This is a genomic window from Lelliottia nimipressuralis (assembly GCF_041464075.1).
GTDB classification, from domain to species: Bacteria; Pseudomonadota; Gammaproteobacteria; order Enterobacterales; family Enterobacteriaceae; genus Enterobacter; species Enterobacter nimipressuralis.
The window spans coordinates 2,009,483-2,065,052 of record NZ_CP167172.1; the positions used below are offsets into that span (position 1 = coordinate 2,009,483).

General features: G+C 55.2%; 57 protein-coding genes (2 of these 57 cut by a window edge). 33 read left to right on the forward strand and 24 right to left on the reverse strand.

What is annotated here, in order from left to right; translation table 11 throughout:
• Together fumA and fumC are read left to right on the forward strand one after the other, a co-directional pair.
• A protein-coding gene (gene fumA, locus ACB496_RS09440; protein WP_100780369.1) for a class I fumarate hydratase FumA crosses the window boundary here: on the forward strand, positions 1 to 126 show its 3' portion. It extends 1,521 nt beyond the left edge of the window; the window shows 126 of its 1,647 coding nt (coding positions 1,522–1,647); its start codon lies beyond the left edge, outside the window; it ends in the stop codon at positions 124 to 126.
• A gap of 146 nt (positions 127 to 272) precedes the next feature.
• Positions 273 to 1,667, forward strand: a complete 1,395-nt coding sequence (fumC, locus tag ACB496_RS09445; protein ID WP_371975032.1) for a class II fumarate hydratase — start codon at positions 273 to 275, stop codon at positions 1,665 to 1,667.
• Here fumC and tus read toward each other — a convergent pair whose 3' ends face one another.
• The gene (gene tus, locus ACB496_RS09450; protein ID WP_371975033.1) at positions 1,668 to 2,597 is read right to left on the reverse strand and encodes a DNA replication terminus site-binding protein; all 930 of its coding nucleotides are present in this window, start codon (positions 2,595 to 2,597) and stop codon (positions 1,668 to 1,670) included.
• Between the two features lie 239 nt (positions 2,598 to 2,836).
• Here tus and nikA point away from each other — a divergent pair, with 239 nt between their 5' ends.
• From nikA to nikR, 6 genes are read left to right on the forward strand one after another with little or no spacing between them, the layout of a single operon-like run.
• Positions 2,837 to 4,408, forward strand: a complete 1,572-nt coding sequence (gene nikA / locus ACB496_RS09455) for a nickel ABC transporter substrate-binding protein (protein WP_371975034.1) — start codon at positions 2,837 to 2,839, stop codon at positions 4,406 to 4,408.
• Positions 4,408 to 5,352: a nickel ABC transporter permease subunit NikB gene (gene nikB / locus ACB496_RS09460; RefSeq protein ID WP_123428917.1), complete on the forward strand. Its 945-nt coding sequence runs from the start codon at positions 4,408 to 4,410 to the stop codon at positions 5,350 to 5,352. The genes nikA and nikB overlap by 1 nt, the downstream gene beginning before the upstream one ends.
• On the forward strand, positions 5,349 to 6,182 hold the full coding sequence (gene nikC, locus ACB496_RS09465; RefSeq protein ID WP_371975035.1) for a nickel ABC transporter permease subunit NikC: 834 nt from the start codon (positions 5,349 to 5,351) through the stop codon (positions 6,180 to 6,182). Before nikB ends, nikC begins: the two co-directional genes overlap by 4 nt.
• On the forward strand, positions 6,182 to 6,946 hold the full coding sequence (gene nikD / locus ACB496_RS09470; protein ID WP_371975036.1) for a nickel import ATP-binding protein NikD: 765 nt from the start codon (positions 6,182 to 6,184) through the stop codon (positions 6,944 to 6,946). Before nikC ends, nikD begins: the two co-directional genes overlap by 1 nt.
• On the forward strand, positions 6,943 to 7,719 hold the full coding sequence (gene nikE, locus ACB496_RS09475; RefSeq protein ID WP_371975037.1) for a nickel import ATP-binding protein NikE: 777 nt from the start codon (positions 6,943 to 6,945) through the stop codon (positions 7,717 to 7,719). Before nikD ends, nikE begins: the two co-directional genes overlap by 4 nt.
• 11 nt (positions 7,720 to 7,730) lie before the next feature.
• A complete protein-coding gene (nikR, locus tag ACB496_RS09480) occupies positions 7,731 to 8,132 on the forward strand; it encodes a nickel-responsive transcriptional regulator NikR (RefSeq protein ID WP_371975038.1) in 402 nt (133 codons plus the stop codon).
• 5 nt (positions 8,133 to 8,137) lie between these two features.
• Here nikR and rstB read toward each other — a convergent pair whose 3' ends face one another.
• Positions 8,138 to 9,436 (reverse strand): two-component system sensor histidine kinase RstB, encoded by a 1,299-nt coding sequence (rstB, locus tag ACB496_RS09485; protein ID WP_371975039.1) that lies wholly within the window; start codon positions 9,434 to 9,436, stop codon positions 8,138 to 8,140.
• A gap of 274 nt (positions 9,437 to 9,710) precedes the next feature.
• Here rstB and ACB496_RS09490 point away from each other — a divergent pair, with 274 nt between their 5' ends.
• A complete protein-coding gene (locus tag ACB496_RS09490) occupies positions 9,711 to 9,884 on the forward strand; it encodes a GnsA/GnsB family addiction module toxin (protein ID WP_100780891.1) in 174 nt (57 codons plus the stop codon).
• 606 nt (positions 9,885 to 10,490) lie between these two features.
• The gene (locus ACB496_RS09495; RefSeq protein WP_371975040.1) at positions 10,491 to 11,144 is read left to right on the forward strand and encodes a CatB-related O-acetyltransferase; all 654 of its coding nucleotides are present in this window, start codon (positions 10,491 to 10,493) and stop codon (positions 11,142 to 11,144) included.
• Here ACB496_RS09495 and rstA read toward each other — a convergent pair.
• On the reverse strand, positions 11,111 to 11,827 hold the full coding sequence (rstA, locus tag ACB496_RS09500) for a two-component system response regulator RstA (RefSeq protein ID WP_100780354.1): 717 nt from the start codon (positions 11,825 to 11,827) through the stop codon (positions 11,111 to 11,113). The two genes, ACB496_RS09495 and rstA, sit on opposite strands and share 34 nt — an antisense overlap.
• Before the next feature lie 127 nt (positions 11,828 to 11,954).
• Here rstA and ACB496_RS09505 point away from each other — a divergent pair, with 127 nt between their 5' ends.
• Positions 11,955 to 12,290: a GlpM family protein gene (locus tag ACB496_RS09505; protein ID WP_102103591.1), complete on the forward strand. Its 336-nt coding sequence runs from the start codon at positions 11,955 to 11,957 to the stop codon at positions 12,288 to 12,290.
• On the opposite strand, the gene folM is transcribed toward ACB496_RS09505, so the two are convergent.
• From folM to ydgH, 3 genes are all read right to left on the reverse strand, one after another.
• Positions 12,287 to 13,009, reverse strand: a complete 723-nt coding sequence (gene folM / locus ACB496_RS09510) for a dihydromonapterin reductase (protein WP_371975041.1) — start codon at positions 13,007 to 13,009, stop codon at positions 12,287 to 12,289. The two genes, ACB496_RS09505 and folM, sit on opposite strands and share 4 nt — an antisense overlap.
• 40 nt (positions 13,010 to 13,049) lie before the next feature.
• Entirely contained in the window at positions 13,050 to 14,432 is a 1,383-nt protein-coding gene (locus tag ACB496_RS09515; RefSeq protein ID WP_100780351.1) for an amino acid permease, read from the reverse strand.
• A 184-nt stretch (positions 14,433 to 14,616) separates the two neighbouring features.
• A complete protein-coding gene (gene ydgH, locus ACB496_RS09520; RefSeq protein WP_100780349.1) occupies positions 14,617 to 15,561 on the reverse strand; it encodes a DUF1471 family protein YdgH in 945 nt (314 codons plus the stop codon).
• A 532-nt stretch (positions 15,562 to 16,093) separates the two neighbouring features.
• Between ydgH and pntA the strand changes: the two genes are divergently transcribed.
• Together pntA and pntB are read left to right on the forward strand one after the other, a co-directional pair.
• Complete coding sequence (pntA, locus tag ACB496_RS09525; protein WP_107703673.1) at positions 16,094 to 17,623, forward strand: Re/Si-specific NAD(P)(+) transhydrogenase subunit alpha; 1,530 nt, start codon at positions 16,094 to 16,096, stop codon at positions 17,621 to 17,623.
• Between the two features lie 10 nt (positions 17,624 to 17,633).
• Positions 17,634 to 19,022, forward strand: coding sequence for a Re/Si-specific NAD(P)(+) transhydrogenase subunit beta (gene pntB / locus ACB496_RS09530; RefSeq protein WP_100780347.1), 1,389 nt, complete (start codon positions 17,634 to 17,636; stop codon positions 19,020 to 19,022).
• Positions 19,023 to 19,133: 111 nt separating this feature from the next.
• On the opposite strand, the gene uspE is transcribed toward pntB, so the two are convergent.
• The 6 genes from uspE to ACB496_RS09560 all read right to left on the reverse strand — a co-directional run bounded on the left by uspE (position 19,134) and on the right by ACB496_RS09560 (position 26,005).
• Positions 19,134 to 20,084 carry a universal stress protein UspE gene (gene uspE / locus ACB496_RS09535; protein ID WP_100780346.1) on the reverse strand — a complete coding sequence of 317 codons (951 nt, stop codon included), beginning with the start codon at positions 20,082 to 20,084 and terminating at the stop codon, positions 19,134 to 19,136.
• Between the two features lie 136 nt (positions 20,085 to 20,220).
• Positions 20,221 to 20,973, reverse strand: a complete 753-nt coding sequence (gene fnr, locus ACB496_RS09540) for a fumarate/nitrate reduction transcriptional regulator Fnr (protein ID WP_014070017.1) — start codon at positions 20,971 to 20,973, stop codon at positions 20,221 to 20,223.
• 184 nt (positions 20,974 to 21,157) lie between these two features.
• A complete protein-coding gene (ogt, locus tag ACB496_RS09545) occupies positions 21,158 to 21,670 on the reverse strand; it encodes a methylated-DNA--[protein]-cysteine S-methyltransferase (RefSeq protein WP_371975042.1) in 513 nt (170 codons plus the stop codon).
• 10 nt (positions 21,671 to 21,680) lie between these two features.
• Positions 21,681 to 23,207: a p-aminobenzoyl-glutamate transporter gene (gene abgT, locus ACB496_RS09550; RefSeq protein WP_248860129.1), complete on the reverse strand. Its 1,527-nt coding sequence runs from the start codon at positions 23,205 to 23,207 to the stop codon at positions 21,681 to 21,683.
• Between the two features lie 42 nt (positions 23,208 to 23,249).
• Complete coding sequence (locus ACB496_RS09555; RefSeq protein WP_371975043.1) at positions 23,250 to 24,695, reverse strand: M20 family metallopeptidase; 1,446 nt, start codon at positions 24,693 to 24,695, stop codon at positions 23,250 to 23,252.
• Positions 24,695 to 26,005 (reverse strand): M20 family metallo-hydrolase, encoded by a 1,311-nt coding sequence (locus ACB496_RS09560; protein WP_371975044.1) that lies wholly within the window; start codon positions 26,003 to 26,005, stop codon positions 24,695 to 24,697. Before ACB496_RS09560 ends, ACB496_RS09555 begins: the two co-directional genes overlap by 1 nt.
• Before the next feature lie 175 nt (positions 26,006 to 26,180).
• Here ACB496_RS09560 and ACB496_RS09565 point away from each other — a divergent pair, with 175 nt between their 5' ends.
• Complete coding sequence (locus ACB496_RS09565) at positions 26,181 to 27,101, forward strand: LysR family transcriptional regulator (protein WP_107703668.1); 921 nt, start codon at positions 26,181 to 26,183, stop codon at positions 27,099 to 27,101.
• Positions 27,102 to 27,435: 334 nt separating this feature from the next.
• A complete protein-coding gene (gene smrA, locus ACB496_RS09570; RefSeq protein WP_248860133.1) occupies positions 27,436 to 27,999 on the forward strand; it encodes a DNA endonuclease SmrA in 564 nt (187 codons plus the stop codon).
• Positions 28,000 to 28,004: 5 nt separating this feature from the next.
• Here the strand turns inward: smrA and tcp are convergent, their stop codons facing one another.
• Positions 28,005 to 29,663, reverse strand: coding sequence for a methyl-accepting chemotaxis citrate transducer (tcp, locus tag ACB496_RS09575; protein ID WP_100780339.1), 1,659 nt, complete (start codon positions 29,661 to 29,663; stop codon positions 28,005 to 28,007).
• 107 nt (positions 29,664 to 29,770) lie between these two features.
• Between tcp and ACB496_RS09580 the strand changes: the two genes are divergently transcribed.
• Positions 29,771 to 30,637: an aldo/keto reductase family oxidoreductase gene (locus ACB496_RS09580; RefSeq protein ID WP_371975045.1), complete on the forward strand. Its 867-nt coding sequence runs from the start codon at positions 29,771 to 29,773 to the stop codon at positions 30,635 to 30,637.
• Between the two features lie 33 nt (positions 30,638 to 30,670).
• Here ACB496_RS09580 and ACB496_RS09585 read toward each other — a convergent pair whose 3' ends face one another.
• The gene (locus tag ACB496_RS09585) at positions 30,671 to 30,814 is read right to left on the reverse strand and encodes a hypothetical protein (RefSeq protein WP_228483593.1); all 144 of its coding nucleotides are present in this window, start codon (positions 30,812 to 30,814) and stop codon (positions 30,671 to 30,673) included.
• 747 nt (positions 30,815 to 31,561) lie between these two features.
• Between ACB496_RS09585 and ACB496_RS09590 the strand changes: the two genes are divergently transcribed.
• Positions 31,562 to 32,404: a hypothetical protein gene (locus ACB496_RS09590; protein ID WP_371975046.1), complete on the forward strand. Its 843-nt coding sequence runs from the start codon at positions 31,562 to 31,564 to the stop codon at positions 32,402 to 32,404.
• Here the strand turns inward: ACB496_RS09590 and ACB496_RS09595 are convergent.
• On the reverse strand, positions 32,394 to 32,690 hold the full coding sequence (locus ACB496_RS09595; RefSeq protein ID WP_102103601.1) for a putative quinol monooxygenase: 297 nt from the start codon (positions 32,688 to 32,690) through the stop codon (positions 32,394 to 32,396). The two genes, ACB496_RS09590 and ACB496_RS09595, sit on opposite strands and share 11 nt — an antisense overlap.
• 124 nt (positions 32,691 to 32,814) lie before the next feature.
• Between ACB496_RS09595 and umuD the strand changes: the two genes are divergently transcribed.
• The 3 genes from umuD to ACB496_RS09610 all read left to right on the forward strand — a co-directional run bounded on the left by umuD (position 32,815) and on the right by ACB496_RS09610 (position 35,489).
• Positions 32,815 to 33,249: a translesion error-prone DNA polymerase V autoproteolytic subunit gene (umuD, locus tag ACB496_RS09600; protein ID WP_100780333.1), complete on the forward strand. Its 435-nt coding sequence runs from the start codon at positions 32,815 to 32,817 to the stop codon at positions 33,247 to 33,249.
• Entirely contained in the window at positions 33,233 to 34,495 is a 1,263-nt protein-coding gene (gene umuC / locus ACB496_RS09605) for a translesion error-prone DNA polymerase V subunit UmuC (RefSeq protein ID WP_100780332.1), read from the forward strand. Before umuD ends, umuC begins: the two co-directional genes overlap by 17 nt.
• A 61-nt stretch (positions 34,496 to 34,556) precedes the next feature.
• On the forward strand, positions 34,557 to 35,489 hold the full coding sequence (locus ACB496_RS09610) for a zinc-dependent alcohol dehydrogenase family protein (protein ID WP_371975047.1): 933 nt from the start codon (positions 34,557 to 34,559) through the stop codon (positions 35,487 to 35,489).
• On the opposite strand, the gene ACB496_RS09615 is transcribed toward ACB496_RS09610, so the two are convergent.
• Positions 35,476 to 36,510: an AI-2E family transporter gene (locus tag ACB496_RS09615; RefSeq protein WP_100780330.1), complete on the reverse strand. Its 1,035-nt coding sequence runs from the start codon at positions 36,508 to 36,510 to the stop codon at positions 35,476 to 35,478. The genes ACB496_RS09610 and ACB496_RS09615 overlap by 14 nt on opposite strands.
• 430 nt (positions 36,511 to 36,940) lie before the next feature.
• Between ACB496_RS09615 and mdtJ the strand changes: the two genes are divergently transcribed.
• The 3 genes from mdtJ (at position 36,941) to ACB496_RS09630 (ending at position 39,865) form a co-directional block, all read left to right on the forward strand.
• On the forward strand, positions 36,941 to 37,303 hold the full coding sequence (gene mdtJ, locus ACB496_RS09620) for a multidrug/spermidine efflux SMR transporter subunit MdtJ (RefSeq protein WP_100780329.1): 363 nt from the start codon (positions 36,941 to 36,943) through the stop codon (positions 37,301 to 37,303).
• On the forward strand, positions 37,290 to 37,619 hold the full coding sequence (mdtI, locus tag ACB496_RS09625) for a multidrug/spermidine efflux SMR transporter subunit MdtI (RefSeq protein ID WP_100780328.1): 330 nt from the start codon (positions 37,290 to 37,292) through the stop codon (positions 37,617 to 37,619). Before mdtJ ends, mdtI begins: the two co-directional genes overlap by 14 nt.
• A gap of 83 nt (positions 37,620 to 37,702) precedes the next feature.
• On the forward strand, positions 37,703 to 39,865 hold the full coding sequence (locus ACB496_RS09630; protein ID WP_371975048.1) for an EAL domain-containing protein: 2,163 nt from the start codon (positions 37,703 to 37,705) through the stop codon (positions 39,863 to 39,865).
• Position 39,866: 1 nt separating this feature from the next.
• Here ACB496_RS09630 and ACB496_RS09635 read toward each other — a convergent pair whose 3' ends face one another.
• From ACB496_RS09635 to ACB496_RS09655, 5 genes are all read right to left on the reverse strand, one after another.
• Positions 39,867 to 40,688: a trypsin-like serine peptidase gene (locus ACB496_RS09635; protein ID WP_100780326.1), complete on the reverse strand. Its 822-nt coding sequence runs from the start codon at positions 40,686 to 40,688 to the stop codon at positions 39,867 to 39,869.
• A gap of 277 nt (positions 40,689 to 40,965) precedes the next feature.
• Positions 40,966 to 41,364, reverse strand: coding sequence for an acid resistance repetitive basic protein Asr (gene asr, locus ACB496_RS09640; RefSeq protein WP_095281884.1), 399 nt, complete (start codon positions 41,362 to 41,364; stop codon positions 40,966 to 40,968).
• Positions 41,365 to 41,513: 149 nt separating this feature from the next.
• Entirely contained in the window at positions 41,514 to 42,998 is a 1,485-nt protein-coding gene (locus ACB496_RS09645; RefSeq protein WP_371975049.1) for a carboxypeptidase M32, read from the reverse strand.
• Positions 42,999 to 43,267: 269 nt separating this feature from the next.
• A complete protein-coding gene (locus tag ACB496_RS09650) occupies positions 43,268 to 44,326 on the reverse strand; it encodes an alkene reductase (RefSeq protein ID WP_371975050.1) in 1,059 nt (352 codons plus the stop codon).
• Positions 44,327 to 44,579: 253 nt separating this feature from the next.
• Positions 44,580 to 45,161: an isochorismatase family protein gene (locus ACB496_RS09655; protein ID WP_371975051.1), complete on the reverse strand. Its 582-nt coding sequence runs from the start codon at positions 45,159 to 45,161 to the stop codon at positions 44,580 to 44,582.
• Positions 45,162 to 45,318: 157 nt separating this feature from the next.
• On the opposite strand from ACB496_RS09655, the gene ACB496_RS09660 reads away from it, so the two are divergent.
• Entirely contained in the window at positions 45,319 to 46,206 is an 888-nt protein-coding gene (locus tag ACB496_RS09660; protein ID WP_371975052.1) for a LysR family transcriptional regulator, read from the forward strand.
• Positions 46,207 to 46,330: 124 nt separating this feature from the next.
• A complete protein-coding gene (locus ACB496_RS09665) occupies positions 46,331 to 47,077 on the forward strand; it encodes an SDR family oxidoreductase (protein WP_371975053.1) in 747 nt (248 codons plus the stop codon).
• A 95-nt stretch (positions 47,078 to 47,172) separates the two neighbouring features.
• Here the strand turns inward: ACB496_RS09665 and ACB496_RS09670 are convergent, their stop codons facing one another.
• Positions 47,173 to 47,637 (reverse strand): NUDIX domain-containing protein, encoded by a 465-nt coding sequence (locus ACB496_RS09670; RefSeq protein WP_312153640.1) that lies wholly within the window; start codon positions 47,635 to 47,637, stop codon positions 47,173 to 47,175.
• 111 nt (positions 47,638 to 47,748) lie between these two features.
• On the opposite strand from ACB496_RS09670, the gene ACB496_RS09675 reads away from it, so the two are divergent.
• The 3 genes from ACB496_RS09675 to ACB496_RS09685 all read left to right on the forward strand — a co-directional run bounded on the left by ACB496_RS09675 (position 47,749) and on the right by ACB496_RS09685 (position 49,334).
• Positions 47,749 to 48,153: an SgcJ/EcaC family oxidoreductase gene (locus ACB496_RS09675; RefSeq protein WP_371975054.1), complete on the forward strand. Its 405-nt coding sequence runs from the start codon at positions 47,749 to 47,751 to the stop codon at positions 48,151 to 48,153.
• A gap of 54 nt (positions 48,154 to 48,207) precedes the next feature.
• Positions 48,208 to 48,894, forward strand: coding sequence for a hypothetical protein (locus tag ACB496_RS09680; RefSeq protein ID WP_371975055.1), 687 nt, complete (start codon positions 48,208 to 48,210; stop codon positions 48,892 to 48,894).
• A gap of 113 nt (positions 48,895 to 49,007) precedes the next feature.
• On the forward strand, positions 49,008 to 49,334 hold the full coding sequence (locus tag ACB496_RS09685; protein WP_371975056.1) for a DUF4440 domain-containing protein: 327 nt from the start codon (positions 49,008 to 49,010) through the stop codon (positions 49,332 to 49,334).
• Between the two features lie 78 nt (positions 49,335 to 49,412).
• Here the strand turns inward: ACB496_RS09685 and ACB496_RS09690 are convergent, their stop codons facing one another.
• The gene (locus ACB496_RS09690) at positions 49,413 to 50,015 is read right to left on the reverse strand and encodes a helix-turn-helix domain-containing protein (RefSeq protein WP_371975057.1); all 603 of its coding nucleotides are present in this window, start codon (positions 50,013 to 50,015) and stop codon (positions 49,413 to 49,415) included.
• Positions 50,016 to 50,058: 43 nt separating this feature from the next.
• Between ACB496_RS09690 and ACB496_RS09695 the strand changes: the two genes are divergently transcribed.
• Both ACB496_RS09695 and ACB496_RS09700 read left to right on the forward strand, forming a co-directional pair.
• Entirely contained in the window at positions 50,059 to 50,769 is a 711-nt protein-coding gene (locus tag ACB496_RS09695) for a B3/4 domain-containing protein (RefSeq protein WP_371975058.1), read from the forward strand.
• A gap of 75 nt (positions 50,770 to 50,844) precedes the next feature.
• On the forward strand, positions 50,845 to 51,189 hold the full coding sequence (locus tag ACB496_RS09700; protein ID WP_371975059.1) for a DUF1294 domain-containing protein: 345 nt from the start codon (positions 50,845 to 50,847) through the stop codon (positions 51,187 to 51,189).
• A 10-nt stretch (positions 51,190 to 51,199) separates the two neighbouring features.
• On the opposite strand, the gene ACB496_RS09705 is transcribed toward ACB496_RS09700, so the two are convergent.
• Positions 51,200 to 52,453 carry an MFS transporter gene (locus tag ACB496_RS09705; protein WP_248860151.1) on the reverse strand — a complete coding sequence of 418 codons (1,254 nt, stop codon included), beginning with the start codon at positions 52,451 to 52,453 and terminating at the stop codon, positions 51,200 to 51,202.
• Between the two features lie 121 nt (positions 52,454 to 52,574).
• On the opposite strand from ACB496_RS09705, the gene ACB496_RS09710 reads away from it, so the two are divergent.
• The 3 genes from ACB496_RS09710 to bioD all read left to right on the forward strand — a co-directional run.
• Positions 52,575 to 53,483 (forward strand): LysR family transcriptional regulator, encoded by a 909-nt coding sequence (locus tag ACB496_RS09710; RefSeq protein ID WP_100780287.1) that lies wholly within the window; start codon positions 52,575 to 52,577, stop codon positions 53,481 to 53,483.
• A gap of 118 nt (positions 53,484 to 53,601) precedes the next feature.
• Positions 53,602 to 54,822, forward strand: coding sequence for a sugar metabolism global transcriptional regulator Mlc (gene mlc / locus ACB496_RS09715; RefSeq protein WP_100780286.1), 1,221 nt, complete (start codon positions 53,602 to 53,604; stop codon positions 54,820 to 54,822).
• Positions 54,823 to 54,954: 132 nt separating this feature from the next.
• On the forward strand, positions 54,955 to 55,570 hold the 5' portion of the coding sequence (bioD, locus tag ACB496_RS09720; RefSeq protein WP_371975060.1) for a dethiobiotin synthase. 80 nt of this gene lie beyond the right edge of the window; 616 of the gene's 696 nt are visible here — the first part of the coding sequence; the start codon lies at positions 54,955 to 54,957; its stop codon lies beyond the right edge, outside the window.

Below are 55,570 nucleotides of genomic sequence, written 5' to 3' on the forward strand. Positions count from 1 at the left end.
CTGGGGATGGAAGCCATCTGGAAAATTGAAGTAGAAGATTTCCCGGCGTTTATCCTCGTGGATGACAAGGGCAACGACTTCTTCAAGCAGATCCAGTCGTCCCAGTGTTCAGCGTGCGTTAAGTAGTTTTTGTGCCGGGTGGCGGTTTCGCTTCACCCGGCACGACTCACCACAAGAGCGCACAAAGCGCCATACCGTTTTCCTGAAGCAAACAATACTTAATCCAGCATGTGAGCAATGTCCCCCATTTCATTGTTATCAAGGAGAAAGTAATGACAACGCAACGCCGCGAGAAAGATTCCATGGGCGCAATCGACGTCCCGGCTGACAAGCTATGGGGCGCGCAAACTCAGCGCTCGCTGGAACATTTCCGCATCTCGACGGAGAAAATGCCCGTTTCTCTGATCCACGCCCTGGCGCTCACCAAACGCGCAGCCGCGAAGGTCAACCAGGATCTGGGTCTGCTGTCCGCTGAAAAAACCACCGCTATTATCAGTGCCGCCGACGAAGTGCTGGCCGATAAACACCCGGACGAATTCCCCCTTGCCATCTGGCAGACCGGCTCCGGCACCCAAAGCAACATGAACATGAACGAGGTTCTGGCTAACCGCGCGAGCGAACTGCTGGGCGGCGTACGCGGGATGGAGCGCAAAGTACACCCGAACGATGACGTCAATAAAAGCCAAAGTTCTAACGATGTATTCCCGACCGCGATGCACGTGGCGGCGATCATCGGCCTGCGCGAGCATCTCATTCCGCAGTTGAAAGTGCTGACTCAGACCCTGACGGCAAAATCGCAGGCGTTCGCTGACATCGTCAAAATTGGTCGTACCCATCTGCAGGACGCCACGCCGCTGACCCTCGGACAGGAGATCTCCGGCTGGGTGGCGATGCTGGAACACAACCTCAAGCATATCGACCACAGCCTGCCGCACCTCTCGGAGCTGGCGCTGGGCGGTACGGCGGTGGGGACGGGGCTGAACACCCATCCGGAATATGCCGTACGCGTGGCGAAAGAGCTGGCCGCGATCACCGGGCAGCCGTTTGTGACCGCGCCGAATAAATTCGAAGCGCTCGGCACCTGCGATGCGCTGGTCCACGCCCACGGTGCGCTGAAAGGGCTGGCGGCCTCGCTGATGAAAATCGCCAACGACGTACGCTGGCTGGCCTCCGGGCCGCGCTGCGGGATCGGTGAAATCAGCATTCCGGAAAATGAGCCGGGCAGCTCCATCATGCCGGGCAAAGTGAACCCGACTCAGTGCGAAGCCATGACCATGCTCTGCTGTCAGGTGATCGGCAACGACGTCGCGGTGAATCTCGGCGGGGCGTCAGGCAACTTTGAGCTGAACGTCTATCGCCCGATGGTGATCCATAACTTCCTGCAATCGGTGCGCCTGCTGGCGGACGGTATGGAGAGCTTCAACGAGCACTGCGCGACCGGCATCGAGCCAAACCGCGACCGTATCAGCCAGCTACTGAATGAGTCGCTGATGCTGGTCACCGCGCTCAACACGCATATCGGCTACGACAAAGCGGCTGAAATCGCCAAAAAAGCGCACAAAGAGGGGCTGACGCTGAAAGCCTCAGCGCTGGCGCTGGGCTATCTGACGGAGGCCGAGTTTGATACCTGGGTGCGCCCGGAAGAGATGGTAGGCAGCCTGAAGTAATCACTCCGCCACATACAGGTGCAGCCGTGGAATGATCAAGCGCAGCGGCTGCGCCTGAGGTTTATAACGATGCTGAATATTGTCCGCATCGTAATTCAGCAGTTCGCCAATGTCTGGCACCATCGCCCCTTGATCTGCATCGTACAGGGCAATCAGCGGCGTCGGGCAGGCGTACTGTACCTGCTTTTGCTCTCCCGCATACCAGACGCGCGCAATCGGCTGCACCTTCACCGGACGTTTGATTTTGAGGCGCGCATCGTCAGGCAGCGCGGCAATATTCTCGTACTCCTGCTCTAACCGCTCAATCCACTGTTCGCGCGACCAGGGCGCCATAGTGCGCGGCGATTTCAGGCTCTTCTCCAGCAGTGACAGCACCTCATTGCGGGTGAAATTTTTGATGATATGTTTGTTCGCCCAGCCAAAGCGCAGAGTCGCCGGATGACGCAGCAGCGTCAGCGTGCGGTAGGCGTTGAGGGTAATCAGGCCCGGCAACTGGCGATGCACCCACTCAAAGCGCGCGGCAGGGACCAGACCCGACTCTTCGGTTACGATCTTCTCAAACGCGGCTTTGAGGGTATTAATGTGCGCAATCTGGCTTTCAAGCTGTTCGCGCAGGGACGTGTCGCATTGGAGACAGATCACCCCCGGCAGACGCACGGCAGCTTTACTGCTGCGGTTTTCTGACTGCTGCTGAATAAACAGATGGCGATAGTGCGCCAGCGTCAGATCCAGCGCCTCCTTGCCGATATGTTGCTTCACCTCAATCACATCCAGCGGATCGTGCTCTGCGCCTTTCACCACGTCCGGCAGGGTGAAAACCCGCGCGGCCAGCAGCCGACAGGTTTTCAGCCGTTCGCTCAGGCTCATCAATTCGTGTTCTATCTGGTGAAAGGTGGAGTTCAGCCGCTCGAGAAGATCGTAGGTCGCCATAAAACGCTCGCAGTAGTTACAACATACTTATTATATAGCACAGTGTGCCGGGTCAGGCTACGGTGCGGAATGGGTCTGGCAGAGACAATGGATGCTTATTAGTTGGGGGTTAAATATACGAAATTTGTATACTTCCCGTCTCTTGCGGCCCCTCGGTTGATCCAGAACAGGTAAAAAGTATGATGAAAACCTAAAATCGTCACACGTTTTATCTACCCCTAAATGGTAAGAGGCAATCCTTGTCCAGACCTGGCCGTATTGTCTGCGCGCTGCTGGCGTGCGCGTCGTTCTTCGCACAGGCAGCCGCTCCCGACGAACTGACAACCGCGTGGCCCGTCAATGTAGGACCGCTCAATCCCCATCTTTATACGCCCAATCAAATGTTTGCCCAGAGCATGGTCTACGAGCCGCTGGTGAAGTATCAGGCCGATGGTTCGGTCATACCCTGGCTTGCGAAAAGCTGGACCCACACGGCGGATGGCAAAACCTGGGTATTTACGCTTCGTGACGGTGTCACGTTTTCCAACGGCGAACCTTTTAACGCGCAGGCCGCCGCCGAGAACTTCCGCGCTGTGCTCGATAACCGCCAGCGCCACGCCTGGCTGGAGCTGGCCCGGCAGATCACGGATGTTAAAGCCCTGAGTGACTCTGAGCTGCAAATCACCCTGAAAAGCGCCTATTACCCGTTCTTACAGGAGCTCGCGCTGCCGCGTCCTTTCCGCTTTATCGCCCCGTCGCAGTTTAAAAATAATGAAACGATGAACGGCATTAACGCGCCAATCGGAACCGGGCCGTGGGTGTTGAAAGAGTCCAGGCTTAATCAGGTTGACGTGCTGGTGCGCAACGATCGCTACTGGGGTAAAAAGCCCGCCATCCGACAGATCACCGTGAAGGTGATCCCGGACCCCACGACCCGCGCCGTGGCGTTTGAAACAGGTGATATTGACCTGCTGTATGGTAACGAAGGGCTGCTGCCTCTCGATACCTTCGCCCGCTTCAGCCAAAGCCCACACTACCGCACCCAGCTTTCCCAGCCCGTTGAAACGGTCATGCTGGCGCTGAACTCCTCCAAAGCGCCGACGGACGATCTGGCGGTGCGCGAAGCGCTGAACTATGCGGTGAACAAAAAATCCCTGATCGATAACGCCCTGTACGGTACGCAAAAAGTGGCGGACACGCTGTTCGCACCGACAGTGCCTTATGCAAACATCGGCCTCAAGCCGCGCGAGTACGATCCAAAGCAGGCCACAACGCTGCTGGAACAGGCGGGCTGGAAGGCCGTGAGCGGAAAAGCCATCCGTGAGAAAAATGGTCAGCCGTTGCGGGTTGAGCTTGCCTATATCGGCACCGATGCCCTGAGCAAATCGATGGCGGAAATCATTCAGGCCGATATGCGTCAGGTGGGCGTCGATGTGGCGCTGGTGGGGGAAGAGGAGAGCAGTATCTACGCCCGGCAGCGCGACGGTCGATTCGGCATGATTTTCAACCGCACCTGGGGCGCGCCTTACGATCCGCATGCCTTTATGAGCTCGATGCGCGTGCCGTCCCACGCCGATTATCAGGCGCAGCGGGGGCTCGCAGATAAGCCCGTCATTGATAAAGAGATTGGCGAAGTGCTTTCCACCCGCGATGAACCTCAGCGTCAGGCGTTATACCGCGATATTTTGATCCGACTGCATAACGACGCGGTCTATCTGCCGATTAGCTATGTGTCGATGATGGTGGTGGCGAAGCCTGAACTTGGGGTAATCCCGTTTGCGCCCATTGCGTCCGACATTCCGTTTGAACTTATCCAGCCGGTGAAACCCTGATGTGGCGCTATATATTGCGGCGCATACTGCTGCTGATCCCGATGGTGTTCGCCGCCTCGGTGATTATCTTTCTGATGCTGAGACTCGGCACCGGCGATCCGGCGCTGGATTATCTGCGTCTGTCTAATTTGCCCCCCACGCCGGAGATGGTGGCCTCTACCCGCGTGATGCTTGGCCTGGATCAGCCGTTAATCGTGCAGTACGGCACCTGGCTGTGGCGGGCGTTGCACCTGGATTTTGGCATCTCTTTCGCCACCCAGCGCCCGGTGCTGGACGACGTTATGCATTTTCTGCCCGCAACGCTGCTGCTGGCCGGTGCGGCGCTGGTGCTGATCCTGCTCACCTCCGTGCCACTGGGTATTTGGGCCGCGCGCCATCGCGATCGGCTGCCGGATTTCATCGTCCGGGTGATCTCTTTCCTTGGCGTCTCCATGCCCAACTTCTGGCTGGCGTTTTTGCTGGTGATGTTCTTTTCGGTTTATCTCAAATGGCTCCCGGCGATGGGCTATGGCGACTGGCAGCATCTGATTCTGCCCGCCGTGTCGATTGCCTTTATGTCGCTGGCGATTAACGCCCGGCTGCTGCGCGCCAGCATGCTGGATGTTGCCGGGCAGCGGCACGTCACCTGGGCGCGTCTGCGCGGCCTGAGCCATAAACAGACCGAGCGCCGCCATATTTTGCGCAATGCCTCACTGCCGATGATCACGGCGGTGGGAATGCACATCGGCGAGCTGATCGGCGGGACGATGATCATCGAGAACATCTTCGCCTGGCCGGGCGTAGGGCGTTACGCCGTCTCGGCGATTTTTAACCGCGACTATCCGGTCATTCAGTGTTTTACGCTGATCATGGTGGTGGTTTTTGTCCTCTGCAATCTGGCGGTGGATGTGCTGAATGCAGCGCTTGACCCGCGCATTCGTCGTCATGAAGGAGCGCACGCATGAATTTTTACCGTTCTGCATGCTGGCCTGTCCGGCTGGCGATGATGATGATTGCATTGCTGGCGGCGATTGCCTTCACCAGCCAGTGGTGGCTGCCGTACGATCCGCAGGCGATTGATCTGCCGTCGCGGCTTCTGTCACCCGACAGCCAGCACTGGCTCGGCACCGACCATCTGGGGCGCGATATCTTTTCGCGACTGCTGGCGGCAACGCGCGTCTCTCTGGGGTCGGTGATGGCCTGTCTACTGCTGGTGCTGATTCTGGGAATGACCATCGGCGGGGCGGCCGGGCTGCTTGGCGGGCGCGTGGATCAGTTCACCATGCGCATCGCAGATATGTTCATGACCTTTCCGACCTCGATTTTGTCGTTCTTCCTCGTGGGTGTGCTGGGGACGGGGCTGACTAACGTCATCATCGCCATCGCGCTTTCCCACTGGGCCTGGTACGCGCGGATGGTGCGCAGCCTGGTGATCGCGCTGCGTCAGCGGGAGTTTGTCCTTGCGTCGCGGATGTCGGGGGCCGGGCATGTGCGTATTTTTGTCGACCATCTGACGGGGGCGGCGCTGCCGTCACTGCTGGTGCTGGCGACGCTTGATATCGGTCATATGATGCTGCACGTCGCGGGGATGTCATTTCTCGGACTGGGCGTGACGGCCCCGACGCCCGAGTGGGGCGTGATGATTAACGATGCACGTCAGTATATCTGGACGCAGCCGTTGCAGATGTTCTGGCCGGGGCTGGCGCTGTTTATCAGCGTGATGGCGTTTAATCTGGTGGGTGACGCCCTGCGCGATCACCTCGATCCTCATCTGGTCACGGAGCATGCCCACTGATGCCAAAGCAGATTGATTTGCAGAATATCGTGCTCGAGGCGGATCGCACGTTAGTCAACGGCGTCTCGCTGAAGCTCAAACGCGGGCGGGTGCTGGCGCTGGTGGGGGGCAGCGGCAGCGGGAAATCCCTGACCTGTGCCGCTGCGCTCGGCGTATTGCCTGCCGGTGTGCGTCAGACGGCAGGACGGATTCTGGCCGACGGCGAGACGGTGGCGCCAGCCTCCCTGCGGGGGATTAAGATCGCGACCATTATGCAAAACCCGCGCAGCGCCTTTAATCCGCTGCATACCATGGCTATCCACGCCAGGGAGACCTGTCAGGCGCTGGGTAAAAATTCCGATGACACCGCGCTTATCGCCGCATTAAAGGCCGTCGGGCTGGACGAGGCGGAACGCGTGCTGAAGCTCTATCCCTTCGAGATGAGCGGCGGCATGTTGCAACGGATGATGATCGCCATGGCCGTGCTGTGTGACGCGCCGTTTATCATCGCCGACGAGCCGACCACCGATCTCGATGCCGTGGCCCAGTCGCGCATTCTGGATCTGCTGGATGACATCATGCACACCCGCGCGCCCGGTATGCTGCTGGTGACGCACGATATGGGCGTCGTGGCGCGCCTCGCGGATGACGTGGCGGTGATGGACAACGGCGTCATTGTCGAGCAGGGCGACGTTGAGACGCTGTTTCGCGCGCCACAGCATCCGGTGACGCGCGGGCTGGTGTCGGCGCATCTGGCCCTGTATGGCATGGAGTTGACCCAATGACACTGCTTTCTGTTTCTGCGCTTTCACATCAATACGCTCGCTCAGAGTGGGTGCTGAACAACGTCGCCATGAGTCTGAAAACCGGTGAAACCGTGGCGCTACTGGGCCGCAGCGGCTGCGGGAAAAGTACGCTTGCGCGCCTGCTGGTAGGGCTGGAATCCCCGAGCCAGGGCGACGTCTTCTGGCAGGGGGCGCCGCTTTCGCAGCTCAACCGATCCCGGAAAAAAGCGTTTCGCCGCGAAATTCAGATGGTGTTTCAGGATGCCATCAGTGCGGTGAATCCGCGTAAAACGGTGAGTGAAATTCTGCGCGAACCGATGCGCCATCTTTTGTCCCTGTCTAAAGCAGAGCAGATGGCCCGCGCCCGTGAGTTGCTGCGGGCGGTCGAGCTGGATGACACGCTACTCACTCAGCGCCCGCCGCAGCTAAGCGGCGGCCAGCTTCAGCGCGTGTGCCTGGCGCGGGCACTGGCCGTTGAACCAAGGCTATTGATCCTTGATGAAGCCGTGTCGAATCTTGATCTGGTGCTGCAGGCGAACGTGATTCGCCTGCTCAAAAAACTCCAGCAGCAGTTCGGTACTGCCTGCCTGTTTATCACTCACGATTTACGCCTGGTCGAGCGCTTTTGCGACCGGGTGATGGTGATGGAGGCGGGGAACATCGTGGAGACGCAAACCGTCGGTGAGCGATTAACCTTTGCGTCTGCCGCCGGACAAACACTACAAAACGCGGTCCTTCCCGCATTTCCCGTGCGCCGTCGCGCCAGACTTTGAGGTTACATCAGATGCAACGTGTCACAATTACGCTTGATGATGATTTGCTGGAGATGCTGGACAGTCTTAGTCAGCGCCGTAGTTACAATAACCGTTCAGAGGCCATCCGTGATATTTTGCGCGGCACGCTGGCGCAGGAGACCACCCAGGAGCATGGCAGGCAGGGATTCGCGGTACTTTCTTACGTGTATGAGCACGAGAAACGCGATCTGGCGCGGCGTCTGGTCTCGACGCAGCACCATCACCACGATCTTTCTGTCGCTACGCTGCATGTCCATGTCAGCCACGAAGATTGTCTGGAGATCGCGGTGTTAAAAGGCGATATGGGAGACATTCAGCATTTCGCCGATGATGTGATTGCCCAGCGCGGCGTGCGGCATGGGCATTTACAGGCGTTACTTGATGAGAAGTAACGTCATCAGACCGTGACAGGAAGGGTGATGTGGTGATAGATCGGCCAGCTAAAGCTGAACTTTGCGCCGCCGAGATCGCTTTCGTCGCAGCTGACGCGCCCGCCCATCGCCTGAGCGATAGAGTGAACAATCGCCAGCCCCAGCCCGCAGCCGCCGGTGGCGCGGTCACGGCTTGGGTCCAGACGCACAAAGGGTTCAAAAACCCGTTCACGCTCGGCGGCGGCGATACCAGGGCCATCGTCTTCCACCGCTAAACTGGCTTCGCTGCCGTTCAGATGCAGGCTGATGCGAAGCTTGCTTTCGCTGTAGCGCAGGGCGTTATTCACCAGGTTATCCAGCACGCGCTCCATCAGACGCATATCCAGCGCGCCGTAATCACCGGGGCTGTTATCGAGCAGCAATGTGTGCTGCGGATTCACACTCTGCACATCGTCAATATGGCTGCGTATCCACGCCGACAGATCGGGTGAGCTGAGCTTAAGTTCATTCTGCGGGCGATCGAGACGGGCATAGGTGAGCAGCTCTTCGATCAACGCTTCCAGCTGACCAATATCGCGATTGAGCGCCAGGGATTCTGCTTCCGTCAGGTTTTCGCTCATCTCCAGGCGATAACGCAGACGCACCAGCGGCGTGCGCAGTTCGTGGGCGATACCGTCAATCAACGCTTTTTTACTGGCGATCAGCGCATTGATGTTATCGGCCATCTGGTTAAAGGCCACGCCCAGGCGCTCGAAGCTGGAGGTGCTGTCAAAGTGGATGCGCTCGGTAAAGTGACCGTCGCCAAAACGCTGGGCCGCTGCTTCCAGACGCAACATATCCTGCCAGTGGGGCCGCATCCAGATTAATACCGGAAAGGCCAGCGAGATGGCGATGAACGCCAGCAGCGCGATATCCAGCAGGCGCATCTGATGTAAAAAATAGAGATAAGGAACCGGGCCGACCGCCAGCACGTAATGGCTGCGCGGAATACGCTGAATAAAGGTGTACTGATCGTCTAATGCCACGATATCGCCATCGCGCAGGCGCTGCGTGGTCTGGGGGTCTAAATTGTAGTTCTTGAGCGGCTCGATGCGCATATTAAACGACAGATTCAGATCCATCTCTTTCAGCGTTCGCGCCCAGTCGTGCGGGGGGATTTCACGTAATTCGCTGCGCATCAGATAGAGCGAGCTTTTCATCAGGTCATCAAGCGACTGCCTGCCCGCGCGCTCGGCGGTGAATTTGTAAACCAGCCCGACCAGCATGGTCATCACCAGAAAACAGACAAACAGCAAAAGATAAAACTGCACAAACAGCTTTTTCATGAAATCACACCATTAACACAATGAGTTAGCTAACTGATTTTACCTTTGGGGCACCAGGCCGGCAGTGTTGTGTTCATCAATGCCCCAGGTAAGTGGCTATGAAAGCAGGGTTTGCCCCGGCTGACAACATGCAAACGCATGGCGTGGTCCAAATACGATGACGCGCAAAACTAGACCAGAATAGTCTATAATTTTTATAGAGTTACTTGAAACTGTCAGGGATGGGCCTCATATTTACCCTATGACACTGTAGATGGACAGAAGAGGTGAAATTATGACTGCTGATGATCTTAAAAGAAAAGCCGAGGAAGAGATTTCTGCACTTATCTCAAAGAAAATCATAGAGCTTCGGAAAAAAACCGGGAAAGAGGTGTCTGGCATAGATTTTACTGAGCGTGAAACAATGACCGGTCTGGAAGGTTACGAGGTAAAGATCAATCTTCTCTGATGACCACGCGACATGACTTTGCTATTCCTCGCTTTTTAGCATCATCACATCACAGATAACAGTTAAGCTGCTTGCTTTCGGCGGGTGGCTTTTTTTTATCAACGCCCTCCACGCGGGTGATTTTTGAAGGGGCCAGAACCCGCCTGGAGTGCCGCTTCGCATGGCTTATTGAGGTCACCGACCTATACTTAGTCTGCAGTGTATGGCTGCATACCCTACTGGAGTAAGCCGTGAAAAACTATTCTACGCAAGTCAACAAAGACACGCCGAAAAAACCGGATAATACGCCGAAAGACAACGATAAGAGCCCGCAGAAAAGCAAAAAGTAGTGACTCAGGCTGTGCCTGACACACCGTTCGTCGGAGGTTAATGTGACTGAACGTCTAGATTGGGTTGATCCTGTACCGGTAGATGACCCTCTGCCGGGTGATACTGACCCCGTTGACCCCATCATACCTGATGATGTTGATCCACCGCTCAGGTAGCTTGCTACTAACCGCCTACGGGCGGTTTTTTATTTCCGTTGTGTAGCGGGTGGTTGATAGTCGGTTACAGCGCCATCGCGCATAATCAGCCCATTCATATCATCAGAAAAGGATGTCAAACATGTCAGATAAACATTGGTCGAGGACGGAATATCTTCACCAGACGGTGACGAACCCCAATATTCACATCAAAGGCACGCACAGTTATTACAGCGACTGCTGGGACAAGGGTTTTGAGCGCTCGGTGGTGCGGTATCTGCTCGGCGATGAGGTAAGCAGAAACTGGGAACCGCTTGGCGAGCTGGACCAGCTCTTCATCGGTAACTTTGTCTGTATCGGTGCGGAGTGTGTGATTTTGATGGGCGGGAACAGCACCCATCGTCTGGACTGGCTCAGCCTTTATCCGTTTATGGAGTCCATCAAAGAGGCCTATCAGCCGCGTGGGGATACGGTGCTGCAGGATGGATGCTGGCTGGGAATGCGGGCCATGATCATGCCTGGCGTCACCATCGGCGAAGGGGCTGTGGTCGCGGCGGGAGCCGTTGTGACCAAGGACGTGCCGCCGTACGCCGTGGTCGGTGGCAATCCGGCAAAAATACTGAAATATCGACTACCGGAAGAGGATATTGCGCGGCTGCTGGCGCTGAATCTGTATCAGCTTCCGGAAGAGACGCTGATGGAACTGCAGCCGCTGTTGTCGTCCGGGGATATTTCAGCGCTCGAACGGAGCGTGTCGGGTTATCAGGTTTCCCAGGCATGCGGCGCAAACAAATAGCCTTTGTTACGCACGGTTTTGATGCGGTACGGCTCGGTGGCGTTATCCAGCAGCTTTTTACGCAGCCGCGAGATGGCGACGTCGACGCTGCGGTCCATACCGTCGTAACTGACGCCGCGCAGGTTTTTCAGCAGCGCATCGCGATCCATAATTTGCCCGGCATGAGTGGCCAGTTCCCATAGCAGGTCAAAATCGGCGGTCGACAGCGCGATATCTACCCCGGAAAGCAGCACCTGGCGGTTAACGGGATCGATCGACAGGGTGCCAAAGCGCATGGCTTTGTGGGGCGTGAGTGCGGCAGAGGCTGTCTGGTTTTCCGTCGCAACGCGCTGGCGCAGATGCAGGCGCAGACGGGCCAGCAGCACCGCAGGCGGCGTGGTTTTGAGAATATAATCGTTCGCGCCCATCTCAAGCGACAGAATATGGTTCATGTCGCTGTCGAGGGAGGTGAGCAGCACTATCGGGCCGTCCCATTGCGCGCGCAGATCGCGGCACACGGTCATCCCGTCTTTGCCGGGCAGCATGATGTCGAGCAGGACCAGGTCCGGTTTCTCGCGCAGCACCACCTCTTCAGCGCGGTCACCACGCGGCTCAACGATAACGTCCATATCGTGTTTTCCCAGATAGGCGGCAATCAGCTGGCCGACTTCGGGTTCGTCCTCAACAAAAACGATCTTATTCATACAACGTCTGTTTTCGTGAAAAAAGCCAACATACACCGCGTAACCTTAACCTTCCATTAATCTTTCTAAATTAACCTGAGTTCCGTTATTCTGACCGGTATTGTTAGTTGATTGTTAAGGGAAAAGAATGGCGCTCTTAATCAAAGCCGCGCTGGGTGCGCTGGTCGTGGTGCTGATTGGCATTTTAGCGAAGACGAAAAATTACTATATCGCCGGGCTGATTCCGTTATTCCCGACCTTTGCGCTCATTGCCCACTATATCGTGGCGTCAGAGCGTGGCATTGACGCGCTGCGCACCACCATCGTTTTTGGCATGTGGTCCATCATTCCCTATTTTATCTATCTTCTGTCGCTGTGGTATTTCACGGCCATGATGCGCTTACCCCTGGCGCTGGGCGGGGCGGTAGTATGCTGGAGCCTCAGCGCCTGGGTGTTGATCTTCTTCTGGAGCCGCTTTCACTAATTCAGCGGGCGGCCGCCATCTACGCCAAAAGAACGGCCTGTGACGTAGCGGCTGGTCAGCAGGTAGTCGATAAGATCGATCACCTCTTTCTCGCCCGGCGCGATTTTCATCAGTGATTTATTGAGCGCTTTTTGGCGGTATTCCGCGTCATCATGGTCGTTAAACATAATCAGCGACGGGGCGATAGCATTCACCTTGACCTCTGGCGCGAGCTTGCGGGCGAACGAGCGCGTCATGTTGTCGAGCGCCGCTTTACTCGCCGCATAGGCGATATGTTTGTCGCTTCCGCGCTCCACCACATAGTCGGTGAAATGAATAATATCGCTCGCGGCGTGACCGTGCCCGCACAGCAAATCCTGCAGGGCGTGGTTGAGCAAATAGGGGGCGTGGACGTGGATCTGCATCATCACCGCGAGAGTTTCGCTCAGCGAGGTTTCCGGGGTTTCCGCCAGCCAGGCGCTGGCGTTATGCACGATGGCGCGCAGACCGTCGGTGGTTGATTTTACCTTGTCGGCAAACGCCAGAATCCCGTCGTCGGTGGCAAAATCTGCCTGGATGCAGACAGCACCGGCTTTTCTCAATCCTTCAATAGCGTCGTATTCTGTTCGGTAACTGACGATCACCGGCTGATGCTGGCTAAGAAAATGGTGAGCAAGGGCGAGGCCGATGCGTCGGCCAGCGCCAGTAATCAGAATCGGGCGTTGCGGTGCATTTCCCATCGTATTTTCCTTAAGCGTTCAACGATGGGAAAAGTCGCGCTTATCCCATCAACATCCACGTTGCCGGTACGGCAGCAACCAGTAACATGCCAATCAACGCCATTTCACGACGCTTGAGCGCGTGACCTAACTGATGCGTGCGGCGAGCGTAGATAAACACCAGCAGACCCGGCGCATACAGCACCACAGAGAGCAGCAGATGCATAGGGCCTGAGGCATAGAGTAACCATAATCCGTAGAGACAAGCGCCAACACCGACCATGTAATGTGCCGGGCGGCTGGCTATTTTTAACAGATAAGCCCCGACTAAGAAATAGGGTACCAGAATCATCTCGGAGGCAATGGTCAGCAGGGTGTTATAGTCAGAACCTGTGAGCCAGATCAGCACCAGACAGACCTGCACGCTGATGTTGGTCAGCCACAGGGACGCCGAGGGTGCGCTGTTTTTGTTCTGACGCGCAAACAGGCGCGGGAAAGCCTTATGCGTCGCGGCCAGGAAGGGCACTTCTGCCGCCATAATGGTCCAGCTCAGGTAAGCGCCGCAGACCGAAACAATCAGCCCAGCCGCAATCACTACGTCGCCCCAGGATCCCATCATTCTGACCATCAGACCCGCCATCGACGGGTTACGCATCTCAGCCAGCTCAGGGCGCGCCACCACGCCGATGGAGAGCAGCGTCACCAGCAGATAGACGCTCAGCGCAGCCAGTACCGCCAGCAGCGTGGCACGGCCTACGTCGCGCTTATTACGGGCGCGCGCCGAGACCACCACTGCGCCTTCAACGCCGATAAACACCCACAGGGTGATAAGCATGGTGTTTTTCACCTGCTCCCAGACCGGTACGCCAAGCGCGACACCGCTGAAATCGAGGCTGAAAACATCAAGACGAAACGCGATAAACGCCAGCACGATAAACAGGCCCAGCGGAACCAGCTTAGCCAGCGTCGCCACCAGGTTAATGCTCGCGGCCGTCTGCACGCCGCGCAGCACCAGCCAGTGAACTAACCACAGCAGCACCGACGCCCCGACGATCGATTGCCAGGTATTGCCGTCGCCAAAGAAGCGCAGTTCAGGCGTATCGGTAAAGAAACTGAGGGCCGAGAAGACGATCACCAGATAGGAGACGTTGGCGATCACCGCGCAGAGCCAGTAGCCCCAGGCCGAGCAGAAGCCGATCAGCTCGCCGAACCCTTCGCGGGCGTAGGTGAATATTCCGCCGTCCAGATCCGGGCGGATGCGCGTGAGCAATAACATGGCAAAGGCCAGCAGCAAGATCCCGACGCCGGTGATCCCCCAGCCGATGAGCAACGCCGCGGGGCTGGCGACTTCCGCCATATTCTGCGGCAAACTGAATACGCCTGCACCGAGCATGGAGCTTAAAACGAGCGCAGTTAAAGCGCTCAGGCCAAGTTTCTTTTCCATTGGCTTCCTGTTATGAAAGGTCCAAATCCAGAATAATTATTTCGCACAAGCGCATAAAAATGGTGGATCACACTAAGGCGCGGGATTTTACGGAGTGTCTTGCAGGCATGCAATGATGTGAGGCAGAAATTAGAGAAAAGTTACAAAAAAGGCGGCATTGCGCCGCCTTTTCACACCTGATGATTTACTTGTACAGGTCTGCGCTGATGGTCACGTTGTTACCACGTTCCTGCCACTGGCGGGTGATGTGGTAGTACTTCGCACCTTTCTTCGCTGCACGCTTCGCCACCTGGTAGGAGACTTCGGTCATGTTGCCGTAGTTACCGGTGAATTTGACGCTGTCGAAAGGCACCATCTGCGCGGCAGTGGCCTTGTTCAGCTCTTCAATTTTAGTGCCGTCCGGTAGGGTGACAGTGTAACGGCCGCCCTTAGTGGTCTGAGTTTCAAAGAAACGACCGACGTCAGCACTTGGAGTCGCGGTGGTTGCCACGCCCGGGATTTCCACTTTCTTCGCTTCTTCGCCGCCTTTCGCCAGCGCTGCGCGACCGGCTTCAGAATCCGCCGGGATCACATCCGGGCTTTGCAGAACGCGTTTTTTGGCATCGGCTTTGTACAGGAAAGCGGTAATACGCTGGTTGCCGCCCTGGTTAGCGTCAATCTGGCGCACGATATAGAAAGAGGCAGCCCCTTTCGCTTTCGCGGCTTTGGTGATGGCATCGTTCACTTCAGGCTGGCTGCGGTAAAAGCCCTGGACGGTCACGGTGTCATACGGCTCAAGCGCAATCGCCTGATCCTTTGGCAACTCCATCACGCCATTAATGACGCGGTTTTTCGGCGCATCCGCTTTTTTCGCATCTTGCTTGTAGAGATCGACCACGACGCGCAGGTTGCCGCCGCTACCGTAATCAGATGTATCAACGACATAAAAAGAGGCGGCACCCTCTTTATCAGCGCGAAGTGACGCTGCTCGCACTGCATCGCTAATGGCGTTAAAACGACCGGTAACCGTCACACGATCGTAAGGTTTCAACGCTGCCGCTTGCTCCGGCGTTAACTCTGTCGCGGCGTTAGCGGACAGGGCGATCGCAGAAAGGAGTGCGGACGCCAGGAGAGTGTTCTTAAGCTTCATAAAAATAATCCTTCGCCTTGCGCAAACCAGGTACTGGTGTTGTTGTTAATTTGAATTCGTCGCCGATTATGGCATTTAAAACCCGTCGCTGTCTGCGCGATTTTTCACTCCCTGTGCTCACGACAGGATCAAATTCGATAACATTTACTGATATGTCGAGTAAACAAGCGTTTGAGCAGTAAAACTGATTAAGCATATGACTTTTACAAGTTAATTTAATGTTAATGGGTTGTTCTAATACGGCGCTATATCATGTTTTACCGCTTCGCTTGAGCTATTTATCGGCCCTGGCGATGAAAATAAGGTAAATATCGCTGTCAGAGACCGCGATCACTTATTTTTCACAGATAAAGTCAGAAATAGTGTTTTCTTGCTGTAGATCACAAGCGGTATTTTCAGTAGGTTATAGAAAGTTTGTTACTGTTTTATTTTCCGTGGTTATTTACCCGTCAGGGCTATCCCTGGCGACGCTTATGCAAATCGCGGTCATTTATCGACAAACCATCATCAAGAACCGATGGAAGGGAAAACTATGCGTATTGGGGTACCAAAAGAACGGTTAGCCAATGAAACCCGCGTTGCTGCGACGCCGAAAACGGTCGAGCAGCTGCTTAAACTGGGTTTTACCGTCGCGGTTGAAAGCGGCGCGGGCAAACTGGCGAGCTTCGATGACGAGGCATTTATTCAGGCGGGCGCTGAGGTGGTGAGCGGGTCTGAGATCTGGCAGGCACCGGTAATCCTGAAGGTGAATGCGCCAACCGAGAGCGAAATCGCCCTGTTAAATCCGGGCACCACGCTTGTGAGCTTCGTCTGGCCTGCGCAAAATCCGGAGCTGATGGAGAAACTGGCCGCGCGTGGCGTCACCGTCATGGCGATGGATTCCGTGCCGCGTATCTCCCGCGCACAGTCGCTGGATGCGTTGAGTTCCATGGCGAACATCGCCGGCTACCGTGCCATCGTTGAGGCTGCCCATGAATTTGGTCGCTTCTTTACTGGTCAAATCACGGCGGCAGGGAAAGTCCCACCGGCAAAAGTGATGGTGATTGGTGCGGGTGTCGCGGGTCTTGCGGCGATCGGTGCGGCGAACAGTCTCGGTGCGATCGTGCGTGCGTTTGATACGCGCCCTGAGGTGAAAGAGCAGGTGCAGAGTATGGGCGCCGAGTTCCTTGAGCTGGACTTCAAGGAAGAGGCGGGCAGCGGAGATGGCTACGCTAAGGTGATGTCCGAAGCGTTCATCAAAGCGGAAATGGAACTCTTCGCGGCGCAGGCGAAAGAGGTCGATATCATCGTCACCACGGCGCTGATCCCTGGCAAACCCGCGCCGAAGCTGATCACCCGTGAAATGGTCGATTCCATGAAAGCCGGGAGCGTGATTGTCGACCTGGCCTCGCAGAACGGCGGCAACTGTGAATACACCGTACCGAACGAAGTGATGACCACCGCCAACGGCGTGAAAATCATCGGTTACACCGATCTGCCAGGCCGCCTGCCAACGCAGTCTTCCCAGCTGTACGGCACGAACCTTGTGAACTTGCTGAAGCTGCTGTGTAAAGAGAAAGACGGCAACGTGGTTGTTGATTTTGACGATGTGGTAGTGCGCGGCGTGACGGTGATTCGTGACGGCGAAATCACCTGGCCGGCTCCGCCAATTCAGGTTTCCGCGCAGCCTCAGGCGGCGCAGAAAGCGGCACCTGCACCCAAAGAGCCGCCGAAACCGGTCTCTCCATGGCGTAAATACGCGCTGATGGCGCTGGTGATTATTCTGTTCGGCTGGCTCGCTGACGTGGCACCGAAAGAGTTCCTCGGCCACTTCACCGTGTTCGCGCTCTCCTGCGTTGTCGGTTACTACGTGGTGTGGAACGTCTCTCACGCACTGCACACGCCTTTAATGTCGGTAACGAACGCCATTTCAGGGATCATCGTGGTGGGGGCGTTACTGCAGATTGGTCACGGCGGCTGGATCAGCTTCCTGAGCTTTATCGCGGTGCTTATCGCCAGTATCAATATTTTCGGTGGTTTCACCGTGACTCAGCGCATGCTGAAAATGTTTCGTAAAGGCTAAGGGGTAGCATATGTCTGGAGGATTAGTAACAGCTGCATACATTGTTGCCGCAATCCTGTTTATTTGCAGTCTGGCGGGGCTTTCCAAGCACGAAACGTCGCAGCGCGGGAACCACTTCGGTATCGCGGGGATGGCGATTGCGCTGATTGCCACCATCTTCGGGCCGGATACCGGCAACGTCGCGTGGATCCTGGTGGCGATGATTATCGGTGGGGCGATTGGTATTCGCCTGGCGAAACGCGTCGAAATGACCGAAATGCCAGAGCTGGTGGCGATTCTGCACAGCTTTGTCGGTCTGGCGGCGGTGCTGGTCGGCTTTAACAGCTATCTGTACCACGAACCGGGCATGGAACCGATTCTGGTCAATATCCATCTGACCGAAGTGTTCCTCGGGATCTTCATCGGTGCGGTGACCTTTACCGGCTCAATCGTGGCCTTTGGCAAACTGCGCGGCAAAATCTCGTCTAAGCCACTGATGCTGCCAAACCGTCACAAAATGAACCTCGCGGCGCTGGTGGTCTCTTTCCTGCTGCTGGTGGTGTTCGTGCGTACCGAAAGTACCGGCATGCAGGTGCTCGCGCTGCTGGTGATGACTGTTATCGCGCTTGCGTTTGGCTGGCATCTGGTGGCCTCTATCGGCGGGGCGGATATGCCTGTCGTGGTGTCGATGCTGAACTCCTACTCCGGTTGGGCAGCGGCGGCAGCGGGCTTTATGCTCAGCAACGACCTGCTGATCGTTACCGGCGCACTGGTGGGCTCGTCGGGTGCGATTCTGTCTTACATTATGTGTAAGGCGATGAACCGTTCGTTCTTCAGCGTCATTGCCGGTGGTTTTGGTACGGACGGCGCGTCATCCAGCGGTGACGAAGAAGTGGGTGAGCACCGTGAAATCACGGCGGAAGACACCGCGGATATGCTGAAAAACTCCCATTCAGTGATCATCACCCCAGGCTACGGCATGGCGGTAGCGCAGGCGCAGTATCCGGTGGCAGAAATCACCGAGAAGCTGCGTGCGCGTGGGATCAAAGTGCGTTTCGGTATTCACCCGGTGGCAGGGCGCTTGCCTGGTCACATGAACGTGCTGCTGGCGGAAGCCAAGGTGCCTTATGACGTGGTGCTGGAAATGGACGAGATCAACGATGATTTCGCCGACACCGACACGGTACTGGTGATTGGCGCCAACGATACGGTGAACCCGGCGGCGCAGGATGATCCAGGTAGCCCAATCGCCGGTATGCCGGTTCTGGAAGTGTGGAAGGCGCAGAACGTAATCGTCTTCAAACGCTCGATGAACACCGGTTACGCTGGCGTACAAAACCCGCTGTTCTTCAAAGAGAACACCCACATGCTGTTTGGCGATGCGAAAGCCAGCGTGGATGCGATTCTGAAAGCGCTGTAGTCGCGCTATTGCCCGGCGGCGCTTGCTGCCGGGCCTTTGACGAACCTCAGTGCCGGACAAACCGGCATAAAAAAGCCGCCATCGTTGGCGGCTTTTTCTGTCTAACACTACTCAATCGTCTTCTTCGTCATCCAGTTCCACCGGGGTTTGATACTGATCCGGTTTGATGACCAACAGATCGCAGCGCAGATGGTCGATCACCTGTTCCGCCGTATTACCGAGGAACGCTGCGGAAATACCGGTGCGCCCAACCGTGCCGAGCACCACAATCCCCGCCTGCAAATGCTCCGACAGATCCGGGATCACCTCTTCAGGCAGCCCTTTTTCTACGTGCGTCATTTTCTCATCGATACTGAATTTCTGGCGCAGGGATTTCATGGCCAGCAGGTGCTGACCGCGAATAGCGTCGTTATAGACGCTCGGATCAAATTCAGGCAGTTCGATGGCGATATTGATAGGGGTAACCGGATACGCACCGACCAGATGGACTTCCGTATGGTTAACCTGTTCGGCAAGCTGGATTGTCTCTTTAACCAGTTTTTCGTTCAGCGCGTTGTGATAATTCTCTTCGCTGGCGAGGTTTACGGCCACCAGCGCCTTACCGCCTTCTGGCCACGGCTGGTCTTTCACCATCCACACCGGGCAAGGGCATTTACGCAGCAAGTGCCAGTCGGTTGGGGTAAAAATCACTGCTTCCAGCTTGTCGTGCTGGTGCGCCATTTTCAGCAGCAGGTCGTGTTTTTCGCTGATCACTTCCTGGATAATGGCTTCGAAAGGACGGTTATGCCACACGACTTTGATGTCGATGGGGATCCCTGCATCAATGTAATATTTAGCCTGCTCGCGGATCCACGCGGTCCGCTGGCTGATCACTCCCTGACGCATAGCAGTGCGCTCGTCAGGCGACAGAAGGGTGGTCATCTCATATGAGAAGTCATAGATCGGCAAAAACGCTTTGATTTTGCCGCCAATCCGTTGATGTAAATAGACAGCTCGCCGTAACGCCGGTTGATCGTCCTGATTAGGATCGATGGCCACCAGCATGTTTTGATACTTTGCCATACAGGTCTCCTTACTACTGTCACCACAGTCTGTAATTAAAAGAGTAACCTATATATGTTGAATGAAACAGGGGATAAGGTTTTGCCAGATCAATAAATCACGAAAATTTATCGATCCGGCTGAAGAGAAGCGAGGCTTAAGCGACGTTGCGGGAGTGACCGGCGAGAACCGCCAGCGCTTCACCGTTTTCGATGGTGATATATTTGCCTTTCACCGCCAGCATGCCACTTTTCTGGAAACGACCCAGCAGGCGGCTGATGGTTTCAACGGTCAGGCCCAGGTAGTTACCGATGTCGCCACGGGTCATGGTGAGGCGGAATTCACGCGGGGAGAAACCACGTTCAGCAAAGCGACGCGACAGGTTATAGATAAAGGCTGCCAGACGCTCTTCCGCATTCTTTTTGGAAAGCAGCAGGATCATGTCCTGATCGCCTTTGATCTCACCGCTCATCAGACGCATCATCTGCTGACGCAGGTTAGGCATTTTGCCTGACAGATCGTCCAGCGTTTCAAACGGGATTTCGCAAACCATGGAGGTTTCCAGCGCCTGAGCGAAGCTCGGGTGATGGCCGGTGCCGATAGCGTCAAAGCCCACTAAATCGCCCGCCAGATGGAAGCCAGTGATCTGCTCATCACCTTGCTCGGTGATGGTGTAGCTCTTAATGGTGCCAGAGCGGATCGCATAGAGCGATTTCAGTTCGTCTCCCGCTTTAAACAGCGTTTGCCCTTTCTGAATAGGCTTTTTGCGCTCGATGATATTATCAAGCTGATCGAGTTCATGCTCATTCAGGGTAAACGGGATACAGAGCTGGCTAATGCTGCAATCCTGGCAATGGATAGCACAACCGCCAGACTGAATGCGTCGTATAATTCGCTTTTCCGGGATCATAGGTCTGCTCAAGCCTTAATTGATATTGGTCAATTTTAACATCTTTTTGGAGTGTGCGTAAGCCTGGGAAACCATCAATAGCGGCAAGTGGCGACATTGTGTCGCCATCTTCTTGAAATTCCACAGCTTGATTGTGGAATAATGACCTAAATCATAGAAAATTAAGCACTAAAAGCCTGGATTTCTACAACAGCAAATAGCCTTCGTGGCGTAATAACCACTCTTTCCGCTGCACACCACCCGCATAGCCGGTCATGGTGCCGTTACGGCCAATCACGCGATGGCAGGGCACCACAATGCTGACCGGGTTTGAGCCGTTGGCGGCACCAACGGCACGCGCGGCACCCGCGCGGCCTAACTGCTCGGCGAGCTGACCGTAATGCATAATTTGCCCGCAGGGAATGGTGCGCAACACCTGCCACACTTCGCGCTGGAAAGGCGTGCCTGCCGTGGCGGTCGGTAAGGTTTCAATGATGCCGAGATCGCCCTCGAAGTAGTCCGCCATTTTCGCGCTCAACCCGCCGGGGTTCGTCGCGCTGATGCGCTCATATCCGTCGCGATAGTGGATATTCAGCAGTTCCACCATTCGGTCGCTGTGCTCTTCCCACTCCACCGCGCGCAGGTTGAACTGCTCATCGGCAATGATCCACAGCGGGCCAAGCGGCGTGGCAATCTTATCTTCGAGTAATCTCAGCATCCTTTGTCCCTTAATTAAGCCGTGGGTAAATCCCCGGTCCAATTGGCAGCCCCACAAGATACCATGCGATTAACATCACCAGCCATACCCCTAAAAAGATAAGCGGATACGGCAACACCAGCGAATAGTAGGTACCCAGTTTCGCCTCGGGCTTATAGCGTTGCAGGAAGCCCAAGAACAGTGGCACAAACGGCGACACCGGTGCGAGAGGGATCACCGAGGAATCGGCCACGCGGAACAGGATCTGCGCGAATGCCGGGTGAAAGCCGAGCAGCATAAACATCGGCACAAAGATCGGCGCCAGAATCGACCAGATGGCGGACCCGCTGGCGATAAACATACACAGCAGGGATGACAGCAGCGCCAGCCCGACAAACGCCGGTACGCCGCTCAGACCGGCGGACTCCAGGGCATCGGTCAGGCCAACGGCCATAAACTTGCCCATGTTGCTCCAGTTAAACATCGCCACAAACTGCGCCAGCGGGAACACCATCACGATAAAACCCGCCATCTCTTTCATCGGCTCGATCATCAGATGGGGCAGATCGCCCTGGCGGCGAATTTTGCCGGTGGCAATGCCGTAGGCGAGAGAAACGATAAAGAAGAACAGGATAATCAGCGGCACAATGCCCTGAATAAACGGCGACGGCAGGACCGTGTGTTTTACCGGATCGCGCAGGACACCGTTTTCAGGCACCACCATCAGCGCAATCGCCGCAATAAACAGCAGCGAGACGACGCCTGCGACGCGCAGGCCATGGCGCTGTTCCTTGCTCAGTGCCTCCAGTTTTTCATCACGGCTGCCTTCCCATGTACCCAGACGCGGCTCGACGATCTTATCGGTGATCAGGCCGCCCACAATCGTCAGCACAATCACTGAGCTTGCCATAAAGTACCAGTTGTCGATCACGCTAACGTGCATGGCGGTATCAATGGTTTTTGCCGCTTCGGTGCTGATCCCCGAGAGCAGCACATCGGTGGTGACGATCAGCAGATTGGCGGTAAAGCCGCACCCGACGCCCGCGATGGCCGCGAGCAAACCCGCCACCGGATGACGGCCCACGGCGAGGAAAATCAGTGCACCCATCGGCGGCATAATCACCAGCGCCGCGTCAGAGGAGATGTGGCTGAAAAAGGCGATAAACAGCACCATATAGCTGGCGTAACGTGCGTTCACCACCGACGCCATTTTGACCATCAGCGCCGGTAACAACCCCACACGTTCAGCCAGACCCGCGCCCAGCACCAGCGCCAGAATCGCCCCCAGCGGCGCAAAACCGCTGAAGTTTTTAATCACATTCGGCAAAAACCAGTGCAGCCCTTCGACGCTGAGCAGGTTTTTCACCGCCACCATGCTGCCATCCGCCGGGCTGCGCACGCTAACGTCAAAAGCCGACAGCACGGCGGTGGCGATCATCAGAATCACAATCAAATAGATAAAAAGCAGGAAAGGGTGCGGCACTTTATTGCCGATCCTTTCAACCCAGCCATAGACCTTACCGGATGGGGAATGCGAAGGTATGGAAGACATACTCATGGGCGTTCCTCGGGACTGTTGTGTTGTTGTTTGCGTGTTTTATTATTTTAAAGGTGACGGTGTCACGTTATGTGGGATCGGACACTCGTACGGTCGTTCTTTTATCTGTTGTTCAAACTCATTCCGGCAGGATTGCAGAAGCGACGCGTCCTGCAGCAGATTCAGCGCCGTAGCGCCCATCACTTTTCCCGCCAGCAGCATACCTTTATGGGCAATAGAGGTGCGACCCTGCGCCACCAGCTGCCAGGTGTGAAGCGGCGTGCCGACGGTAAAGCAGGGGCTGAAGCACTGCGCCACCGGCATTTTCCAGCTCACGTCGCCCACGTCAGTGGAACCCGCCAGCACATTATCGGTGATGGCGTAGGGCGCGACCTCATCCACCAGCAGCGTCTCATGATGTCGACGGGCAAAGGCTTTACCTTCGTCTGCGCCCGTCGCAGCGATATTTTTCAGGCTGTTTTGCAGATCGTTTGGCGTGAGGGTTTTACGAATTTCAGCGGCAAATTCGCGCTCTTCTTCCGTCCACGCAGGCGTGCCGTAATGCTGTAACGCGCTGTACATTGCGCCTTCAAGGGTGCGGTTTGGCAGATAACTGGAGCAGGCTTTATCAAAGCGGCGTTCGACGGTGGTTTCCGTCATCAGCGCAGCGCCCTGCGCGATCATTTCAATACGCTCGTAGATCTGCTGGGCGTCGGCCATCACCGGGGCGCGGATCAGATACAGCACCTCGGCCTGAGCCTGCACCACGTTTGGCGAAATCCCGCCGGTGTTGGTGATGGCGTAATGCACGCGGGCTTTTTCGATGATGTGCTCATTGAGGAAGTTCGTGCCGGTGGTCATCAGGGTAACGGCATCCAGCGCGCTGCGCCCGAGATGAGGCGAATTCGCGGCATGCGCGGCGATCCCCTGAAAGCGCCAGGAGACCTGGATATTCGCCAGCGTGCTGACGTTAAACATCCCGGCAAAGGCTTCCGGATGCCAGGTCACGGCGGCATCCACATCGTCAAACAGCCCCTCGCGCACCATAAAGGTTTTGCCGGAGCCGCCTTCCTCACCCGGGCAGCCATAAAAACGCACCGTGCCGCTGCCACCGTGTTTTTCCAGCCAGCTTTTCACGGCTACCGCGCCCGCCAGCGCCGCTGTTCCCAGCAGATTATGACCACAGCCGTGGCCGTTCTCGCCGGGTGTGTCTGATTGCGGCGTGGCGCAGTGCGCGGTCTGGCTTAAACCCGCCAGCGCGTCAAATTCGCCTAACAGGGCCACCACAGGTTTGCCGCTGCCAAAGCTGGCGATAAAGGCATTCGGAATGCCGCCCGCTTCGCGCGTCAGGGCAAAACCTTCGGCTTCGAGTGCGCTCGCCAGACGTTCGGCGGACCAGAACTCTTCAAAGCGCGTTTCCGGGTGATCCCAGATTTCATCCGCGATATCGGTGAAGGTCTGACATCGGGTTTCAATCGCATCGTCAATAAAACGGTAGATCTCCTGCATCACACACCTCGCGTCCACGGAAAATTGAGCGCAGTACGGGCCAGCGTTTCAATCGCCACCGCCATGACCTGCTCGTCAAAATCAAACTTTTCATTGTGATGACCGGCGCTCAGATCGGTGCCAAACACCATATAGGAGGCCATCCCGCCATTCTGCTGCACCCTCGCCATCATCAGCGTGGCGTCCTCTGATCCCGCCGGGGCCTTCACTTTGTCGATGGCCTGGCGCACGCCCGGCACCTGGCTTGCCTGTTCACGCAGATAGTCAACCCATGCCGGTGACGGGGCGCTGGAGGTCGCGGCGCCCATCAGGCGCATTTCAGCTTTTACGCCGTAGAGCGCAGCGGCACCGTCGATCACCGCCTGAGCACGTTCAAACACGTATTGATTAATGGCCTCGCTTTCGCCGCGCGTTTCCACTTTTAACAGCGCGCTGGCGGGAACGACGTTACGCCCGCTGCCCGCCTGCATGACGCCGACGTTAACGCGTGACGCGCCTTCGCTGTGGGGCGCGATGCTGTGCAGGGCCAGTGCGGCCTGGGCGGCGGCGAGCAGGGCGTTGCGGCCATCTTCCGGTTTACCGCCCGCGTGGGCAGCCACACCCGTGAAACGGACGTCAAATTTGGTGGTCGCCATAAAATTATCGCTCCCACAGATAACGGTTCCGGTCGGGACACCGGTGCCGATGTGGATCGCGGTAAAATAGTCGACGCCATCCAGCGCACCGGCGGCCACCATGGCGCGTGCACCGCGAGTACCTTCCTCAGCGGGCTGGAAGATAAGTTTAAGGGTGCCGTTCAGCCGGGATTCGTTCTGCTTCAACAGATGCGCCAGCCCAAGGCCGATGGTGGTATGACCGTCGTGGCCGCAGGCGTGCATCATCCCTGGGTTGCAGGAGGCAAAACCGTCGCGGAATGGGCGATGGCTGTCGTCGAGGGCTTCGCTGAGATCGAGCGCATCCATGTCCACCCGAAACGCGAGAGTCGGTCCGGGACGACCGGTGTTCAGCGTGGCGACAATGCCGGTGAAGCCGCCTTCAAAGGCGCTGAGCCATTTCTCTGGCGCGCCCTGCTGGCGGGCGCGGGCAAATTCCGCGGCCAGCGTGTCCGCGTCGGGCAGTCCCATTCGGCTGTCGGCATCGACCACATCACGGCCCATCGCCAGCGCATAGCCCAGGTTATCGAGGAGCTCCGCGACTTTTGCGGCGGTGCGAAACTCCACCCAGCCGGATTCGGCATACTGGTGAAAATCACGACGCCATGTTGTCAGCTGAGGCATTAATTTTTGAAGGGATTGTGTCAATGAATCCATCTCTCTTCCTGTCATCATGAAAATATGTGAACTGCTTCACGCTGTGATAGTTTTTACTTATCACTAACCAATTTTTCACAGTTTTAACCGTTCAGGAATTACCCTCGCACATCCATTTCCATTAAAGTAGATGACAATTTCTTTACTCTGATAAACAACGGTTATCGGTCGGGCTATGTCATTTCAGGTCAAATTTCATCAGATCCGCGCGTTCGTCGAAGTGGCGCGTCAGGGCAGTATTCGCGGTGCCAGCCGGGCGATGAATCTGTCGCAACCGGCGTTAACCAAATCCATCAAAGAGCTGGAAGAGGGGATGGCGGCGCAGCTGTTTGTGCGGCGCAGTAAAGGCGTGGCGCTGACGGAATGCGGCGAGAGTTTCTATCAGCACGCCAACCTGATCCTCGAAGAGCTGCGCGCCGCGCAGGATGATATTCGCCAGCGTCAGGGGTTGCAGGGCGGGCAGATCAATATCGGGATGGGAGCCAGCGTGGCCCGGACGTTAATGCCTGCGGTGATCACCCGTTTTCACGAGCAGCATCCGCAGGTGAAAGTGCGAATTATGGAAGGGCAACTGGTGTCGATGATCAATGAATTACGCCAGGGAGAGCTGGATTTCACCATCAATACCTATTATCAGGGTCCTTACGATCACGAATTTACCTTTGAAAAACTGTTCGAAAAACCCTTCGCCATATTTTGTCGGCAAGGCCATCCGGCGATTGGCGCAAAATCCATTAGTGAGCTTATGAATTATAACTGGACGATGCCCACGCCGCGCGGAAGTTATTACAAACAACTTGAAGACATATTCCGCCATCGCTCACAAATACCGCAAATTGGCGTGGTGTGCGAAACATTCTCATCCTGTATTAGCCTGGTGGCGCAAAGCGATTTTTTGAGCATTTTGCCGCAGGAGCTGGGCTGCGACCCTCTGCTGGCGCATCGTCTGGTGATGTTGCCGGTTGAAGAAATATTACCCAAAGCCGCTTATTATTTAATCCAAAGACGTGATTCCCGACAAACACCGTTGACGGCATCATTAATAACGCAGTTCAGAAGACACGCCCGTGGAATAATGTTCAACGAAGGGAAATAAAAAAATAGAGCCTGCCGACATCGGACAGACCCTACAGTACACACAGCAGTGCATCCTTGTGCAAGTCCCGCTTATTATCCGTGTTGCAGGTTTATTTAGTTATAACAGCTTTCCTCTAAAAATAAAGTGATCGGAGTGCATGATTTAACTTATTTTTAACTTAAACTGTACACTTAATCACCTGTTAAATTTATTTTAAGGCGGCTTCACGATTATCTATTAGCTTTTTTAATACATATCTGCGCGTTATTATTTTTTCAGGGCGCTCGGCTGATATTGAGACGCTCGCCTGGCGCAGGTATAGTACGCCTTCAGATGTAGCGGGAGGAGCACCATGAAACCTGACGACAAATCGCTTTTTCTTGACGCCATGGATGATGTCCAGCCGCTGAAGCGCAGCACCGATATTAACTGGCAACCGAGCCGCAATCCGCGTGCCCGTCAGCGTATCGACACTACCCAGCTCGATAACTTCCTCACCCTCGGCTTCCTCGATGTTCTGCCGCTTTCCGAACCGCTGATGTTTCAGCGCGAAGGCGTTCAGCGGGGAGTCATTGATAAGCTACGCACCGGTAAATATCCGCGTCAGGCCAGCCTGAACTTATTACGCCAGCCGGTGGAGCAGTGCCGTCAGATGCTGTTTGCATTTATTCAGCAGGCGCAACAGGACAGTTTACGCAATCTGATTATCATCCACGGCAAGGGCCGGGAAGAGGGCTCGCATGCCAATATCGTGCGCAGCTACCTGGCGCGCTGGCTGGCGGAATTCGACGCCGTGCAGGCCGTTTGCGTTGCGCTGCCCCATCATGGCGGCAGCGGTGCGTGCTATGTAGCCTTACAAAAATCGGACGACGCTAAGCTGGATAACCGGGAGCGGCACGCGAAGCGCAGCCGCTAAGTGCATCAAAAAGTTTCCCAGTTACCATCTCCGGCGGAGGCTGCCGCCGGGCGTAATACCTGCGGTGTTTTCAGGTTTGCCGCGCGCGGGGAGATCGTCTGCGTTTGTACGTTCAGGCGAAATGCGGCGACGGCCTGGCGCAACTGTTCCGCCTGATCCTCCAGCGCCGCTGCCGCCGTAGCCGACTCCTGCACCAGCGCGGCGTTTTGCTGCGTCACGCTATCCATCTGCGAAACCGCCAGACTCACCTGCTCAATACCGCGACTCTGTTCATCGGACGCCGACGCGATTTCACCCATGATATCGGTTACGCGGGTGACGGCCGCGACGATCTCTTTCATGGTTTCCCCGGCCTCGCTCACCTGGCCGGAGCCGGTATTCACCCGGCTGACGGAATTTTCGATCAGCGCTTTGATCTCCTTCGCCGCCTGTGCGCTGCGGCTCGCCAGGGTGCGAACTTCCCCGGCGACCACGGCAAATCCGCGCCCTTGTTCACCGGCTCGCGCCGCTTCCACCGCGGCGTTTAGCGCCAGAATATTCGTCTGGAAGGCGATGCTGTCGATCACGCTGGTAATGTGCGCAATTTGCTGGGAGCTGTCGGCAATTTCGGTCATCGTGCGGATTACGTTATCCACCACACGCCCGCCGCGATCCGCCGTTTCCGATGCGTTTTTCGCGAGCAGCGTTGCCTGCCGCGCGTTGTCTGAGTTCTGTTTTACCGTGGCCGTCAGCTCTTCCATGCTGGCCGCCGTCTCTTCCAGCGAAGAGGCCTGCTGCTCGGTACGGGCCGAGAGATCATTGCTGCCCGCGGCGATTTCGCCCGCGCCGGTGTAGATAGAATCGGTACTGCCGCGCACCGCGCTGACGGTCGTGACCAGCGACGTCTGCATCTCATGAAGCCCGGCCGCCAGCTGGCCCATCTCGTTACGGCTGTCGATGGAAATAGCTTGTGTTAAATCGCCGCTGGCGATGGTGCGAATATGATTCATCACGCTGCGCAGAGGTTTCAGCAGCAGGTGCTGCAATCCTTGCCAGAACACAATCAGTACCGCTACCACCACCAGGAAAATGGTGCCCAGCGTCCACTGCATATGGGTAAAACTGTTCTGGTTCTCTTTAGCCGCCGCTTTCAAGAGGGTGTTGTTTTCCGCCCGCCATTGGGTGTAGACGGCTTCCATCCCATCCTGCGCCTGCTGCGCGTCGAGATCGCCATACGCCTGATAGTTATCCGCGCGCAGATACTCAATCGACAGGCGCATCACCTCATGCATTTGGGTGTACGCTTTTTGCATTTCAGCCGTGAGTTCCGGGCGCTGGCCCTTCACCGGAGGCATGGCCTGCCAGGCGCTGTAGTAGTTTTCCGCTTTGGTCAGGGAATCGCTGGCGTTACCGAGCAGCTTATTGATCGCCGCCAGAGAGGCCGGGTCGCGCTGATTTTTGAGGTAACGAATGGCGACGCGTGTCACCGTGACGCGAGTTTTGACCAGCGTGTTGACGCTGTCGCTCAGGCTCTCCTGCTGCGCATTCAGGTTGCCTGAGTTCTGGAAGTTATGACGGTCATTGCTGACAGCGGAATAAAACAATCCCCCCGTGACGACTTGCAACAGGCAGAATATAGTGAGAGCAAAGACAATCCCGGTAATAACGTGCAGATTTTTCAGCATGACGGAAGCCCATTTGATGTGCAGAAGTTGCATCATTGTTATCGACGTAGTGGGGCTAAACTTTAATTTTACTACTGCTTAATTGGCAGTCAGACAGGTAGACGCATATGACCCGTATTGAGAAAAGTGGCAGTTATACGTTAGGGACTCGCGCGGTTAACCGACTCGGCTATGGCGCGATGCAACTTGCTGGTCCCGGTGTATTTGGTCCGCCAAAAGACAAAGCGGCTGCGCTGGCAGTGCTGCGCGAAGCGGTGGCGGCAGGGGTGAATCATATTGATACCAGTGATTTCTACGGCCCGCATGTGACCAATCAGCTGATTCGGGAAGCACTGCACCCGTACCGTGACGATCTGACGCTGGTAACGAAAATTGGTGCCCGTCGCGGAACTGACGCCTCCTGGCTGCCGGCCTTTTCGGCGCAGGAGCTGACGCAGGCGGTGCATGATAACCTGCGAAACCTGCAGCTGGACGTGCTGGATGTGGTGAATTTACGCATCATGTTTAGCGCTCACGGCCCTGCAGAGGGATCGATCGAAGAACCTTTAACTACGCTGGTGGAATTACAGCGTCAGGGGCTGGTACGACACATTGGGCTGAGCAATGTTACTGCCACGCAAATTGCGCAGGCGCAGAGCATCACGCCGATTGTCTGCGTGCAGAATCTCTACAACATCGTTAATCGTCGCGACGATGCGCTGATCGATGAGCTGGCGGAGCAGGGGATTGCCTATGTGCCGTTCTTCCCGCTGGGGGGATTCACGCCGCTGCAATCGTCCGGCCTTCAAGTGGTTGCTGATTCACTGGGTGCCACGCCAATGCAGGTTGCACTGGCATGGCTGCTGAAACGCTCGCCGAATATCCTGCTGATTCCTGGCACTTCGTCGGTGGCACATCTGCGCGAAAACCTGGCGGCTGGCGATCTGGTGCTGCCGGATGACGCCCTGGCTGCTCTGGACGCGCTGGCGGAATAACCCGTCTGTCCAGGTAAACAGGCGGCCACGCCTTTATTCCGTGGCCGCTTCCGTCATTCGGCTTCTTCTGTGCAGCTCTAGCGCCTCAGCGATAATTTCCTGCTTACTCAGCCGCGTTTCATACGCCGTGGCTCTGACATATTCGACCAGCGTGGATTCAATCCTCGCGCTCAACATTTTTAAGTTAGCATCCTTTGCTGTACCGCGTGCTACACGCTTGTCCGGGTAATCTCGGCTTGGCATTGCTCAAGTCCTCCAAACGTTGTCTTGTTAATTCGTGCTGTGAAATATGCGTGGAGAGTGATTACAAGTCAACTTTCTGAAACTGCGGTTTAATTTGTATTAAATCCGTTAAAAACGCGCCTGGTTTTTGTGCCGATTTTCATTTGAAAGGGGAAAGGCTTGAGTATGGAAAGTGTGTAAAACAGCGGAAAATAATCATCCGGTTTTGCATAGTGTGTAAACGCTTCCATTATCGGGATGAGATCCTGCATGAGAGCTTCTGGCTTAATCATAAATCTGCTCAATGAATTACAGGGATGTAAACAATTAAACATCACCTCAACGTGGGATCTTTACCTATGCAATAAAATGCTTTTTTATGCACTTAAAATTCGGAAAGTCCCATTTTTCGCCGATAGTGCGCCAGAGAGAGGGCGCGAAAGATGTAACATTTCTGCAAAGAACGATTGCAAGAGCAGGCGTAAAAACAGCATAAAATTCTGAAAAAGTTTTATTTTAGTGAGTTTGTAGTGTCTATTTTTTATGTGAAGTGATGATTTTTATTTTTTTTAGTGTGCTATGTTTTATGTTGTAGTGTGCGTTAAGTGTATATTGTGTCTGCAAAGGGATACTGGCAATTAACAACCCTAATATTAATCTGTGTTATCCTTTGCGGATTGGCGCTATCAGGAAGTCATCGGCATGTATCACCTTTTCTTGGAATTCGATAATCTTGAACCCGGCGTGAAGTCTGTCGAAGATCTGAAGTATGTCATCCGTGATGATAAGCACACCGCCTTTGTGATGAGTGCGGTGGTGGCCAGATTTATCAAAGATGCGTTGATCATGAACCACACTATTATCAGTCTGAAGAACTGCCGTTTCGCCTTTGCGAACGGGGCTGAGTTCGTCGAATTTGACAGCAAAGGTCGGTCAAGGCGCTTCACCGACACACCGGACTGGTTCATTACACCTGGCGCGTTTGCGCGCTCCCAGTGGCTGGTGAACCATGAGCTTCACGATCTGATGACGCCGCAGTTTATCTCTACGTTTCTGGAAATGTTCTCCGATGTGAAAAAACGTCGGGAGCACTGCAATCTGCTGTTTGATTTGCAACTCGAAGAAAGCCCTCAACGCGGGAGAAGCGGTGCGAAAGTGGCCAGCAAAACCCGTGGCTCCACGAAACAGAAGATTTCTGATTTAAGCTCGTTTGAATTATTCAGCCAGTTCTTTAACCGCCTCAAAACAGCCGTCGAGGCCAACCAGTTTCCCACGGTGCAGGTGCTGACGGGCATCGACGACGTCGCCAAAGTGCCCGCCACGCTGAAGAGCGCCGTGCGCACCTGGTTTAAAGCGATTTCGTCCGAGCTGCCGCCCAACAGCAAAAGAGTGGGGGCCGGTAACCCCGAGCTGTTTTGCGCGCCGGTTCGCGCTCAAATCCAGCACATCGAAGCCTACGGCGTTGAGCGTTATTACAAGAAGCTGTCGAAGGCGATTGCCGAAGGCGGCGAGCGGTATATCGCTGATTTCACGTTTAAACTGTAGGGCTGAAACCGCCCATCAGAATAAAGGTTGGCGCTTTTCGCTGGTGCTGGTTAATCATCGGCACCAGCCGTCTGAAGTGTTCGCTCGCGCAATGCGCATCCAGCGCGGCGCGATCCGGCCACTCTTCGATAAAAACAAAATGCCCGGCATCTTTCTCGTCCACATATAAATCGTAGGCAATGCACAGCGGCTCCCGTTTGGTGGCCTCCACCAGCGCGCGGTAGAGCGGGAGTACGGTCTCAATGGCTTCCGGTTTAATAAAATCTTCCGCGATGACTTTCAGCATGATCTCTCCTTTTTAAATTCCGTGTGACTTCAACGGCTTCATTTTCGCGGGCCAGAATCGACTTGATCTGATTGCTAAATGCATAATACTGTATTTATATACAGTTATTATCGGGTTGGCTATCATGAATCCTGTTTTTTCATGTGAACATAAAGAAATCATCGAATTACCGCTTTTCCTGGAGCGCGTCCCGTGCGGGTTTCCCAGTCCGGCGCAGGATTATGTCGAAGATCGTCTCGATCTGAACAAACTGCTCATCGCACATCCCAGTGCGACCTATTTTGTGAAAGTGAGCGGGGATTCCATGATCGGCGCAGGGATTGGCGACGGGGATCTGCTGGTGATCGACCGATCGTTAACGGCGGAACATGGCGATATTGTGGTGGCGGCGATTGCGGGAGAGTTCACCGTGAAAGAGCTGCGCACCCGCCCGTACCTCCATCTGCTGCCGCACAACAAGCACTATTCTCCCATCGTTTTCCAGTCAGAGGACGAGCTGCAGCTCTTTGGCGTGGTAACGCACACCGTGAAATCGCACAAACATGTTCGCGCTCGTTGACGTCAACAGCTTCTACACCTCCTGTGAGACGGTGTTTCGCCCCGATCTGCAGGGCAAACCGGTGGTGGTGGTGTCCAACAACGACGGATGCATTATTTCCCGCTCGGCAGAAGCCAAAAAGCTCGGCATCAAGATGGGTGCGCCTTACTTCAAGATCAAAGACGAACTGCGGCGGCAAAAAGTGGCGGTGTTTAGCTCCAACTACGCCCTGTATGCAGACCTGAGCCATCGCGTGATGACGATCCTGGCGGAGATGGCGCCTGCGATTGAAGTGTATTCCATCGATGAGGCCTTTATTAATGTCTCCGGCGTGGCGAACTGCATCGCGCTTGAGACATTTGGCCGTCAGATCCGCGAGCAGATCCTGAAAAATACCGGGCTGACCGTTGGCGTCGGTATCGCGCCGACCAAAACCCTCGCCAAGCTGGCCAACTTTGCGGCCAAAACCTGGCGTAAGACCGATGGCGTGGTGGATCTGTCCGATCCGGATCGTCAGCAAAAGCTGCTCGCGCTGGTGCCGGTGGGCGAAGTGTGGGGCGTGGGGCGGCGCATCGGCAAAAAACTCAATCAGATGGGCATTGAAAACGCGCTGCAGCTGGCGGAGTGCTCAACCTGGGTGATCCGTAAACATTTCAATGTGGTACTGGAGCGCACGGTGCGTGAGTTGCGCGGCGAGCCTTGTCTGGAGATCGATGAATTCGCGCCAGCGAAACAGCAGATCATCTGTAGCCGCTCCTTTGGGCACCGCATTACGGAGTACCGCGAGATGCAGCAGGCGGTGTGCGCTTACGCGGAACGTGCCGCCGAGAAGCTGCGGGCAGAAAAGCAGTTCTGCTGCGTGATCAGCGTGTTTATGCGCACCAGCCCGCACGCGGAAAATGAAGTGTTTTATGGCCCTCAGGCCAGCGGTCGTCTGGCGATCCCGTCGAACGACACGCGCGATATCATCCGCGTCGCCAGCCATGCGCTGGAGCGGATCTGGCAGGACGGTTTTCGCTATATGAAAGCGGGGGTGATGCTGAGCGATTTTTTCAGCCAGGGGGTCGCGCAGCTGAATTTGTTTGATGAATACCAGCCGCGAAACAACAGCCAGGCGTTGATGCAGACTATCGATCGGCTCAATCTCTCCGGGCGTGGAACGGTCTGGTTTGCCGGTCAGGGCAGCCAGAAAAGCTGGGCGATGAAACGCGAAATGCTGTCGCCGGGGTATACGACACGCTACGCCGATTTGCCTGTGGCAAAATAGTCGTTTCCCTCGTCGCGCGAGACAGTAAACTCGTGCGGTTTAACTCTGCTTGGGGCCGCTGATGAACAACGTTGCGCTAATGTACCGCCGTTTTGGTGAGTCGGAATCGGTGCTGCACCTGGAATCCTCCGTCTGCGGGCCGCTGGCTCCCGGCCAGTTACGGGTGCAGATGCTGTTCGCGCCGGTCAACGCCTCGGATCTGATCCCCATTACCGGGGCTTATCGCCATCGCACGCCGCTGCCTGCCATTGCAGGTTACGAGGGGGTTGGGGTGGTGATTGACGGGCCGCCCGGCTGGACCGGTAAACGGGTGCTGCCGCTGCGCGGACAGGGAACCTGGCAGCAGGTGGTGGATTGCCCGGCGGATCTGGCGGTTCCTGTGCCCGACTTTATCGATTCCGTGCTTGCCGCGCGCGCGTACATCAATCCGCTGGCCGCGCAGCTGATGTTAAAACACTCTCCGCCACGGGGAAAACGCGTGCTGTTGACGGCCGCCGGATCGGACTGTGCGCTCCTGCTGGGACAGTGGGCGCTTCAGGCGGGGGCCGAATCCGTGTACGGCATTCATCGTTCAGTGGTTCACGCCGACCGGCTGGTGGCGCGGGGGATCACGCCAATATCGCACCACGACACGGCGGCGATTCACGCCATCGCCAATGAGACGGATATTGTCTACGACGCCACGGGTGGCGAGGTGGCCGAGCAGATCCTGAATACGCTGCCTGCGGCAGGCGTGTTTGTCAGCTACGGTCTGCTGTCCGGGAAGCTGTTCCGGCAACAGCCGCAGGTGCGCTGGTTTCATATCCGTAATTACCTGGCGGGAATGAGCGTGGCCGAGTGGCAGGGGGAGTTTCGTGAAATCTGGCCGAAACTGCAGGCCAGCCACGGCGGCGACGCCACGCTGTTTTCCCTTACAGCGTGGCGTCCGGCGCTGGCGTGTTACCGCGAGGCGGGCAGGATCGCGAAGCCGGTGTTTGCGATCAGCGATGGCTGACGTCGCTCAGCAAAACGGCAATACTCTGACCGCCCACCGTCTGCTCGAGGGCAATCTTCACGATAATGGTCAGCGGCACGGAGAGCAGCATCCCGACCGGGCCGAGCAGCCAGCCCCAGAAGATCAACGATAAAAAGACCACCAGCGTGGACAGCCCCAGCCCACGCCCCATCATGCGCGGTTCGAGAATATTGCCGAACACCAGATTTATCACCAGATATCCCGCCAGCACGATCAGGGCATCGTACAGTCCGCTAAACACCAGCACCTGAGCGATAGGGGGGATGGCGGCCAGCACCGAGCCAATGTTGGGAATATAGTTGAGCGCAAAGGCCAGCAGCCCCCAGACAAACGCGAAGCGCACGTCCAGCGCGGCAAGCATGGCCCACGCCACCAGACCCGTCACAATACTGATGGCCGTTTTCAGCACCAGGTAGCGCGAAACACTGTCCAGCGCCCGCTGAATCGCCTCCATCCCCTCAACCGGGCGGGACATCATCTGCTGCAACTTCACGGGCAGCTGCGGCACTTCAATCAGCATAAACACCACCGTCAGCAGCAGCAGGAAAATCGAGGTCATCGCGCTCGAAAGCTGTGACAGCAGCGCCGTTACCAGCGTCATGGCGGCATTGGGGTCGATGTACTTCAGCAACTCTTCTACGGAGACTTCAATCCCGGCGCGCTGCAGCCAGGGTTCGAGATGCTGTAACGGCACGACCAGCGAGGAGCGGTACTGCGGCAAGGTGCGCGCCAGCTCGTTCAGGGAGGTGCCCAGATACGCCACCAGCAGCACCATGGCCAGAATAATCACCGTGATAAGTAACGTAATCGCCAGCACCCGCGGGACGCGCAGGCGCACCATGCGCTGCACCAGCGGGTTGAGGATCACGGCGATAAACAGCGCCAGAATAAAGGGCACAATGATGTCGGCGGCAAAACGTACCCCCGCAAGAATGATCACCAGCATGCCGAGCATGATGACAATTTTCAGTCCGTTCAGTGTAATGATGGGCTTAGCCATGTGAGTTCCCGCGTGACGCTTTTTATTTATAATAATGATAATAACGGCAACGCGCATTTTATATGCGAACGAAAATAAAACGGGCAGGGTAAAGAATTGAAAATGTTTTGAGTAAATCCTTAGCTTATGGTACAAATCAGGCGTGTTTAACTACCGAGGACAATTTTCATCCGCAATGACGAGAAGCAATACCGCGGATAATTGTAATATTATGGACAATCTGTTCAGGACGTACTTTTCAAAAAACACCGCTGTATTTTCCACCTCCCTCTGCCTGCTGTCCGGTGAGCAACACTGGCGCAACGCGCTATAGTCCCGTCTTCTGCCTGAGCTGACGCCATGCGTCTGGCTATCTGATTTATTTCATATTTTTGGGTTTGTCGTTTTCGACAAGCTGCAGTGATTTATATTCTCATGCAGGAGAAGTACCATGTTTTACTGGATATTGTTAGCCCTGGCCATTATCGCTGAAATTACCGGAACCTTGTCGATGAAATGGGCAAGTGTCAGCGATGGCAACACCGGATTTATTTTAATGCTGGTGATGATTTCCCTTTCGTATATTTTCCTGTCGTTCGCGGTTAAAAAGATCGCCCTCGGCGTGGCGTATGCGTTGTGGGAGGGGATCGGTATTCTGTTAATCACGCTGTTCAGCGTGATGTTATTTGATGAAACCCTGTCAACGATGAAAATTGCCGGTCTGACCACCCTGGTCGCGGGCATTGTGCTGATCAAATCGGGCACCCGCAAAGGCAAAAAACAGCCACAGGAGCCAACTCATGCAACAGTTTGAGTGGGTACATGGGGCGTGGCTGGCACTGGCGATTGTGCTGGAAATTGCCGCCAACGTATTCCTGAAATTCTCTGATGGCTTCCGCCGTAAAGTCTACGGCCTGATGTCAATCGCCGCAGTGCTGGGGGCGTTCAGCGCGCTGTCCCAGGCGGTGAAAGGGATCGATCTTTCCGTGGCCTATGCCCTGTGGGGCGGTTTCGGTATCGCCGCAACGCTGGCGGCGGGCTGGATTTTGTTCGGCCAACGTCTGAACCGTAAAGGCTGGATTGGCCTGGTCCTGCTGCTCGCCGGCATGATCATGATAAAACTGGCCTGATGTGATCGCTGCCTGTATTTACGGGCAGCGAAATTCGCTACCTGTATTACTCTTAGAAAGAAGTGCTTTTGAGAGGGCGGCGAATGTATAACCCATTAAGCTGGCGCAATATTCCCACCGCGAAAACTCTGTTTGTCATGATTTTTATGGCCGGGATCGGCCTGATCGTTTCCATCATCGCGCTGCTTTACCTTTCCCTGCACCTCATCAGCAGTAAAACCAACGAAATAGATGAACACCGTTCGGCGCTCTCCGTACAAGGGGCGATCCAGACGTCGGCCAACCGCGTCTGGTCGCTGGTGATTGATAATGCCGTCTGGGATGATGCCGTTCGTGAGGTATATCCCCCGGTGCTGAACACCGAGTGGCTGTACAATACCTGGGGGGCAGGCTTTAAAATCAATAATTTGTACGACGGCACCTTCGTGCTGGACGAGCATTTCAACGTGCTGTGGGGGTCGTTTCAGAGCAAAGCCTTCCACGAGAAAAACCTCGATTTTTTTGGCAATGGCCTGAAGGCGCTGATTCGCGATAACGCCGACGCGCTGCGCGCTGAGAAAAATATCTACGCCGGAATCACCCGCACGCGCCAGGGGGTAGCGTTTGTCGGCATTGGGCTAATCCGTCCGATGATTGGCCGCCTGCAGGTGCACAACGATGTGCGCCGTTACCTGGTGATCACCCGCCACCTGAATCCGCAAATTCTGAGCGATCTGGGCAATACCTTTCAGATTGAAGATCTCAATTTCACCGTCGATCACACCAGCATTGCCAGCGTTCCGCTGAAAAGCTCGGCGGGCGAGCTGCTGGGCTATCTCAACTGGCAGCCGCGGCTGCCCGGTGCGCAGGCGGCCAGCGCCGCGTCGAACGACATCACGCAAATTGTTACCCTGGCGGCGGGGTTGATCCTGCTGTTTATTCTGCTGAGCAGCGTAGGGCTGTACAAACTGGCACGCGGAGAAAATCAGGCCCGGCGGGTGGCGCGGACGGACTGGCTGAGCCATCTGCCCAATCGCCGCGCCCTGATTGAGGAGCTGGAGCGGGTGAGTTTGCGCGGCGATATTGATGTCAAAAGCGTGGTCTTTATCGATCTCGATGGTTTTAAAGATGTGAATGATATTTACGGTCACGACGTGGGCGACGACCTGATCATCATGATGGCCGGCGCCCTGCGTGAACGGGTGCCGGAAGGGGGCATGCTGGCCCGCATGGGAGGCGATGAATTTGCGATGTTGATTGGCGGTGACCATTCACAGGCTCAGGCGGCGGCGTTTGCCAATAACGTGCTCGAATTCCTGAGTGCGCCCCTGCGCCTCGGTGAGCGCACCATTCACATCAGCGCCAGCATCGGAATTGCCAGCGGCACGCTGATCGAATGCACCAGCTCGGAGCTGTTCCGCCGCGCCGATATCGCCATGTATCACTCGAAAATTACCGGCAAGGGCCGCGTCACTCAGTATGACGCTGAACTGAACAGCGTGCGCGAGCAGCAGCTGGCAATTGAAAATGAGATCCGCAGCGGCATGGAACGCGACGAGTTCGACATCTGGTACCAGCCAATTATCGATGCGCGTAGCCAGAAAATGACCAGCGTTGAGGCGCTGCTGCGCTGGCCACGGCGTCCGGCGGGGGAACTGGGGCCGGATGTGTTTATCAGTATCGCCGAAACCAGCGGCCTGATTTATGGTTTAGGGCAGTTTGTCCTGCGCCGCGCCTGTCAGGATCTGGAGCCTTTTGGTGATTTGAAGCTGTCGGTAAATATCTCTCCGGCGCAGTTTCGCGATCCCGAATTTGAGGACAAAGTGGCGCAGGTCATTGAAATGACGCGTTTCCCGGCCACGCGTCTGCAGCTGGAAGTGACGGAAACCTACGTGCTGGAAAACCCGGAGCGCGCCAGGGCCGCGATCTCGAATCTTAAAGCGTTGGGCATCGCCGTCGCGCTGGATGATTTCGGAACGGGGTACTCCAGCATCGGTTATTTGCGCCGTTTTAATTTTGACACCATCAAGATCGACAAATCACTGGCCGGGCTGGTGGATAACGACGAACAGGCGGCGGCGCTGGTGAGCGGCACCGTGCGGATTGCCAGTGCACTGGGGATGGCGGTGGTGGCCGAAGGCGTGGAAAACGAAAAGCAGATGAAACTGCTGCGCCTCGCGGGCTGCGACCAGTTGCAAGGGTTCTGGTTCAGCCAGCCGATGCCCATCGAGGCGATTATGGAATTACGTGAAATCAAATATGGCTGAGCTATTCCTGCGCCAGCGCTTCCAGTTTTTCCCGAAAACCGGTCACGGATAACGCCCGGTTATCGGCGCGCCAGCGGTCTTTGGCGGCAGGCGCTGAACTTTGTACGCCAATCAACTGCCAGCCGCCGTCGGTTTTCAGCATCAGCGGAGAGCCGCTATCGCCCGGCAGCGTATCGCACTGGTGGGATAAGACGCTGTTTTGCGCCCAGCCGGTGACGATGCAGTCCGTGTGGGTGTAGAGCGAATCCAGGTGATCGACCGGATAACCCGACTGCGTGACTTTACGGTCGGCGGCTTTTAAGGCTGCCGTCAGCGCCGCTTTGTCGCCATCAAACAGCGGTAGAGGAGTGATCCCCGAGGGCGGATAGCGCAGAACAATCAGACCAAAATCCCACTCGGCTGCCGCCGGCGGCACAATCCAGCCGTCGCCGTCCGGCTTTAAGCGTTTGCCTAACGACGGATCGACACGACCTTCGATGCCGTGGATCTCATAGCGCCAGAGACCTTTTTGGGAGATAAAACGCAGCGCAACGGCTTTGTCCGGCTTGCCTTTCGGTGGGATCAGTAAACAGTGCCCGGCGGTCAGGGCCAGATGAGGTGAGATCAGGGTTGCGGTACACAGGTTGCCGCTGGCGGTTTCCAGCTGCCCGATGGCATCCCAGGGCGCCCCGGTCGGATCGGTGACACGCGTGCGGTCATCATGACCAAAGAACAGCGTTTTGATCTCTTTGGCAGCCATGGCGCTATCATCGCCATCGTCTGCATGTGCCAGGCCTGAAAAGAGACAGAACGTTCCCAGTAACAACACAACAGTTTTCCGCATATCACACTCTGGTGGGGTAATTATGATTATAAAAAGTTGAACCCTATGAAAATACTATAGACGGGACGGCGTTAAAGTGGGAGTAAAATCAGCGTGCTACAATCAGGAAAGATAAAACATGCTGGCGATAATCGCGCATAAAATAAGCGTGATAAGAATGAACTCAAACCGATAGCGCCGCAGCATACGCCCTCCGGATAAAAAAACGGCGCCGATAAATACAGCTCAGCGCCGGTTTAGCAACGTGCCCGCGAGGGGCACGGTTTAGCGTGTGCGATTACGCAGCAGGCTGTGCAGCTGGTTTAGCCGCTTCGTGTTTTACTGCTTTTTTGTGATGCTTTTTAGCAGCCTGAGCTTTCTGCTCTACAGCAGGTTTAGCAGCGGCTTTCTTGTGGTGTTTTTTAGCAGCCTGGGCTTTCTGCTCAGTTGGCGCAGCCGTAGTGGTAGTGGCGGCTGGTTTGGTTGCTGCTTTTTTGTGGTGCTTTTTAGCGGCCTGAGCTTTCTGCTCTACAGCGGCTTTCTTGTGTTTTTTGTGGTGTACAGTTTTTGCTGGCGCCGCTTTCGTGGTCGCAGCAGCAGCCGGAGCTGGGGTAGCAGACGTTGCAGCATCAGCAGCAAACGCAGCAGAAGACAGACCCATAGCAGCGGCAACAACCAGAGCTAATACTTTTTTCATTCTCATACCCTCGAATTTGGTTTCTCATTTAACCCCACTGCGGGGCCGTTGAAATAACTATATCCTTATGAATTCGAGGCTTCCGTGAGTCATTGGTATCGGCGTGTAACGGAATGTACAGCGCCGGGTACACGCCCCGGCGCGGGGGATTACAGATAGCGGGAGGTGAGGTGGTCGCGGAAGTAGCGGCTGTTAAGATCTTCCCCCGTGGCCTGGGTAATCAGTTGCGAAGTGGTGAAGCGGCTGCCGTGCTGCCAGATGTTCTGGTTCAGCCAGTCAAACAGCGCCGAGAAATCACCTTCCGCAACAGAAGACTCCAGCCCCGGCAGCGCCGTTTTCGCTGCACTGAACAGCTGTGCGGCATACATCGCCCCTAGCGTATATGACGGGAAGTAGCCAAAGCCGCCGTCGGTCCAGTGGATATCCTGCATACAGCCGTTGCGGTAGTTATCTTTTGTCGACAACCCAAGCCACGCCTGCATTTTCTCGTCCCACAGGGCGGGGATGTCGTCCACTTCGATTTCGCCGTTGATCAGCGCGCGTTCAATTTCGTAACGCAATACCACGTGCGCCGGATAGCTCACTTCATCCGCATCAACACGGATATAGCCCGGTTTCACGCGCTGGTTCCAGGCGATGAAGTTCTCTTCACTAAACGCCGCCTGACTGCCAAAGCGGGCATGTACCGCCGGGAGGAGATGTTTCAGGAACGCATTGCTGCGGCCCAGCTGCATCTCGAAGAACAGGCTTTGGGATTCGTGGATGGCGGTGGAGCGCGCCAGAGCGACGGGCTGGCCGAGCCAGTTGCGCGGCAGATTTTGCTCATAGCGCGCATGGCCGGTTTCGTGCACCACGCCAAACAGAGCGCTCAGCAGCTCGTCTTCATCGTAACGCGTGGTGATGCGCACATCTTCCGGCACGCCGCCGCAGAACGGATGGGCGCTGACGTCGAGACGCCCGGCGTTAAAATCGAAGCCCAGCATTTTCATCGCTTCCAGCCCCAGCTCACGCTGAACGGCGGTCGGGAAAGGGCCTTGTGGCGGAACGAATGATTTTTGTAACTGCTTTTCTACCACTTGCGACAGCAGATCGGGCAGCCAGGATTTCAGATCGCCAAACAGCACGTCGAGGCGGGCGCTGGTCATGTCTGGCTCGAAGATATCAAGCAGGGCGTCGTAAGGGGTGCAGCCCTTGGCTTCGGCACGCAGACGCGCCTCTTCACGGCTGAACTTCACCACCTCTTTCAAGTTGGCTGAAAAACCCTGCCAGTCATTAGCCGGTCGCTGGGTGCGCCAGGCGTGTTCACATTTGCTCCCGGCCAGCGACTTGGCTTCCACCAGCGATTCCGGCAGCAGGGAGGCCTGCTGGAAATGGCGCGTCATCTCGCGCAGGTTGGCGCGTTCAACGTCATTAAGATCTTCACTTTCGGCAGCGGCCAGCCAGTCGCCCACTTTTTTATCCGTCAGGATTTGATGCTGTAACACGCTCATTTCCGCCAGTGCTTCCCCACGCGCCTGGCTCCCGCCCGGCGGCATCATGGCGAACATGTCCCAGCTGGCGATGGAGGAGAGATGGGAGAATCGGGAGAGACGCTGGAACGTGCGGGTGAGTTGTTGGTAGTTGTTGTTATTCATGAGGTCCTCGTGTCGGAATCGGGCGATGGTTCTGGCAATGTAACAGATATGCGCGTTTCTGACACGACGGTGAGTTAATCAACAGTGAATATTCATCTCATGGCGTATTCATGAATTTCAGTGCTGAATTGTGGAATATATATCCTGACGGGGGCGGGGCTTTTCGTGACCTGTAATATGACTAAAACTCACCGCAATTTTCATACTCGGTGCGGCGTAATAAAAAAAGGATGAGTATAAATGCCCATCCTCTCTCTTAGTGCGAGAAATTACTGCATTGCAGGATAATCCGTATATCCTTCGGCACCACCGCCATAGAACGTTGCCGGATCGGCATTGTTCAGCGGTGCCCCTGTTTTAATACGACGGGTAAAGTCTGGATTAGCCAAAATCATCTGGCCATAGGATTCCAGTTCAGCAAATCCGGACTCGATATCATCGCCGATGGCATCTCTGCTTTTGCCTGGGCGATTCAGTATCAACGATTGCGACCACAATGCCCGCAGCTCGCTAAGCAATTCCTCATTGCCCATATGCATAATATGCAGGTAGCTCAGTCCGAGTTTATTGAGCTCAGCCACCAGATAACGATAAAGCGTCGGGCCTTCTTCACCTTCATCAATACCCCAGATCTTGCTGCCCGGCGACAGACGGATTGCCGTTTTATCTGCACCAATCTCATCGGCGATGGCTGCAGCCACCTCCAGCGCAAATCGGGCTCGGTTCTCAATGGAACCGCCATATTCATCTGTGCGCTGGTTAGCGCTCGGTGCCAAAAATTGATGTATTAAATAGGCATTAGCACCGTGGATTTCCACGCCGTCTGCGCCAGCTTCAATCGCGCGTCTGGCTGCGTAACGAAAATCAGCCACGGTGCTGGCGATTTCTGCCGTTGTCAGTTCTCGTGGCACCGGAATATCCTGCATCCCGGTTGCTGTAAACATCTGTACACCGGGAGCAATGGCGGACGGCGCAACGCCCTGACGATGGTGCGGGGTATTGTCTGGATGATTCATGCGCCCGACATGCATAAGCTGAATGAACATATGTCCACCCTGATGGTGAACGGCTGAAGTGATAGTTTTCCAGCCGGCCACGTGCGCGTCGGTGTAAATACCCGGCGTCATCAAATATCCCTGTCCGTCATCGCTGGGCTGTGTCCCTTCTGCAATGATAAGACCCACACCGGCGCGCTGTGCGTAATATTCAACCGCAAGAGCACCCGGCGTGCCATCATATTCAGCACGGCTGCGAGTCATGGGAGCCATGACCAGGCGGTTGTTAAGGGTTAATTTCCCGAGTGTGAATGGGGTAAATATTTTATTCATTTTTCTTTTCCTGTAGGCTGAAAAATAAAGGCGGTAAATTCCCTGAGATAATAAAAAGAAATTAATTCAGCAGCCCGGCATGCTGAGGGGAAACGTAAAGGTAATAACGCTCATCGGATAAAGGGGGAGCAACAAAAAATATAAAGGTATCACGGAGATTTCTTTGGTGATGATATACGCTGGCGTATATTTCCACTGTTCATTCCACCACAGAAACATTTTGTTGCCGGGTCAGTGGCCAAAAGCGCAGTGTTTACTGGAAAGATTCCATTAATACCTGAACCAGTTTTTCACCCTGCGGTGTCGCCCAGCTTCCTGCCAGCTCAGCAATCAGCTGGTTCGTTGTGGTAAGCGTGATGCCATTCTTATCCATACGGCGCAGGGCGATGTCGTCGGCCATTTTGGTTGGAGAAGCACCGGCGTCTGCAACAACCTGTACGTCAAACCCGGCTGCAACCAGCGACAGCGCCGGGTATACCGTACAGACGTCGTTAGTTACGCCCGCAATAATCAGTTTTTTTCTGCCGGTTGCGTGAACGGCGGCGGCAAAGTTCTCATCGTCCATGGCATTCACAATGCCCATGCGTTTGATTCGTGTTTCAAATTCTTCTGGCAGAATGGATTTCAGTTCTTCAAGCAGCGGCCCCTGCGCATATTCTTCCATGCTGGAGGTAAGCACCACCGGCATATACAGAATGGCGGCAGATTTAGCCAGCATCAGTGCATTGCGTTTAAGTTCGTCAAACGCCATCGATTTAGCCCAGCCCATCGTACCGACCTGATGGTCAATCAACAGCATGGCGGCATTGTCAGCGGTGAATTTTTCAAAGCTCATATAGGTAATCCTCTTTTGTGGTTAACTGACTGAGATAGCTAGTATTTATCAGAGTTTGTGCAGATATCTCCTGCGAATGACTAAAGTATAGTTCTGTTAATTTTTGGTATAAATAGCTAAAATCAGAATTGAATATTCCATCAATGGCACAATGAATATGGAACTTCTTAACCACATGTCCTACTTTGTCGAGGTCGTCAAAGCGCGCAGTTTTCGTGGCGCAGCTCAGGCTCTCGGCATGCCGAACTCCACGCTGTCCCGCAAAATAAATGAGCTTGAAAAGTTTATCGGCCTCAGGCTGTTACACCGGACGACGCGCAAGATTGAGCTGACTGAAGCGGGGCAGATCTATTACGAACGAAGCCGTCGCATCATTGATGAAGCGCGTCTGGCACATGAGCAGCTCGGTTCTCTCCTGGCTCAGCCACAGGGCATGCTGCGGGTCTCTTTGCCTGCCGATTTTGCGGTAGTTATTCTCGCACCGCTCATCAAAGCGTTTTCGGACTGCCATCCGGGGATAAGCTTCGATTTTGATTTAACACCGAGAAATGTCGATTTAGTTTCGGAACCCTATGATCTGGCTATTCGCATGGGAAGTTTGCCTGATTCCGGTCTTATTGCGCGAAAGCTCGGCTCGCTCCCTCGAAGCCTCTATGCCTCCCCGGCGTATTTACGTCGCAACGGCACGCCCGACAATCCTGATGAACTGACACATCATGAATGTATTGCTATGCGCCAGGATAAGCCCGGCCACTGGTTATTACAGCGTAAAGAAGATGAAATTAGCATCACGCCGACCGGACGTTTTCAGATGAACAGCATTGGTATGATGCGTCGTTTTGCCGAGATGGGCGCCGGCATTGCAATCCTGCCGGATAAAATTGTCGAGGAAGAGGTTATCGATAATAAACTGACACGGGTTTTGCCTGACTGGCAGGCAGAAGAGGTCACCATTTATGCGCTGACTGAGACGCGTTTGTTACCTGCAAAAACTCAGGTATTCATTGAATTTCTGCGCGAGAAATTAAGCGAAAAAACGGACTGAGAGAGAACAGTCTACTTTTTTGCTTAATCTGAACCGAATCGCACAAACGGGAAGACGTCTCGCTGTACTAACCTGCACTATCTCCGTCAACGTTTCATGGATTGCCAATACAGGAGCAGGTTGAATGTTGCGAGGTAAAAGAGCGGTTGTCACCGGAGGTGGCAGTGGGTTTGGTCAGGCATTGGTTGTCTGGCTGGCTCGCGAAGGGGTTGACGTGGAATTTTGCGCGCGGCGGCCAGAAGATATTCAGACAACCTGCGGTATCGTCTCAGCAGAAGGCGGGAAGGCAAGGGGCTATGTCTGTGATTTAACCCATGCGGCATCCATAGAAGAGTTCGCAGGGCTAATAACAAATGCAGATGCACCGGTCGATATCCTTATTCTCAACGCCGCACAATGGTTGTCCGGGGAATTAGAGGATCAACCCGCATCAGAATGCATTGCTACCATTAGCTCTGGTCTTACAGGCTCGATTTTACTCACTCAGGCTTTACTTCCCTACTTAAGACGTTCCAGCTCGGCTGATATTATTTCCATCATCTCAGCATGTGGTATTCCTGGCTTTACAGATTCAATTGCACATCCGGCATTTTTTGCGAGTAAGCATGGTCTGAGCGGTTTTACGCAGACGCTGTCACACCAGCTTGCAAAGGAGAATATTCGCGTCACCGGTCTGTATCCACCCGATTTTGAAATGACCGATTTAAATGAACTGCCGAATGGCACGGTTAAAATGGGTGAGGCGTTGTTGAACGGGCGTTCAATCTGGGAAGCGGTACGTTTTGTATTGATACAGCCCCGAAGCTGCCATGTGAGTACCCTCTATTTTCAGGGACCTACGCGGGAGAATGTAGTACGCCGAAACGGATAATCCCAGGTTGTCATCTGTCTCTGCTTTTCATTTATAACTTCATGCATTTTACTTTTCGCAGACCTGGCTGCGGGTGCCAGGCGCGGATATCAGCGTCATTTTGCAGCAGTAAACACAGCTGAACCTTCAAGTATTTCAATGATCAAATCGGCTGGAAAGATGATTTCAGTGGTCTGTCTCAGCTCTTCGATTGTCCACCAGTGGTGCTCGCGAATGACGTTCTTTTCATTGCTGCTCCATCCTGAGCGGTCGATATCTGATTGATCTGCATGAATAATAAAAAAACGCTCTTCGGCGAGAACAGTCTCCCCACTCGGCAGCATCATTTCGAAGGTTCGGGAGGCTATCTGCGGACCTGCTGAGTCTCTTGTCAGGCCCGTCTCTTCACGTAATTCGCGCAACGCAGCCTGCTCGAAAGATTCATTGTGCTCAAGCCCTCCACCAGGCGTTGCCCAGTAGGTCTTTCCACGCAGAGCGTCATCGTTATGGCAGAAGCAAAAGAGCAAAACGCGATTCTCAGGCGAAAGAACGATTAACCGGGATGACGGGCGAGTGCGCACAAAGCCTCCTGAAATAACGTGTTAATCCCAACAACTCATAAAATATAGTAGCTATACATCTACACTGAGTTACCAGGTAATACAGGTAGGACACTTTACAGGATAATCATTATGCACTCACATCCGTTACGTCAGATTATTGAATCTTGTGACAGAGCAATTTCCGCTAAAGACTTTGATTCTTTGATGGAGAATTACGCTGAAGATGCTGCTCTGGTGGTGAAGCCGGGATTAACCGTCACAGGTAAAGAGAATATCCGCAAAGCGTTTATCGCCATCTCTGACTATTTTCAGGATCAACTTATTGTTGAGCAGGGAGAGATGCAGGTGATCGAAGGAGGCGGCAATGCGCTCGTTATTATGGAAACTGTACTTCGCTTCCCTGATGGCAAGGGGGGAACGGTCGAAACCACACGTCGTGCGACCTATGTTTTCAGGCGGGAAACGGATGAGCGTTGGCTGTGTACAATCGATAATTCCTATGGCACCTCTCTGTTAGATCCTGAGACGGCCTGAAGAGAGGAGGGTAAAGTGAAGGGAAATCAGCCCTCTCGCCCTGGCAGATCTGCTATGAACGCCACCCGTCTGCAAAATGCGTACAGCGCGACGAATCAGAAAACCCTCGCGCTCTGGCGGGAAAACCCCGCTATCGGGGAAATCAGGAAAGAGCATTACTACGATCCTGACAAACTGGCGCTTGCAACGGGCATACAGCCGGTATTGCCCGAGCCTGTGGTATGCCTCATTCGCGAACTGGAGCAACGCACGGAGGGCGATCGACTGGCCGATGTTCTCCCTGTCAGTAGCGTCCATTTTACCTTTCTGCCTCTGACTCTGCCGCTGTATGAAGAAAAGGAGTCGCTGCCGGAAAAAACAGGGCAGTTAACCGATATCTGGCGTGAATATCAGGGAAAGCACATTGTGATCCGGCAGCTAAGGCTGGTGGCACTGCCCAGTCAATTGCTGCTGGCTGGTATCCCCGATGATCCCGCCATTGCCCTGCGCCAGTCATTCTGCGAGAGCGTTTTAAATTCCCAATGGAAAGATAAGCTGCTGCTGCGCCATACGGGCAGCCCTTTGCCCGCACCGTTCTGGCACAGCACGCTGTTGCGATATAGCGCAGCGTTTTTACCCACGGAACTGCGAGAGTTTTTTGTGCGGCATCAGGCGGTTGATTTCGGTGACGTTTCAGGAGCGTTGGCGTTAGCGAGAGTTAACTATAACTGGACTAAGTGCTTAATAAATGAGTTCGAATGATGTCAGTGGTTGAAAAATGTTTAACAACGAGCACTATCAGATTGCTGATATCAGGTTATCGCATTCGTTATCTCTGGCTGCTTTAATACCAGGTGACAGGAGTTTCAACGAGGATGAACGCCATGCTGCTGGAAAAGCTGGAAGCACTTGAATGCACTCTTCATGGGATCAAACGGAACGACCTTGAATGGCTTGAGCACATACTTCATCCTGAGTTCAAGGAAATTACACGCTCGGGCGTCCTGGTGACTAGTGAGGAGACGATAGCGTCTCTTATGGGTGAAGAATGTGTCCCGGCCATTCTCAGCAACGACTTTCGGCTCATCAGCATTCGCGAGGATTTCGCCATCTTGCATTACAGGACGTTTCATCCGGATGGTAGTCGCGTTTCCTTCGTTCATCGTGCTGGGCGCGTTCTGATAATGGGCAATGGAAGTTAGTTTTTCATCAGGGAACCCCGGAGCCGAAGAAAGTTTAGACGCGGAACAGTAAAGTCTGCTCTGTGCTAAGAGCAGCACTCAGGATGCTTTTTCATTTACTGTCATGATGAATGTGAGTGAACTTTTACCCCGGTTCTCATAGAAATGCGGGACGTCGGTTCTGGCCGTTGCTGAACAGCCGGTATTCACCGAATACAGGTGCTCCTGTACGCCAAGCGTAAGCGTCCCCTGTTGTACATAAAACAGTTCAAGCGTTCCCTGCGGGTGACTGGGTGAAGCAAATTTTTCCCCCGGCTGCATTTCCCACATCCACAGCTCTGTCATATCGGGACCGCCGGATCCTGCGAGCAGTCGTGCTCTTCCCCCTTTTTCGCCATTCCAAAGCTCAGGGATCTCATCTTCAGCGATGAGATGCACGGTCGGTTTGGAACTGACATCAACAAAATCCGCTACAGAAACGCCCATCGCAGCAGCCAGGCGGCATAGCAGGGCGATGCTGGGATTTGCCCTGCACCCCTCAATCTCAACCAGAGCGCCCTTACTGACGCCCGCCCGGCGGGACAGCTCATCGAGTGATATTTTCTTTTGCTTACGGTACAGCTTAATCCGCTGCGATACGGCTTCGTTAACGGTATTCACAATCGCATTTGCATCGGTCATTAAATTGACTTTTTTGGTCATTGGTCATTATCATGGAATAAATTGGTCATTACAGGATTATCACGTGTTCATTGTCTCTCCGTCAATTGCCCCAGAGGTTTATGGTATCGCCCCCGGTTTCCGGGCTCTGAGTATCTGTGTAGAGGCCGCCCCGGTACGTAACCCGCGCGTTGGTGAAATCGCTCTGCAAGCAGCCTGCGAAGCCGTTCTGGCTGGAACCCCGGCCTGGGCCGAAGCACATTTGGCCGCGTGGGCAGAAGTGTTTCAGGGATTTGGTGCCAGGCCAAAACGCACGCCGTGCTCAGCTGATGCGCTGCGTAAACGCGTTCTTCGCGACGGCGCAATGCCTGCTCTTGATCCGGTCGTGGATCTCTATAACGCCGTCAGTCTGAAGTATGCCGTTCCGGTTGGGGGAGAAAATATCGCTGCCTATCAGGGGGCGCCACGGCTGGTTGTGGCAAAAGGCACAGAACCTTTTGATACCGTCAAAGAGGGTGAACCCGCAGTTGAATATCCCTCGCAGGGAGAAGTTATCTGGTGCGATGATGCCGGAGTGACCTGCCGCCGCTGGAACTGGCGACAGGGGATCAGAACTCGCCTGAGTGCGGATGCGCTGCAAATGTGGTTCATTCTGGAAAGTCTGCCGCAGATGCCCCTGGAGAAGCTTCATGAAGCCGAGAAGATGCTGACAGACGGTCTTGAAGAAATGATGCCGGGTGTAAGGATTGACGTGGCTCTTATAGAAGATGCTAAACAGCCCGCTCCAGGTTTATGACATCCGTTTCGTCCTGACAGCGCGACCCCGTATAATGCCGCACAACTTTCCGTAATAACGACTGTGACCGCGCCTATGAATCTCAATCGCTTCTGCTACTTGCTCCTCATCGTTTCAGCGATCGGAAGCATGTTTACCGCCCATCCCATTGTCAGCTGGCTCCTGCTCGCCAATGTGCTTACGCTGGTGATGTATGGCGTGGATAAAACGGCGGCGCGCAAGGGCTGGCGCAGAGTGCCGGAATCCACATTGCTGGTGTTTGGCCTTGTGGGAGGATGGCCCGGCGCGATGGCGGGCCAACAACTCTTCCGCCATAAAACGCAAAAGCAGCCATTCAAAACCAGGTTCATCGTCACTGTGATTGTGAATGTCTCAGCGATGGTGGCGGTGTATCAGCTTTCCCATTTCGCGCTCGTTTGAAGCATAACCGTCAGTGCAGACGCTTATGCAGGCTCGCCCCGACCAGCAGCGCGGCGCACAGCATCAGCGCAATAAATCCTCCGACACCATTCCAGCCATAGTTGTGCCAGAACACGCCGCCGAGAGTCCCGGCGATGCTGGAGCCCAGGTAGTAGCTAAACAGATACAGGGATGACGCCTGGCCTTTGGCGCGACGGGCGCGCGGGCCGATCCAGCTGCTGGCGACGGAGTGCGCGGCGAAGAAACCAGCGGAGAAGAGCAGCATTCCGGCGAAAATGACCCACAGGGGAGAGAGCAGTGTCAGCAGCAGACCCGCGAGCATTACCCCTGTTGAAACCAGCATCACCGGCCCTCGACCGAAGCGTGCCGTCATCGCGCCTGCTTTCGGCGAGCTCCAGGTCCCGGTGAGATAGGCCACGGAGAGCAGGCCGACAAAGGCCTGGCTAAGATGCCATGGCGAGAGCATCAGGCGATAGCCAATATAGTTAAACAGGGTGACGAACGACCCCATCAGCAGGAAGCCCATCAGAAACAGACGCGGCAGACCCTGGTCGCGCCAGTGCAGGCGGAAGTTGATAAACAGCGTTTTTGGCCGCAGGGAAGTAGGGCGGAAATGGCGTGATGCCGGCAGGATACGCCAGAACATCAGCGCTGATGCCAGGGCAAAGCAGCCAATCACCGCAAGCGCGATGCGCCAGTTAAACAGATCCGTGAACACCCCGCTCAGCAGACGTCCGCTCATGCCGCCAATCGAATTCCCGCTGATGTACAACCCCATCGAGAAGGCAACAAAACTCGGGTGGATCTCTTCGCTGAGATAGGTCATTCCGACCGCCGCCACGCCGCTCAGGGACAGCCCAATCAGAGCGCGCATCACCAGGATCCCGTGCCAGCTGGTCATCATTGTCGAAAGCAAAGTACACACCGACGCGAGCAGCAGCGCGGTCACCATCACCGGTTTGCGTCCGATGGCGTCGGAGAGTGGGCCGGTAAACAGCAATCCGACCGCCAGCATCCCGGTTGAGATCGACAGGGAAATACTGCTGCTGGCGGGCGAGACGCCAAACTCATGAGAGAGAACCGGCAGGATCGGCTGCACGCAGTACAGCAGGGCGAAGGTCGCGAGGCCGGCGGAAAACAGCGCCAGCGTGACGCGCATAAATTGGGAAGTACCACGTTTGATAAACTGGTTCGGCGCGGGTGCTGCGGGTAAATCATCAATGTCGCTTGCCGGGGCGATATCAACGGTAGATGTACGACTCACACTCATTCCTTGCTTAAACATCCCCGTGATTTCTGGTGACGGGTATGACCACAAGATCAGAGTAGGAAATTGTAAATATTCTGTCTAATATATTAATAATCTCAAATGATACGTTAAACATATGAATATCGAGCTGCGCCATTTACGCTACTTTATCGCCGTTGCTGAAGAACTCCATTTTGGCCGGGCGGCCGCGCGGCTGAACATCTCCCAGCCGCCTCTGAGCCAGCAGATCCAAATCCTTGAGCAACAGGTTGGCGCACGTTTGCTGGCCCGTACCAACCGCAGCGTCAGCCTGACGGAGGCGGGAAGGCAGTTTCTGGCCGACAGCCGACAAATACTGAGTCTGGTCGATGACGCTGCCGCGCGCGCCGAACGTCTGCATCTGGGCGAAACGGGCGAACTGCGCATCGGATTTACCTCGTCGGCGCCGTTTATCAGCGCGGTGTCGGATACCCTGTCGTCGTTTCGCCGCCATTATCCCGATGTGCACATTCAGACGCGCGAGATCAATACGCGGGAGCAGATTGTCCCGTTGAATGAAGGTTCGCTGGATCTGGGGCTGATGCGCAACACCCATCTGCCCGATACTCTGGCCTGGGAAGTGATCCTGCGCGAGCCGCTGCTGGCGATGATTCCTCGCGATCATCCGCTGGCCGAACTGGACTCAGTAACGCTTGCCCAGCTGGCGCAGGAACCCTTTGTCTTTTTCGACCCTCACGTCGGGACTGGCTTATACGACGACATTCTGGGCCTGATGCGCCGCTACGGGCAGGCGCCGGTGATCACCCAGGAGGTGGGCGAGGCGATGACGATAATCGGTTTAGTCGCGGCGGGGCTGGGGGTATCGATTCTTCCGGCGTCATTTAAACGCGTGCAGCTTAGCGAAATGCGCTGGGTGGCGATCGCTGAAGAGGATGCCGTCTCTGAGATGTGGCTGGTGTGGCCAAAACACCATGAACAGAGCCATGCGGCACAGCGTTTCAAAAACCAGCTGATTGCAGCCTCAAAGCGGCCAATAATGGCCTGAAAAAGGGCGAAAAATGTGCGGCAAATCACATGGCTAAGTTTAAATTTGACGATTGCCTGCGAAGTGCTTCACCATAGCCCAAAGTTTATTTCGAAGCGCGAAAATAAGGATGTAAGAGGTGGTTGCTGATAGTCAGCCAGGACATATTGATCAAATTAAGCAGACCAATGCGGGTGCGGTGTATCGCCTGATTGATCAGCTTGGCCCGGTCTCGCGTATCGATCTTTCCCGACTGGCGCAGTTGGCGCCAGCCAGTATTACCAAAATAGTGCGTGAAATGCTGGAAGCGCATCTGGTTCAGGAGACGGAAATCCAGGAGCCGGGCAGCCGTGGCCGTCCGGCGGTGGGGCTGGTGGTGGAAACCGAAGCCTGGCACTACCTGTCGATTCGCATCAGCCGCGCGGAAGTGATTCTTGCCCTGCGCGATCTGAGCAGCAAGCTGGTGGTCGAGGACCGTCTGGAACTGCCGCTCCAGTCAGAGCAAACCCTGCTTGAACGCATCATTGCCCATATCGATCAGTTTTTTATTCGCCATCAGCAAAAGCTGGAGCGGTTGACGTCCATTGCGATCACCCTGCCGGGAATTATTGATACGGAAAATGGAATCGTCCATCGCATGCCGTTTTATGACGACGTCAAAGACATGCCGCTGGGTGAAGTGCTAGAGAATCACACCGGCGTACCGGTCTACATTCAGCATGACATCAGCGCCTGGACGATGGCCGAGGCGCTGTTTGGTGCCTCTCGCGGCGCGCGTGACGTGATTCAGGTGGTGATTGACCACAACGTTGGGGCGGGCGTGATTACCGATGGCCGCCTGTTACATGCCGGGAGCAGCAGCCTGGTGGAAATTGGTCACACGCAGGTCGATCCCTACGGCAAGCGTTGCTACTGCGGCAACCACGGCTGCCTCGAAACCATTGCCAGCGTCGAAAGCGTGATGGAGTTGGCGCAACTGCGTCTTAGCCAGTCGATGAGCTCGTCGCTGCACGGCCAGCCGCTGACCGTCGAGTCTTTGTGCGGCGCGGCGCGGCAGGGCGATCTGCTGGCGAAAGACATCATTACCGGTGTGGGCAATAACGTCGGGCGTATTCTGGCGATTATGGTGAATCTCTTTAATCCGCAAAAAATCCTGATTGGCTCGCCTCTGAATCAGGCCGCCGAGATCCTGTTCCCGGCGATTTCTGACTGCATTCGTCAGCAATCCCTTCCGGCCTACAGTAAAAATATGGTGGTCGAGAGCACGCAGTTTTCCAATCAAGGCACCATGGCCGGGGCCGCGCTGGTGAAAGATGCCATGTATAACGGTTCGCTATTGATCCGCCTGCTGCAGGGATAACTCTTTTTCGCTGATCTCATAAAAATTGCGCTATCTCAATCTGGACCGACGGCGCATACCTTAGACTCACTCCACTGAATTATTTACTTAGTTTATATTTTCAAAGCATATGCCCAAAAGGTGGAGTGAGTGATGCTTAAGCGTTTCTTTGTAACGGGTACTGATACTTCTGTCGGTAAGACGGTGGTGTCCCGCGCTTTGCTGCAGGCCCTGGCGGCAGGCGGTAAAAGTGTGGCAGGGTATAAACCGGTCGCGAAAGGAAGTAAAGAGACGCCAGAAGGACTACGCAATAAAGATGCGCTGGTGCTGCAAAGTGTCTCAAGCCTTGAGCTGCCTTATCAGGCCATCAACCCGATCGCGCTGAGTGAAGACGAAAGTAGCGTCGCACACAGCGGTCTTATCAATTATTCCCTGTTGTCCAACGGGCTGGCGAACCTCAGCGATAGCGTCGATCACGTGGTGATCGAAGGCACCGGCGGCTGGCGCAGCCTGATGAACGATCTGCGTCCGTTATCGGAGTGGGTGGTGCAGGAACAATTGCCGGTGCTGATGGTTGTCGGCATTCAGGAAGGGTGCATTAACCACGCGTTGCTGACCGCGCAGGCCATTGCTAACGATGGTTTGCCGCTGATTGGTTGGGTCGCTAACCGCATCAACCCCGGTCTTGCCCATTACGCTGAAATCATCGACGTATTGAGCAAAAAACTGCAGGGGCCGCTTGGGGGTGAACTGCCGTATCTGCCGCGCG

Excerpts from the sequence above, each read along its gene's own strand:
- fumC (WP_371975032.1), top strand. The coding sequence starts at position 273 with ATGACAACGCAACGCCGCGAGAAAGATTCCATGGGCGCAATCGACGTC.
- tus (WP_371975033.1), bottom strand. The coding sequence starts at position 2,597 with ATGGCGACCTACGATCTTCTCGAGCGGCTGAACTCCACCTTTCACCAG.
- nikB (WP_123428917.1), top strand. The coding sequence starts at position 4,408 with ATGTGGCGCTATATATTGCGGCGCATACTGCTGCTGATCCCGATGGTG.
- nikC (WP_371975035.1), top strand. The coding sequence starts at position 5,349 with ATGAATTTTTACCGTTCTGCATGCTGGCCTGTCCGGCTGGCGATGATG.
- nikD (WP_371975036.1), top strand. The coding sequence starts at position 6,182 with ATGCCAAAGCAGATTGATTTGCAGAATATCGTGCTCGAGGCGGATCGC.
- nikE (WP_371975037.1), top strand. The coding sequence starts at position 6,943 with ATGACACTGCTTTCTGTTTCTGCGCTTTCACATCAATACGCTCGCTCA.
- nikR (WP_371975038.1), top strand. The coding sequence starts at position 7,731 with ATGCAACGTGTCACAATTACGCTTGATGATGATTTGCTGGAGATGCTG.
- rstB (WP_371975039.1), bottom strand. The coding sequence starts at position 9,436 with ATGAAAAAGCTGTTTGTGCAGTTTTATCTTTTGCTGTTTGTCTGTTTT.
- ACB496_RS09490 (WP_100780891.1), top strand. The coding sequence starts at position 9,711 with ATGACTGCTGATGATCTTAAAAGAAAAGCCGAGGAAGAGATTTCTGCA.
- ACB496_RS09495 (WP_371975040.1), top strand. The coding sequence starts at position 10,491 with ATGTCAGATAAACATTGGTCGAGGACGGAATATCTTCACCAGACGGTG.
- rstA (WP_100780354.1), bottom strand. The coding sequence starts at position 11,827 with ATGAATAAGATCGTTTTTGTTGAGGACGAACCCGAAGTCGGCCAGCTG.
- ACB496_RS09505 (WP_102103591.1), top strand. The coding sequence starts at position 11,955 with ATGGCGCTCTTAATCAAAGCCGCGCTGGGTGCGCTGGTCGTGGTGCTG.
- folM (WP_371975041.1), bottom strand. The coding sequence starts at position 13,009 with ATGGGAAATGCACCGCAACGCCCGATTCTGATTACTGGCGCTGGCCGA.
- ACB496_RS09515 (WP_100780351.1), bottom strand. The coding sequence starts at position 14,432 with ATGGAAAAGAAACTTGGCCTGAGCGCTTTAACTGCGCTCGTTTTAAGC.
- ydgH (WP_100780349.1), bottom strand. The coding sequence starts at position 15,561 with ATGAAGCTTAAGAACACTCTCCTGGCGTCCGCACTCCTTTCTGCGATC.
- pntA (WP_107703673.1), top strand. The coding sequence starts at position 16,094 with ATGCGTATTGGGGTACCAAAAGAACGGTTAGCCAATGAAACCCGCGTT.
- pntB (WP_100780347.1), top strand. The coding sequence starts at position 17,634 with ATGTCTGGAGGATTAGTAACAGCTGCATACATTGTTGCCGCAATCCTG.
- uspE (WP_100780346.1), bottom strand. The coding sequence starts at position 20,084 with ATGGCAAAGTATCAAAACATGCTGGTGGCCATCGATCCTAATCAGGAC.
- fnr (WP_014070017.1), bottom strand. The coding sequence starts at position 20,973 with ATGATCCCGGAAAAGCGAATTATACGACGCATTCAGTCTGGCGGTTGT.
- ogt (WP_371975042.1), bottom strand. The coding sequence starts at position 21,670 with ATGCTGAGATTACTCGAAGATAAGATTGCCACGCCGCTTGGCCCGCTG.
- abgT (WP_248860129.1), bottom strand. The coding sequence starts at position 23,207 with ATGAGTATGTCTTCCATACCTTCGCATTCCCCATCCGGTAAGGTCTAT.
- ACB496_RS09555 (WP_371975043.1), bottom strand. The coding sequence starts at position 24,695 with ATGCAGGAGATCTACCGTTTTATTGACGATGCGATTGAAACCCGATGT.
- ACB496_RS09560 (WP_371975044.1), bottom strand. The coding sequence starts at position 26,005 with ATGGATTCATTGACACAATCCCTTCAAAAATTAATGCCTCAGCTGACA.
- ACB496_RS09565 (WP_107703668.1), top strand. The coding sequence starts at position 26,181 with ATGTCATTTCAGGTCAAATTTCATCAGATCCGCGCGTTCGTCGAAGTG.
- smrA (WP_248860133.1), top strand. The coding sequence starts at position 27,436 with ATGAAACCTGACGACAAATCGCTTTTTCTTGACGCCATGGATGATGTC.
- tcp (WP_100780339.1), bottom strand. The coding sequence starts at position 29,663 with ATGCTGAAAAATCTGCACGTTATTACCGGGATTGTCTTTGCTCTCACT.
- ACB496_RS09580 (WP_371975045.1), top strand. The coding sequence starts at position 29,771 with ATGACCCGTATTGAGAAAAGTGGCAGTTATACGTTAGGGACTCGCGCG.
- ACB496_RS09585 (WP_228483593.1), bottom strand. The coding sequence starts at position 30,814 with ATGTTGAGCGCGAGGATTGAATCCACGCTGGTCGAATATGTCAGAGCC.
- ACB496_RS09590 (WP_371975046.1), top strand. The coding sequence starts at position 31,562 with ATGTATCACCTTTTCTTGGAATTCGATAATCTTGAACCCGGCGTGAAG.
- ACB496_RS09595 (WP_102103601.1), bottom strand. The coding sequence starts at position 32,690 with ATGCTGAAAGTCATCGCGGAAGATTTTATTAAACCGGAAGCCATTGAG.
- umuD (WP_100780333.1), top strand. The coding sequence starts at position 32,815 with ATGAATCCTGTTTTTTCATGTGAACATAAAGAAATCATCGAATTACCG.
- umuC (WP_100780332.1), top strand. The coding sequence starts at position 33,233 with ATGTTCGCGCTCGTTGACGTCAACAGCTTCTACACCTCCTGTGAGACG.
- ACB496_RS09610 (WP_371975047.1), top strand. The coding sequence starts at position 34,557 with ATGAACAACGTTGCGCTAATGTACCGCCGTTTTGGTGAGTCGGAATCG.
- ACB496_RS09615 (WP_100780330.1), bottom strand. The coding sequence starts at position 36,510 with ATGGCTAAGCCCATCATTACACTGAACGGACTGAAAATTGTCATCATG.
- mdtJ (WP_100780329.1), top strand. The coding sequence starts at position 36,941 with ATGTTTTACTGGATATTGTTAGCCCTGGCCATTATCGCTGAAATTACC.
- mdtI (WP_100780328.1), top strand. The coding sequence starts at position 37,290 with ATGCAACAGTTTGAGTGGGTACATGGGGCGTGGCTGGCACTGGCGATT.
- ACB496_RS09630 (WP_371975048.1), top strand. The coding sequence starts at position 37,703 with ATGTATAACCCATTAAGCTGGCGCAATATTCCCACCGCGAAAACTCTG.
- ACB496_RS09635 (WP_100780326.1), bottom strand. The coding sequence starts at position 40,688 with ATGCGGAAAACTGTTGTGTTGTTACTGGGAACGTTCTGTCTCTTTTCA.
- asr (WP_095281884.1), bottom strand. The coding sequence starts at position 41,364 with ATGAAAAAAGTATTAGCTCTGGTTGTTGCCGCTGCTATGGGTCTGTCT.
- ACB496_RS09645 (WP_371975049.1), bottom strand. The coding sequence starts at position 42,998 with ATGAATAACAACAACTACCAACAACTCACCCGCACGTTCCAGCGTCTC.
- ACB496_RS09650 (WP_371975050.1), bottom strand. The coding sequence starts at position 44,326 with ATGAATAAAATATTTACCCCATTCACACTCGGGAAATTAACCCTTAAC.
- ACB496_RS09655 (WP_371975051.1), bottom strand. The coding sequence starts at position 45,161 with ATGAGCTTTGAAAAATTCACCGCTGACAATGCCGCCATGCTGTTGATT.
- ACB496_RS09660 (WP_371975052.1), top strand. The coding sequence starts at position 45,319 with ATGGAACTTCTTAACCACATGTCCTACTTTGTCGAGGTCGTCAAAGCG.
- ACB496_RS09665 (WP_371975053.1), top strand. The coding sequence starts at position 46,331 with ATGTTGCGAGGTAAAAGAGCGGTTGTCACCGGAGGTGGCAGTGGGTTT.
- ACB496_RS09675 (WP_371975054.1), top strand. The coding sequence starts at position 47,749 with ATGCACTCACATCCGTTACGTCAGATTATTGAATCTTGTGACAGAGCA.
- ACB496_RS09680 (WP_371975055.1), top strand. The coding sequence starts at position 48,208 with ATGAACGCCACCCGTCTGCAAAATGCGTACAGCGCGACGAATCAGAAA.
- ACB496_RS09685 (WP_371975056.1), top strand. The coding sequence starts at position 49,008 with ATGAACGCCATGCTGCTGGAAAAGCTGGAAGCACTTGAATGCACTCTT.
- ACB496_RS09690 (WP_371975057.1), bottom strand. The coding sequence starts at position 50,015 with ATGACCAAAAAAGTCAATTTAATGACCGATGCAAATGCGATTGTGAAT.
- ACB496_RS09700 (WP_371975059.1), top strand. The coding sequence starts at position 50,845 with ATGAATCTCAATCGCTTCTGCTACTTGCTCCTCATCGTTTCAGCGATC.
- ACB496_RS09710 (WP_100780287.1), top strand. The coding sequence starts at position 52,575 with ATGAATATCGAGCTGCGCCATTTACGCTACTTTATCGCCGTTGCTGAA.